General features: G+C 71.0%; 52 protein-coding genes and 1 riboswitch (2 of these 53 cut by a window edge). Of the genes, 20 read left to right on the top strand and 32 right to left on the bottom strand.

Annotated features, from left to right (window positions below):
• On the bottom strand, positions 1–252 hold the 5' portion of the coding sequence (locus DEJ46_RS19630) for a MarR family winged helix-turn-helix transcriptional regulator (protein WP_150268206.1). It extends 207 nt beyond the left edge of the window; 252 of the gene's 459 nt are visible here — the first part of the coding sequence; its start codon is at positions 250–252; the stop codon falls past the left edge of the window.
• 144 nt (positions 253–396) lie between these two features.
• Positions 397–1,260: a GNAT family N-acetyltransferase gene (locus DEJ46_RS19625; protein WP_150268204.1), complete on the bottom strand. Its 864-nt coding sequence runs from the start codon at positions 1,258–1,260 to the stop codon at positions 397–399.
• Positions 1,261–1,361: 101 nt separating this feature from the next.
• Between DEJ46_RS19625 and DEJ46_RS19620 the strand changes: the two genes are divergently transcribed.
• Together DEJ46_RS19620 and DEJ46_RS19615 are read left to right on the top strand one after the other, a co-directional pair.
• A complete protein-coding gene (locus tag DEJ46_RS19620; RefSeq protein WP_150268202.1) occupies positions 1,362–2,033 on the top strand; it encodes an HAD family hydrolase in 672 nt (223 codons plus the stop codon).
• Between the two features lie 108 nt (positions 2,034–2,141).
• Entirely contained in the window at positions 2,142–3,362 is a 1,221-nt protein-coding gene (locus DEJ46_RS19615; protein WP_150274573.1) for a globin domain-containing protein, read from the top strand.
• Here the strand turns inward: DEJ46_RS19615 and DEJ46_RS19610 are convergent.
• The 5 genes from DEJ46_RS19610 to DEJ46_RS19590 form a co-directional block, all read right to left on the bottom strand.
• On the bottom strand, positions 3,305–3,784 hold the full coding sequence (locus DEJ46_RS19610; protein WP_150268200.1) for an NUDIX domain-containing protein: 480 nt from the start codon (positions 3,782–3,784) through the stop codon (positions 3,305–3,307). The genes DEJ46_RS19615 and DEJ46_RS19610 overlap by 58 nt on opposite strands.
• A gap of 35 nt (positions 3,785–3,819) precedes the next feature.
• Positions 3,820–4,716, bottom strand: a complete 897-nt coding sequence (locus DEJ46_RS19605; protein ID WP_150268199.1) for a LysR family transcriptional regulator — start codon at positions 4,714–4,716, stop codon at positions 3,820–3,822.
• 246 nt (positions 4,717–4,962) lie between these two features.
• Positions 4,963–6,132, bottom strand: a complete 1,170-nt coding sequence (locus DEJ46_RS19600; RefSeq protein WP_150268197.1) for a cystathionine gamma-lyase — start codon at positions 6,130–6,132, stop codon at positions 4,963–4,965.
• The gene (locus DEJ46_RS19595) at positions 6,129–6,620 is read right to left on the bottom strand and encodes a low molecular weight protein-tyrosine-phosphatase (protein ID WP_150268195.1); all 492 of its coding nucleotides are present in this window, start codon (positions 6,618–6,620) and stop codon (positions 6,129–6,131) included. Before DEJ46_RS19595 ends, DEJ46_RS19600 begins: the two co-directional genes overlap by 4 nt.
• 10 nt (positions 6,621–6,630) lie before the next feature.
• Positions 6,631–7,008, bottom strand: a complete 378-nt coding sequence (locus DEJ46_RS19590; protein WP_150268193.1) for a phage holin family protein — start codon at positions 7,006–7,008, stop codon at positions 6,631–6,633.
• Positions 7,009–7,059: 51 nt separating this feature from the next.
• On the opposite strand from DEJ46_RS19590, the gene DEJ46_RS19585 reads away from it, so the two are divergent.
• The 4 genes from DEJ46_RS19585 to DEJ46_RS19570 all read left to right on the top strand — a co-directional run bounded on the left by DEJ46_RS19585 (position 7,060) and on the right by DEJ46_RS19570 (position 9,453).
• Positions 7,060–7,377, top strand: a complete 318-nt coding sequence (locus DEJ46_RS19585; protein ID WP_150268192.1) for a cupin domain-containing protein — start codon at positions 7,060–7,062, stop codon at positions 7,375–7,377.
• A gap of 278 nt (positions 7,378–7,655) precedes the next feature.
• Complete coding sequence (locus tag DEJ46_RS19580; protein WP_141299079.1) at positions 7,656–7,874, top strand: DUF5326 family protein; 219 nt, start codon at positions 7,656–7,658, stop codon at positions 7,872–7,874.
• A 235-nt stretch (positions 7,875–8,109) separates the two neighbouring features.
• The gene (locus DEJ46_RS19575) at positions 8,110–8,880 is read left to right on the top strand and encodes an IclR family transcriptional regulator (RefSeq protein WP_190622757.1); all 771 of its coding nucleotides are present in this window, start codon (positions 8,110–8,112) and stop codon (positions 8,878–8,880) included.
• A gap of 138 nt (positions 8,881–9,018) precedes the next feature.
• On the top strand, positions 9,019–9,453 hold the full coding sequence (locus DEJ46_RS19570) for an SsgA family sporulation/cell division regulator (protein ID WP_024760447.1): 435 nt from the start codon (positions 9,019–9,021) through the stop codon (positions 9,451–9,453).
• A gap of 79 nt (positions 9,454–9,532) precedes the next feature.
• Here DEJ46_RS19570 and DEJ46_RS19565 read toward each other — a convergent pair whose 3' ends face one another.
• The gene (locus DEJ46_RS19565; protein ID WP_411757766.1) at positions 9,533–10,912 is read right to left on the bottom strand and encodes a YibE/F family protein; all 1,380 of its coding nucleotides are present in this window, start codon (positions 10,910–10,912) and stop codon (positions 9,533–9,535) included.
• A 71-nt stretch (positions 10,913–10,983) separates the two neighbouring features.
• Positions 10,984–11,118: riboswitch (TPP riboswitch) on the top strand.
• Here DEJ46_RS19565 and thiC point away from each other — a divergent pair.
• Positions 11,112–12,881, top strand: a complete 1,770-nt coding sequence (thiC, locus tag DEJ46_RS19560) for a phosphomethylpyrimidine synthase ThiC (RefSeq protein WP_141299083.1) — start codon at positions 11,112–11,114, stop codon at positions 12,879–12,881. Its footprint overlaps the riboswitch before it by 7 nt.
• An 81-nt stretch (positions 12,882–12,962) precedes the next feature.
• On the opposite strand, the gene DEJ46_RS19555 is transcribed toward thiC, so the two are convergent.
• From DEJ46_RS19555 to DEJ46_RS19545, 3 genes are all read right to left on the bottom strand, one after another.
• Complete coding sequence (locus DEJ46_RS19555) at positions 12,963–13,607, bottom strand: hypothetical protein (protein ID WP_223834815.1); 645 nt, start codon at positions 13,605–13,607, stop codon at positions 12,963–12,965.
• A 165-nt stretch (positions 13,608–13,772) separates the two neighbouring features.
• Complete coding sequence (locus DEJ46_RS19550; RefSeq protein WP_150268184.1) at positions 13,773–15,260, bottom strand: metallophosphoesterase; 1,488 nt, start codon at positions 15,258–15,260, stop codon at positions 13,773–13,775.
• A gap of 264 nt (positions 15,261–15,524) precedes the next feature.
• Positions 15,525–16,631: a LacI family DNA-binding transcriptional regulator gene (locus DEJ46_RS19545; protein WP_125746727.1), complete on the bottom strand. Its 1,107-nt coding sequence runs from the start codon at positions 16,629–16,631 to the stop codon at positions 15,525–15,527.
• A gap of 369 nt (positions 16,632–17,000) precedes the next feature.
• Here DEJ46_RS19545 and hisC point away from each other — a divergent pair, with 369 nt between their 5' ends.
• Positions 17,001–18,098, top strand: a complete 1,098-nt coding sequence (gene hisC, locus DEJ46_RS19540; protein WP_150268182.1) for a histidinol-phosphate transaminase — start codon at positions 17,001–17,003, stop codon at positions 18,096–18,098.
• Here the strand turns inward: hisC and DEJ46_RS19535 are convergent.
• Complete coding sequence (locus DEJ46_RS19535; protein ID WP_150268180.1) at positions 18,095–18,472, bottom strand: cyclophilin-like fold protein; 378 nt, start codon at positions 18,470–18,472, stop codon at positions 18,095–18,097. The genes hisC and DEJ46_RS19535 overlap by 4 nt on opposite strands.
• Positions 18,473–18,676: 204 nt before the next feature.
• On the opposite strand from DEJ46_RS19535, the gene DEJ46_RS19530 reads away from it, so the two are divergent.
• The 4 genes from DEJ46_RS19530 to DEJ46_RS19515 all read left to right on the top strand — a co-directional run bounded on the left by DEJ46_RS19530 (position 18,677) and on the right by DEJ46_RS19515 (position 26,589).
• Positions 18,677–20,185: a cytochrome ubiquinol oxidase subunit I gene (locus DEJ46_RS19530; RefSeq protein WP_150268178.1), complete on the top strand. Its 1,509-nt coding sequence runs from the start codon at positions 18,677–18,679 to the stop codon at positions 20,183–20,185.
• 17 nt (positions 20,186–20,202) lie between these two features.
• On the top strand, positions 20,203–21,204 hold the full coding sequence (cydB, locus tag DEJ46_RS19525) for a cytochrome d ubiquinol oxidase subunit II (protein ID WP_150268176.1): 1,002 nt from the start codon (positions 20,203–20,205) through the stop codon (positions 21,202–21,204).
• A gap of 29 nt (positions 21,205–21,233) precedes the next feature.
• Positions 21,234–24,815, top strand: coding sequence for a thiol reductant ABC exporter subunit CydD (cydD, locus tag DEJ46_RS19520; protein ID WP_150268174.1), 3,582 nt, complete (start codon positions 21,234–21,236; stop codon positions 24,813–24,815).
• Between the two features lie 61 nt (positions 24,816–24,876).
• Entirely contained in the window at positions 24,877–26,589 is a 1,713-nt protein-coding gene (locus tag DEJ46_RS19515) for a GAF domain-containing sensor histidine kinase (RefSeq protein ID WP_150268172.1), read from the top strand.
• A gap of 129 nt (positions 26,590–26,718) precedes the next feature.
• Here the strand turns inward: DEJ46_RS19515 and DEJ46_RS19510 are convergent, their stop codons facing one another.
• Positions 26,719–27,591, bottom strand: coding sequence for a Cof-type HAD-IIB family hydrolase (locus tag DEJ46_RS19510; protein WP_150268170.1), 873 nt, complete (start codon positions 27,589–27,591; stop codon positions 26,719–26,721).
• Between the two features lie 252 nt (positions 27,592–27,843).
• Here DEJ46_RS19510 and DEJ46_RS19505 point away from each other — a divergent pair, with 252 nt between their 5' ends.
• Positions 27,844–28,272 (top strand): DUF6083 domain-containing protein, encoded by a 429-nt coding sequence (locus DEJ46_RS19505; protein ID WP_150268169.1) that lies wholly within the window; start codon positions 27,844–27,846, stop codon positions 28,270–28,272.
• A 56-nt stretch (positions 28,273–28,328) separates the two neighbouring features.
• On the opposite strand, the gene DEJ46_RS19500 is transcribed toward DEJ46_RS19505, so the two are convergent.
• From DEJ46_RS19500 to DEJ46_RS19475, 6 genes are all read right to left on the bottom strand, one after another.
• Entirely contained in the window at positions 28,329–29,231 is a 903-nt protein-coding gene (locus DEJ46_RS19500) for an LLM class flavin-dependent oxidoreductase (RefSeq protein WP_150268167.1), read from the bottom strand.
• A 29-nt stretch (positions 29,232–29,260) separates the two neighbouring features.
• On the bottom strand, positions 29,261–29,713 hold the full coding sequence (locus DEJ46_RS19495; RefSeq protein ID WP_150268165.1) for a hypothetical protein: 453 nt from the start codon (positions 29,711–29,713) through the stop codon (positions 29,261–29,263).
• A 39-nt stretch (positions 29,714–29,752) separates the two neighbouring features.
• Positions 29,753–30,295 carry an RNA 2'-phosphotransferase gene (locus DEJ46_RS19490; protein WP_150268163.1) on the bottom strand — a complete coding sequence of 181 codons (543 nt, stop codon included), beginning with the start codon at positions 30,293–30,295 and terminating at the stop codon, positions 29,753–29,755.
• Between the two features lie 115 nt (positions 30,296–30,410).
• A complete protein-coding gene (locus tag DEJ46_RS19485) occupies positions 30,411–31,340 on the bottom strand; it encodes a MerR family transcriptional regulator (RefSeq protein WP_150268160.1) in 930 nt (309 codons plus the stop codon).
• Between the two features lie 122 nt (positions 31,341–31,462).
• A complete protein-coding gene (locus DEJ46_RS19480; protein WP_150268158.1) occupies positions 31,463–33,313 on the bottom strand; it encodes an SDR family oxidoreductase in 1,851 nt (616 codons plus the stop codon).
• A complete protein-coding gene (locus tag DEJ46_RS19475; protein WP_190622753.1) occupies positions 33,313–34,158 on the bottom strand; it encodes a M24 family metallopeptidase in 846 nt (281 codons plus the stop codon). Before DEJ46_RS19475 ends, DEJ46_RS19480 begins: the two co-directional genes overlap by 1 nt.
• Positions 34,159–34,408: 250 nt before the next feature.
• Between DEJ46_RS19475 and DEJ46_RS19470 the strand changes: the two genes are divergently transcribed.
• The 4 genes from DEJ46_RS19470 to DEJ46_RS19455 are packed head-to-tail and all read left to right on the top strand — an operon-like array spanning position 34,409 to position 37,924.
• Positions 34,409–35,374 carry an ABC transporter ATP-binding protein gene (locus DEJ46_RS19470; protein WP_150274571.1) on the top strand — a complete coding sequence of 322 codons (966 nt, stop codon included), beginning with the start codon at positions 34,409–34,411 and terminating at the stop codon, positions 35,372–35,374.
• Positions 35,371–36,282, top strand: a complete 912-nt coding sequence (locus DEJ46_RS19465; RefSeq protein WP_150268155.1) for an ABC transporter permease — start codon at positions 35,371–35,373, stop codon at positions 36,280–36,282. The genes DEJ46_RS19470 and DEJ46_RS19465 overlap by 4 nt, the downstream gene beginning before the upstream one ends.
• Positions 36,279–37,190, top strand: coding sequence for an ABC transporter ATP-binding protein (locus tag DEJ46_RS19460; RefSeq protein WP_150268153.1), 912 nt, complete (start codon positions 36,279–36,281; stop codon positions 37,188–37,190). The genes DEJ46_RS19465 and DEJ46_RS19460 overlap by 4 nt, the downstream gene beginning before the upstream one ends.
• Positions 37,191–37,204: 14 nt before the next feature.
• Positions 37,205–37,924 carry an ABC transporter permease gene (locus DEJ46_RS19455; protein WP_150268151.1) on the top strand — a complete coding sequence of 240 codons (720 nt, stop codon included), beginning with the start codon at positions 37,205–37,207 and terminating at the stop codon, positions 37,922–37,924.
• Positions 37,925–38,035: 111 nt separating this feature from the next.
• On the opposite strand, the gene DEJ46_RS19450 is transcribed toward DEJ46_RS19455, so the two are convergent.
• Together DEJ46_RS19450 and DEJ46_RS19445 are read right to left on the bottom strand one after the other, a co-directional pair.
• Positions 38,036–39,346 carry a CynX/NimT family MFS transporter gene (locus DEJ46_RS19450; RefSeq protein ID WP_150268148.1) on the bottom strand — a complete coding sequence of 437 codons (1,311 nt, stop codon included), beginning with the start codon at positions 39,344–39,346 and terminating at the stop codon, positions 38,036–38,038.
• A complete protein-coding gene (locus DEJ46_RS19445) occupies positions 39,343–40,032 on the bottom strand; it encodes a FadR/GntR family transcriptional regulator (RefSeq protein ID WP_150268146.1) in 690 nt (229 codons plus the stop codon). Before DEJ46_RS19445 ends, DEJ46_RS19450 begins: the two co-directional genes overlap by 4 nt.
• Positions 40,033–40,155: 123 nt before the next feature.
• Between DEJ46_RS19445 and lpdA the strand changes: the two genes are divergently transcribed.
• A complete protein-coding gene (lpdA, locus tag DEJ46_RS19440; RefSeq protein WP_024760475.1) occupies positions 40,156–41,559 on the top strand; it encodes a dihydrolipoyl dehydrogenase in 1,404 nt (467 codons plus the stop codon).
• A 35-nt stretch (positions 41,560–41,594) separates the two neighbouring features.
• Positions 41,595–42,254 (top strand): rhomboid-like protein, encoded by a 660-nt coding sequence (locus tag DEJ46_RS19435; RefSeq protein ID WP_150268145.1) that lies wholly within the window; start codon positions 41,595–41,597, stop codon positions 42,252–42,254.
• A 134-nt stretch (positions 42,255–42,388) separates the two neighbouring features.
• Here DEJ46_RS19435 and DEJ46_RS19430 read toward each other — a convergent pair whose 3' ends face one another.
• From DEJ46_RS19430 to DEJ46_RS19390, 9 genes are all read right to left on the bottom strand, one after another.
• A complete protein-coding gene (locus tag DEJ46_RS19430; protein WP_150268143.1) occupies positions 42,389–43,195 on the bottom strand; it encodes an HAD family hydrolase in 807 nt (268 codons plus the stop codon).
• On the bottom strand, positions 43,192–44,481 hold the full coding sequence (gene serS / locus DEJ46_RS19425; protein ID WP_150268141.1) for a serine--tRNA ligase: 1,290 nt from the start codon (positions 44,479–44,481) through the stop codon (positions 43,192–43,194). Before serS ends, DEJ46_RS19430 begins: the two co-directional genes overlap by 4 nt.
• A gap of 485 nt (positions 44,482–44,966) precedes the next feature.
• Complete coding sequence (pheA, locus tag DEJ46_RS19420; protein ID WP_150268139.1) at positions 44,967–45,902, bottom strand: prephenate dehydratase; 936 nt, start codon at positions 45,900–45,902, stop codon at positions 44,967–44,969.
• Between the two features lie 48 nt (positions 45,903–45,950).
• Positions 45,951–47,258, bottom strand: coding sequence for an iron uptake transporter deferrochelatase/peroxidase subunit (gene efeB, locus DEJ46_RS19415; RefSeq protein ID WP_223834813.1), 1,308 nt, complete (start codon positions 47,256–47,258; stop codon positions 45,951–45,953).
• Positions 47,259–47,263: 5 nt separating this feature from the next.
• Complete coding sequence (locus DEJ46_RS19410) at positions 47,264–49,216, bottom strand: copper resistance protein CopC (protein ID WP_150268137.1); 1,953 nt, start codon at positions 49,214–49,216, stop codon at positions 47,264–47,266.
• Between the two features lie 24 nt (positions 49,217–49,240).
• The gene (locus DEJ46_RS19405) at positions 49,241–49,693 is read right to left on the bottom strand and encodes a copper chaperone PCu(A)C (protein ID WP_150268135.1); all 453 of its coding nucleotides are present in this window, start codon (positions 49,691–49,693) and stop codon (positions 49,241–49,243) included.
• Positions 49,690–50,409: an SCO family protein gene (locus tag DEJ46_RS19400; RefSeq protein WP_150268133.1), complete on the bottom strand. Its 720-nt coding sequence runs from the start codon at positions 50,407–50,409 to the stop codon at positions 49,690–49,692. Before DEJ46_RS19400 ends, DEJ46_RS19405 begins: the two co-directional genes overlap by 4 nt.
• Positions 50,410–50,445: 36 nt before the next feature.
• Positions 50,446–51,243, bottom strand: coding sequence for a YcnI family protein (locus DEJ46_RS19395; RefSeq protein ID WP_150268131.1), 798 nt, complete (start codon positions 51,241–51,243; stop codon positions 50,446–50,448).
• Between the two features lie 113 nt (positions 51,244–51,356).
• Positions 51,357–52,127, bottom strand: a complete 771-nt coding sequence (locus DEJ46_RS19390) for a hypothetical protein (protein WP_150268129.1) — start codon at positions 52,125–52,127, stop codon at positions 51,357–51,359.
• A 204-nt stretch (positions 52,128–52,331) separates the two neighbouring features.
• Between DEJ46_RS19390 and DEJ46_RS19385 the strand changes: the two genes are divergently transcribed.
• On the top strand, positions 52,332–52,793 hold the full coding sequence (locus DEJ46_RS19385; protein ID WP_150268127.1) for an ATP-binding protein: 462 nt from the start codon (positions 52,332–52,334) through the stop codon (positions 52,791–52,793).
• 90 nt (positions 52,794–52,883) lie between these two features.
• On the opposite strand, the gene DEJ46_RS19380 is transcribed toward DEJ46_RS19385, so the two are convergent.
• Positions 52,884–54,350, bottom strand: a complete 1,467-nt coding sequence (locus DEJ46_RS19380; protein ID WP_150268125.1) for an aminopeptidase P family protein — start codon at positions 54,348–54,350, stop codon at positions 52,884–52,886.
• A gap of 136 nt (positions 54,351–54,486) precedes the next feature.
• Positions 54,487–55,721 carry the 3' portion of a PP2C family protein-serine/threonine phosphatase gene (locus DEJ46_RS19375; protein ID WP_150268123.1) on the bottom strand. It continues 223 nt past the right edge of the window, so 1,235 of the gene's 1,458 nt are visible here — the last part of the coding sequence; the start codon falls outside the window, past its right edge; it ends in the stop codon at positions 54,487–54,489.

Genomic DNA, 55,721 nt, shown 5'->3' with positions numbered 1-55,721 from the left:
GAGCCGGGTGACGAGACGGGTGGTGGCGCTCTGGCTCAGTACGACGGCGTCGGCGACCTGCTTCATCTGGAGGTGGCCGCCCGGGCCGCTGTGCTGGCGGCTGAGGACATCGAGGAGGGAGTACTCGCGGACGCTCAGACCGTGCCGGGACTCCAGGGCGCGCTCGATGTGCGACTCGATCCGGCCGTGCAGCAGGGAGAGGGCGCACCAGCGCTGGGCGAGCGCGGTCAGTGCGGGGTCCGTCGCGGTCATGATCTCTCCTCGGTCTCCTCGGCGCCGGAGCGGCTCATGAACCAGCGTAGACGATGCAACGCAATAATGCGCGTGTGCAAGTAAATCTTCCCGGGGTCGCCGCGGGTGTCACCGGCGGAGAGGGGGCGCCGAGGGTGTCAGGGGTCAGCCCGCCGCGACCGTCAGCGGAGCGAAGCGCCGTCGCCAGTCGCCGGGGAGGTCCGGCACGGAGCGGACCATCACGGCGTTGGTGGCGATCGAGTCGATGCCGTTCTCCTTCGCCCAGCCCAGCAGCGTCGTGTGACGCACGTCGATGTCCGTGCGCAGCGGCCGGTCCGTGGCGGCGGCCAGGGAGGCGATCAGCGCCTGGGCCGTGGCCGGGTCCTTGGCGATCAGTGGCCCGACCACATGCGTGTCCATGTTGGGCCAGGCCGCCGCGAAGCCGGTGATCTCGCCGTTCTCCTCCGCGACCCGCAGATGGTCGGCGAAGGCGGGCAGCCGGGTCAGGATGTGCGTGCGGTCGAGGCCGAAGATCTCGCGGTCCAGGCGCAGGACCGCCTGGAGGTCCTCGGCGGTCGCCGGGCGGACGGGGACGTCCGGAGGGGGCGTGGTGAAGCTGAACCGTCCGCGCACCATCTCGGACCGGGTCGTCTCGATGAACCCCAGCTGCTCGTACAAGGGCTGTCCGTTGGGGGTGGCGTACAGGGTGAGCGGGGTGCCGCCTGCCTCGGCCAGGACGTGCTGCATGAGTCGGCGTCCCACACCTTGGCGGGCGTACGACTCGGCGACGAGCACCATGCCGATGGCGGCGAGCTCCGGACCGTACGAGGTGACCACGCAGCAGGTGACCAGCCCCGTGCCGGAAGGGTCGTCGATGCCGTATCCGGTTCCCGCGGTCAGCAGATGACCCCACTTGTGCTCTTCACGCGGCCACCCTCTGTTCTCGGAGAGGTCGGCGCAGCCGAGGAGGTCGTCCGTGGCGAGGCGCCGGATGGGGAGCTGAGCGAGAGCTGAGGGGGAAGTCGGCATGCCTTCCAGGCTGACCGAATCGCTGATCGTCCGTCCACCGGTTTACGCGATCCGGCCTTTTGCGCGGGGAGGCGTTGATTCCACCTTGGGAGATGCGGACGATGTTTCACGTGAAACCGAGTGAATCCAGGGAATCCCGACCCGGCAGACTGCACCTCTTCGACCTCGACGGCACGCTGATCAGGGGTTCGGCCGCCGCTGTGGAGATCTCCCGACAGCTGGGCCTTCTGGAGGAGATCACCGCTCTGGAGGAGGGGTTTCTGCGGGGGCTCACTCCGGACGAGTTCGCTGTGCGGGCCCGTGACCTCTGGTCCACGCTCACCCCGGAGCAGGTCGATGCCGCCTTCGAGGGTGCGCCCTGGCTGGCGGGCATCCGCGAGGTCTGGGCCGACATCAAGGCCCGGGGCGGGCGCTGTGCGGTCATCTCCCTCTCGCCCGACTTCTTCGTCGAGCGCCTGCTCGACTGGGGCGTCGACACGGTGCACGGTTCACGCTGGCCGGCCGTCCCCTTCACCGAGCCGATCCACCGGCCCGGCATCCTCGACGCGGCGGCGAAGGTGCGGATCGCGCGGGAGCTCTGCGCGGAGTACGGGGTGGAGTGGGCCGACTGTGTGGCCTACGGGGACTCGATGTCCGACGCCGAGCTCTTCGCGATCGTGCGGGACACCGTGGCTGTGAACGCGGACCATCACCTCGCCGGGATCTCCCGCCACAGCTACTCCGGAGGGGACCTGCGTGAGGCCTACGACTTGGTCCGAAACCGCGCAGCTTAGCCGGAAACCCGGCCCTATGACCCGAGAACGCCGCTTTCCGTCCGAAGCGGTGCTCGGAACGGTCATGCTGCGGGCACGGAAGCCGGCCAGCGCGAGGCGAGGCACATGATGGATGCTCCGACCACCACGAAGGACGGCACGGAGGCCCGAATACCCGAAGAGGCCTCCCCCGACGCGGTTCTCGTCCGTCGCACCCTGGCGGAGATCGCACCCGTCGCCGACCAGGTGACCTCGTACTTCTACGCCCTGCTCTTCGTCCGGAACCCCGAGCTGCGCGAGATGTTCCCCGCAGCGATGGACACCCAGCGGGACCGGCTTCTGAAGGCCCTCCTGACGGCGGCCGAGCACCTGGACGACCTGCCCGTCCTCACCGCGTATCTGGAGGACCTCGGCAAGGGACACCGCAAGTACGGCACGAAGCCCGCCCACTACCCGGCCGTCGGTGAGGCCCTCGTCGGAGCGCTCGTCCGGTACGCCACGGAGAGCTGGGACGCGGAGACCGAGGCGGCCTGGGTCCGTACGTACACGACGATCTCCCAGATCATGATCGACGCGGCGGCGGAGAGCGAGGAGTACGCGCCCGCCTGGTGGCAGGCCGAGGTGGTGTCCCATGACCTCCGCACCCCCGACGTCGCCGTCGTCACCCTCCGCCCCGACCAGCCGTACCCCTTCCTCGCGGGGCAGTACACGACGCTGGAGACCCCTTGGTGGCCACGGATCTGGCGCCACTACTCCTTCGCCTCGGCACCCCGGCCCGACGGGCTGCTCTCCCTCCACGTCAAGGCGGTCCCGGCGGGTTGGGTGTCCAACGCGCTGGTCCACAGGGCGCGCCCCGGGGACGTTCTGCGGCTCGGCCCGCCGGCCGGCTCCATGACGGTCGACCACTCCACCGACAGCGGACTGCTCTGTCTGGGCGGTGGCACGGGGATAGCGCCGATCAGGGCCCTGGTCGAGGACGTCGCCGAGCACGGCGACCGGCGGCCGGTCGACGTCTTCTACGGGGCGCGCAGCGGCCACGACCTCTACGACATCGACGCGATGCTGCGGCTCCAGAAGACCTTCCCCTGGCTCTCCGTCCACCCCGTCACCGAGGAACAAGGGCGGCTCCCGGACGCCGTCTGCCGCTACGGGCCCTGGGAGGAGCGCGACGCCTACCTCTCGGGCCCGCTCGGCATGGTCCGCCGGGGGGTCGACGCCCTGCGCGGAGCAGGGGTGCCGTCGGACCGCATCCGGCACGACTTCCTGGCGGAGCTCACCCCAGCGAGCGGCGATCAGCCCAGGTCGGGGGCATGCATGGCGCGAACCCCCTCGATGTTGCCGTCGAGGTAATGGCGCAGCGAGAGAGGGACGAGGTGGACGGCGGCGATGCCGACCCGGCTGAACGGCACCCGGACGATCTCGTAATCGCCGACCGGCTCGTCGATCTCGGGGCCGTGCCGGAGGGAGGGGTCCATGGAGCCGAGCCGGCACACGAAGAAGTGCTGGACCTTCACTCCGGAGACCCCGCCGTCGACGATGTGCTCGACGGTGTCGACGAAGCAGGGCACCACGTCGGTGATCTTGGCGCCGAGCTCCTCGTGCACCTCGCGGTGCAGGGCCTCGACGACGGTGGCGTCGGAAGGCTCCACGCCGCCACCGGGCGTGAGCCAGTAGGGATCCATCCCCGGCTTGGTGCGTTTGATGAGGACGAGATCGTCCCCGTCGAGCAGGATGGCGCGTGCGGTGCGCTTGATCACGGGCCGTTCGGTCATGGGAAGAAAATGGCCCGTACGGGGTGTCCTGAAACTCACCAGTCCGCCGCGGCCGCCGACAGAGCCTCGTGGGCCCGCGCGATGTGCGAGAGCGCAAGCGTGCCGGTCCGTACGACGAGGAAGTACGTCCGCAGCGGAGGCACCGGGGGATCGAGCAGCGCCACGAGCCGTCCCTGCTCCAAGGCTTCCTCGCACAGATAGCGCGGCAGGACGGCGAGACCGGCGCCGGAGGCCGCGGAGTCCCGTACGGCTCGAAGGTCGGGGGCGATCACGGTCGCGGCCGCCGCGGGCTTGGTCTCGAAGACGGCGGCCCAGTAGCGGGAGACGAACGGCAGCGACTCGTGCACCTCGACCACTGGAAGCTGCTCCAGGACCACCGCCCCCTTGCGGAGCAGCACTTCGGGAGCGAGCCGGGCCGCCCAGCGCGGGGCCGCGACCAGCACGTGCTCCTCGTCGCAGAGCGGGGTGGCGACGAAGAGACCCCCGCGCGGGCGGGCAGTGGTCAGGGCCAGATCGTGGTGACCCGCAGCGAGCCCGTCGAGGATCTCCTCCGCGTTCCCGAGGAAGGTCGCCCGCACGGCGAGGCCCTGGCCGACCAGCGGGGTGAGCGCGGGCAGCGCGCGGAGCGCGGTGAATTCCGGAGGCCCGGCGACATGGAGGGTACGCACGCCGCTCTCCTCGTCGAGGCCGGTCTCGGCGATCTCCACCAGGGCGTCCAGATGAGGAGCGGCGCGGTGCGCGAGCTCGTCGCCGATCGTGGTCGGCGTGACCCCGCGCGCCTGTCTGAGGAAGAGCGGCCGGCCCAGCTGCCGTTCCAGGGTCCTGATCTGGCTGGTGACGGCGGGCTGGGAGAGACCCAGGAGCGCGGCGGCGCGGGTGAAGGAGCCGGCCCGGTGCACCGTGACGAACGTGCGCAGCAGGGCCAGATCCATGGTCCGCCCCCTCCCGGCCGTGCGGCCGTTCGACTCAGGCGGTCGGCTGACTGCGCCTCAGGACCGTCCAACTATAAATAAGTCGATAGGTCTCTGTCGCTACCGTGATTGGACACTGACGCACAGTCAACTAGCCTTGTTCAGGCGGTCTCCGCGCGTGGAACCGAGGGCGTTCCGAGCCACGAGGGGGGAGGCTCGGAGCGCCCCGTTCCGTGCGCCCGGTGCAGGCCGGGCGCCTCCAGGGACTCAGCCCGCGGCTCCGGCCTCGTCGAGGGCACGCAGGACATCGGCGATCAGATCCTCCGGATCCTCGGCGCCCACCGAGAAGCGGATGAAGCCCTCCGCGACCGCGTCCCCGCCCCAGCGCCCGCGCCGCTCCGCCGTGGAGCGCACGCCGCCGAAGCTGGTGGCGTCGTCCACGAGCCGCAGCTCTTCGAGGAACCGCTCGGCCCGCTTCCGGTCGGCGAGCTCGAAGGAGACCACCGGGCCGAAGCGCCGCATCTGCCGGGCCGCCACCGCGTGCGAGGGGTCGCCCGGCAGCCCCGGGTAGCGCAGCCCGGCCACGTCCTCGCGCTCGGCGAGAGCGCTCGCGAGGGACAGGGCGGTGGAGCACTGCCGGTCGATCCGCAGCTGGAGGGTGGCCAGCGAACGGTGGGCGAGCCAGGCCTCCATGGGACCGGGGATCGCGCCGACGACCTTGCGCCAGCGCCGAACCTCCGCCGCCCGCAGGGGATCCCGGCAGGTCACGTGCCCGAGCAGGACGTCACCGTGTCCGGTCATGCCCTTGGTGTCGCTGGCGACGGAGAAGTCCGCGCCCAGCTCCAGGGGCCGCTGGCCGAGCGGGGTGGCGAGGGTGTTGTCGACGGCCACGAGCGCCCCCGCTGCATGCGCCTCGCGCACCATGCGCCGGATGTCGCAGACGTCGAGACCGGGGTTGGACGGGGTCTCGAGCCAGAGCAGCCGGGCCCCTTCGAGGACGGCGAGCTGTCCGTCGCCGCCGGTCGGTGCGGTGCGGACCTCGATCCCGTACGCCCTGAGCTGCTCGTGCAGCAGCGGCAGGGCCTGGTAGCCGTCGGTCGGCACCACCACCGCGTCGCCGGCCTTCAGTTGGGAGAGGAGGACGGCCGAGATCGCCGCCATGCCGGAGGCGAAGACGAGCGTCTCGACGCCCTCCTCCCCCGGCGCCTCCAGCTCGCCGATCGCCCGTTCCAGATGGGTCCAGGTGGGGTTCTCGTCGCGGCCGTACGCGTAACCGCCCGTCGGCTCGCCCGGCAGGTGGAAGTGGGCCGCGAAGACCGGGCCCGGCAGGGTCGGTTCGTACTTCACGGGCTCGGGGAGCCCGGCCCGCACGGCGAGGGTGCCGTCACCGAGCGCGGCGGCCGTCCGCCGGCCGGGGTCGCTTGCCTGGTCGGTCACGCTGTCCGTTCCTCCACTTCCGCACGTACGGCCGCGAGCAGTCCTCCGCTCGCGGCCTCCACCATCTCCAGGCACTCCTCGAAGCCCTCCCGGCCCCCGTAGTACGGGTCGGGGACGTCGAGAGCGTCCCCCGCGGCCGGGTCGTAGGAGCGGAGCAGCCGTATCCTCGCCGCTTCCTCGGGGGTGCGGGCGAGCGCCCTGAGCTCCCGCAGATGCCCTTCGTCCAGCGCGATCACCAGGTCCAGGGCGGAGAACCAGGAGGCACGGAACGGGCGGGCGGAGTGCGCGGAGGTGTAGCCGTTCTCCTCCAGGACGGCGACCGTGCGGGGGTCGGCGCCGTCGCCCTCGTGCCAGCCGCCGGTCCCCGCGCTGTCGACCTCCACCGCTCCGCCGAGGCCGGCCTCCTCCACACGGCGGCGGAAGACGTGCTCGGCCATCGGCGAGCGGCAGATGTTGCCCGTGCAGACGAAGCACACGCGATAGGTCACGGTCGCCTGCTCAGTCGCCGTCGGGGAGCACGATGTTCAGTGCCCACGAGACGACGGAGATGATCAGGCCGCCGAGGACGGCGGTCCAGAAGCCCTCCACGTGGAAGCTGAGGTCGAACTGCTCGGCCAGCCAGGACGTGAGGAGCAGCATCAGGGCGTTGATCACCAGGGTGATCAGGCCGAGTGTCAGGATGAAGAGCGGAAGCGTCAGCAACTTGACGATCGGCTTGACCAAGAAGTTCACGAGGCCGAAGACCAGGGCCACGAGAATGAGGGTCAGGGCCTTCTTGCCGGTGCTCTCACCGGTCAGGGTGATGTCCTGGAGCAGCCAGATGGCGACTCCCAGGGCGCCCGCGTTGGCGAGCGTCTTGACTACAAAATTCTTCATGTGTCTGATCGTGGCAGACACGATCGGGCCAAGGGCAGGGGCGGACAGGCGATGAAGGCATTCCGGCTGGACGAACTGGAGGCGGAGCGCGCCGCGAACCAGGGCGCCTATCTCCAGTTCCTGCGGGAGCGGAACATGTCGGTGGGCCTCTACGCGCTGGACGCCGGGGCGCTCGACCCCCAGCAGCCGCACCGCCAGGACGAGGTGTACTTCGTGGTCAGTGGCCGTGCGGCGATCACGGTCGGGGAGGAGACGACCCAGGTGGCGCGCGGCAGCGTGGTCTACGTGCCGGCCGGGGTGCCCCACAAGTTCCACCACATCAGCGAGGACCTGCGGGTCCTGGTGGTCTTCTCCCCGCCGGAGAGCTGAAGCCCGAGCCGTCGAGCCCCGAGGCCCCGTGCCCCGAGGCCCCGAGCTCTGAGGCCCCGTGCCCCGAGGCCCCGAGCTCTGAGGCCCCGAGCTCTGAGGCCCCGAGCTCTGAGGTACGGACCCCTGAGGTCCCGAGCCCCGAGAGGCGGCGACCCCCTAGGGGGTGGATCAGGGGAGAGCGGGGGCCCCGAGGGCCCCTCGGGCCGCTTTCCGCCCCTAGCCTTGAGGATGTTCGGCGCGGAGTGCGTGGAACGGATCTTCGAGAGCGAGGTAGGACCATGGCCGTACAGGAGATTCTCGCGGGGATGCCCTGGTGGGTGAAGTGGGTCGCCATACCCGCTCTCGTCCTGGTCGTCTTCGGCGGACTGATCACCAGCGTCCTGACCTTCGTGGTCGCGCTGCTGTTCAAGGTGCTGCTCTTCGTGGCACTCGTCGCCGGACTCGTCTACGTCGTGCGGAAGTTCAAGGGCTCCGCCGGATCGCGCGAGGACTGGTAGCACAAGCCCCTGCATCGCAGGGAGCCGACGGCGGCCATTAGCCCGGGTGGGGGATGCGTGGGTTGAATCCGGGCGGGGCCCCGAAGGCTGCCACTAGAGTGGAATCCCTCCGCCGTGTTGGGGACTACGGGCGTAGACCTCGTACTGACCAGCGGTTTCCCAGGCCCGGCGGGCGCGCGGGGGCGGCCCCCGCGGGCGGATGCACTGCATCCGTCGTGACGCCTGGGGGTGACCTTTGGCCACGGCTACGCAGACAGCTGCACCTACGTTGATCGGCTCGGTGCAGCGGGCGCTGAGACTTCTGGAGGCCGTGTCCTCCCATGCGGACGGCGCCCCGGCCAAACAGCTCGCCCGTGAGACGGGCCTCCCGCTGCCCACCACGTACCACCTGCTCCGCACCCTGACCCACGAGGGCTATCTACGCCGCGAGAAGGGTGTGTTCGTCCTTGGCGACGCCGCCGTCCGTCTGGCCGGCGGCGGAGCTGTGCAGAATCGTCGCATCAAGATCGAAGACTCCCTTGCCCGCTGGCGGGACGAGATCGGTGTGCCGGTGTACTTCGCCCTCTACCGCGAGGGAGAGATCGAGCTCGTCGCCGTCGCGGACACTCCTTCGGCCCCCGCGGTGGAGGAGTGGGCCGACTTCCGCGAGACCGCACACGCGCACGCCATCGGGCAGTGCCTGCTGAGTCAACTCGATCTGAAGACCCGTCAAGACCACCTCGACCGCCATCCGGTGGAAGCCATCACTCCGTACACGGTGCGTAATCGTCGTGTCCTTTTGGAGCGTTTGGGCGGTTTGGGGCGAATGGAACCCCTGGTAGAGCGTCAGGAATATGCGCTCGGCACGGTCTGTGCCGCCATTCCCATCACGGCGGGCTCCGCGGCGGCCGCGATGGCCATTTCCCTCCCCCTTCACCAGGAAGAACGGTTGCTCCCAGCAGTCGAGCGGCTACGTACGGAGATCGGAAGGCTCTTCAGTTCGCTCGCGTTCTCTATCAGTATCTGAAAAATCACTCCTTGTGATCTGCTAGCGCGTACAGCACGATTGCGTCAAGAGGGCCACGGGGGATCATTCCTGGCCGTTTCGGTCACAGCTTTCAGCAGCTGTGTTTACACAACTGCTTCATCTACTGCGGGGTACATGATGCGAGAGTCGGTTCAGGCCGAGGTTCTGATGAGCTTCCTCGTTTCCGAGGAGCTCTGCTTCAAGATCCCAGTCGAGCTGCGCTACGAGACCCGGGATCCTTACGCGGTCCGGATGACTTTCCACCTCCCCGGAGACGCGCCCGTGACCTGGGCGTTCGGTAGGGAACTGCTGCTCGACGGGATCAACAGGCCGAGCGGGGACGGGGACGTGCACATCGCCCCGACGGACCCCGAGGGACTCTCGGACGTCTCCATCCGGCTCCAGGTCGGCGGCGACCGCGCCCTGTTCCGGGCGAGCGCGCCGCCGCTGGTCGCCTTCCTCGACCGCACGGACAAGCTGGTTCCGCTTGGTCAGGAACGGACACTCGGTGACTTCGAGGACAACCTGGAGGCGGCACTCGGCCGGATTCTGGCAGAGGAGAACGCCGGCTGAGACTGCCGGCCGAGACCTCGCCGGCGCGCGAGGTAGGGGGTGCGGGAGTCCGGGATCGACCGGCCCACACCCGGAACCCCTACTTCGCGCGGCGGCGCCGACCGCCCCGTACCGCCGTGGCCCGGGGCTGCCCGCCGGCGTCGGCTCCCGGCCGGTCGGCGGAGACCACCAGCGCCGCGAGGACCGTGGTGAGCGGCACGGAGGCCACCAGACCGATCGAACCGACCAGGGTTCGGACGATCTCCACCGCGACCAGCTCGCTGTTGGCCACGGTGCCCATGCTGCTCTGCGCGATCGAGAAGAGCAGCAGCAGCGGCAGGGCGGCGCCCGCGTAGGCGAGGACCAGGGTGTTCACGACCGAGGCGATGTGGTCGCGGCCGATCCGGATCCCGGCTCGGTACAGCGCGCGCGGCCCCATGTGAGGGTCGGCCTGGTGCAGCTCCCAGACCGCAGAGGTCTGGGTGACGGTCACGTCGTCGAGGACACCGAGCGAACCGATGATGATGCCGGCGAGCAGCAGGCCGGACATGTCGATGTCCGGATACAGGCCGTGGATCAGGCCGGTGTTGTCGTCGGTGTTGCCGGTGAGCGAGGCCCAGCCGATGAACAGCGAGCCGAGCAGACCGATCAGCAGCAGCGAGATCAGCGTGCCGAGCACCGCGACCGAGGTGCGGGCCGAGAGGCCATGGCACAGGTAGAGCGCGATCAGCATGATCGCACTCGACCCGACCACCGCCACGACCAGCGGATTCGAGCCCTCCAGGATCGCCGGCAGGATGAAGAACGTCAGCACCAGGAAGCTCGCGACGAGCGCGACGAGCGCCATCAAGCCCTTCATCCGGCCGACGAGCACGACCGCGACGGCGAAGATCCCGGCGAGCAGCGCCATCGGGAGCTTCCGGTTCACGTCCGTCACCGAGTACTGCAGGTCGCGCGGGGCGTCGGGGGCGTACGCCACCACCACGCCCTGCCCCTCGTGCAGTTGGCGCGGGGCGTCGGGCTGCACGATCTCGGTGAACGTCCGCCCCTTCTCCGGGCCGCTGGTGACCTCGATCGTCGCCTTCTCGCACTGCCCCTGCTGGGCGTTGACCGCCTCGCGGCCCTGAGGTGTGGAGGTGTCCCCGGTCGGCGGGACCTGGGCGGCGTTCACGTCCTTGCAGTCGACCTGCTCGACGGAGACGACCGTGCCTTGTTCGGTCTGCCGGTCGAAGCCGACCCCGGTGCGCTCGTGCGCCGGGGCGCCGCCGGGCCACAGGGCCACGAGGCCGACCAGGACGGCGGTGGCGAAGGGGATCAGGACCGCGGCGATGACCTTGCGCAGATGCCGGGAGACGGGGGCGGCGGGGCCGTGGCTGTGGCTGTGCCCGTGCCCGGTTGCGTGCCCGGTCGAATGCCCGTGTCCGTGGTCGGGACCGGGGGCGTGGTCGTGCGGCTCGGGGGGCTGCTGGGGGGAAGTCACCGACCGATCATCGCAAGAACGGTGGGGGCCCACTGTTCAGCACGCCAGGGATGGCGCTAGCGTGGTGACACCTTTGCACACGCGGGAGCTCGGAGCACCGGGCTGAGAGGGCGCTGATCACCGTACCTACGTACGGGAGGAGGCTGCGCCGACCGCCGAACCTGTTACCGGGTAATGCCGGCGTAGGGAGATCGGTCTCATGACCATTCAGGATGCACGCACGCCTGCCTCCGACCAGGACGGCCGCGCGCCGGGCTGGCACAAGGGCTATGTCGAGGGTTCGCGCCCCGACCTCCGGGTCCCGGTCCGTCAGGTGCACCTCACCAACGGCAAGGACGTGACGCTGTACGACACGTCCGGCCCGTACACCGACCCCACCATCGACACCGACGTACGGCGCGGCCTGGCGCCGTTGCGCGAGAACTGGATCATCGCGCGCGGCGACACCGAGGAGTACGCGGGCCGCCCCGTGCGCCCCGAGGACGACGGCATCAAGCACACGTCGCCGCGCGGCGGCGGGCTGAAGAACCTCGACGCCGTCTTCCCCGGCCGTCCGCGCCTGCCGCGCCGCGGCCGTGACGGCCAGGCGGTGACGCAGCTGGCGTACGCCCGCAGGGGCGAGATCACCCCGGAGATGGAGTACGTCGCGATCCGCGAGAACGTCTCCCCCGAGGTCGTACGGGAGGAGATCGCCGCGGGCCGGGCGGTGCTCCCGGCGAACGTCAACCACCCGGAGATCGAGCCGATGATCATCGGCAAGCGGTTCCTGGTGAAGGTCAACGCCAACATCGGCAACTCCGCCGTCACCTCCTCCATCGAGGAGGAGGTGGAGAAGATGACCTGGGCGACCAAGTGGGGCGCGGACACGGTCATGGACCTGTCCACCGGCCGCAACATCCACACCACCCGCGAGTGGGTGCTGCGCAACTCCCCCGTGCCGATCGGCACCGTGCCGCTCTACCAGGCCCTGGAGAAGGTCGACGGCAAGGCCGAGGACCTGACCTGGGAGATCTACAAGGACACGGTCATCGAGCAGGCCGAGCAGGGCGTCGACTACATGACGGTGCACGCCGGCGTACTCCTGCCGTACGTGCCGCTCACCGCGCGCCGCAAGACCGGCATCGTCTCGCGCGGCGGCTCGATCATGGCCGCCTGGTGTCTCGCCCACCACAAGGAGAACTTCCTCTACACGAACTTCGAGGAGCTCTGCGAGATCCTGGCGGCGTACGACGTCACGTACTCGCTCGGCGACGGCCTGCGCCCCGGCTCGATCGCGGACGCCAACGACGAGGCGCAGTTCGCGGAGCTGCGTACGCTCGGCGAGCTGAACACGATCGCCAAGCGGCACAACGTGCAGACGATGATCGAGGGCCCGGGCCACGTCCCGATGCACAAGATCAAGGAGAACATCGACCTCCAGCAGGAGATCTGCGAGGAGGCGCCGTTCTACACCCTCGGCCCGCTGACGACGGACGTGGCGCCCGCCTACGACCACATCACCTCCGGCATCGGCGCGGCGATGATCGCGTGGTGGGGCACGGCGATGCTCTGCTACGTCACGCCCAAGGAGCACCTGGGCCTGCCCAACAAGGACGACGTGAAGACGGGCGTCATCACGTACAAGATCGCCGCCCACGCGGCGGACCTCGCCAAGGGGCACCCGGGCGCGCAGGAGTGGGACGACGCGCTCTCCGACGCGCGGTTCGAGTTCCGCTGGGAGGACCAGTTCAACCTGGCGCTCGACCCGGTCACGGCACGCGAGTTCCACGACGAGACGCTGCCGGCGGAGCCCGCGAAGACCGCGCACTTCTGCTCGATGTGCGGTCCGAAGTTCTGCTCGATGAAGATCTCCCAGGACATCCGGCGTGAGCACGGCGGCACGCAGCAGGAGATCGAGGCCGGGATGGCGGAGAAGTCGAAGGAGTTCGCGGAGAGCGGGAACCGCGTCTACCTGCCGCTGGCGGACTGACCGCGGCGGCAGCATCCGAGCAGGCACCGGCCCGCGACCCACGGGGGAGTCGCGGGCCGGTGCCGTTGTGTGGGCCCTCCGTCAGGTGGCGGTGTCGTCGCCCTGGTCCGTGGCCGCGAGGGCGGCGCGGAGGAAGGGGACGACGCCGCGTTCGAGCAGGGCGAGGCGCCAGGCCTCGCGGGCTCGGGACAGCTCGTCGTCCGCCGAGGTGGCGGGCGTCCCGGCGGTGACCGTCGCGGTCGGGCTGTTGCGCAGGGCGGTCCGGAGGAGTCCGGCGGCCGCGCAGAGCAGGCCGGCGGCGGCGACCGCGCCGAAGACCAGACCGGCCGTCAGCAGGGTCGATCCGAAGACCACGGTGGGCGCTAGCGCGTGCAGAAGCGCGCCGACCAGCAGGAAGATGAAGGCGGCCGACCCGGCGAGGACGGGCACCATCACCGTGAAGATCGCGACGATCCCCGCGCCGGAGCCGTCCTGCGGGGCCGGTACGCGGGTGGCGACCGCGACGCGGCCCTGCTCGCGGACCTTGACGAAGTGGTCGTACTCGCTCGACGCCGCGGTGGTGATCAGCGCTGTCGCGTTCAGAGCCATGGAGCGCAGTTGCCCCACCGTGAGCCGTGTCCCGACTCCGGCGAGATCCGGACGTGCGTGGGCGGTGCTCAGTGCGTCGTCGAGGACCCGCTCGTACTCGGCGCGATCCTCGGTCAGCAGGTACGGAGCCACGTTCATGTGCATCCCCCGATGCTCCGCAGGCCCGGATCAGCCGTGGAGAACGGCCGATCGGGCAGAAACGGAGGAGAGCCTGCTACGGATGGTCCGATGGTATTGCGGTGACACCACGGGCTGACAGGGTGTTTCCGGAAATCGACTTCCCCGGATGCGCAGGGTTATGCGTCAGCCGTTCAGGGGGAGTTCGACGACCAGCAGCTTTCCGGCCATGGTCACACCGCCGTCCATGGCGATCGCGAGACCGTCCGCGTACACATGAGGTCCGTCGATGACCGGGCCGCCGCTGCCCTCGCCCTCCTCCGTGCCGACCTGGCCGAGGAGGTACGGGATGGGGCTGTGGCCGTGCACGATCCGGCTGCCGCCGTAGGTGGAGAGGAGCTCCTGGACGGCCTGCGGTCCGCCCTCGTCACGGAACGCGAAGCGCTTCGTGAACTTGCGGAACACGTCCCAGACCTCGTCGGCATCGCTCCGGTTGAGGATCTCGTGGACCGTGTCGTTGACGTCCTCGATCGTCTCGCCGTATTCGAGGTACGCGGTGGTGTCGGAGTGCAGGAGGAGGTGGTCGTCCTCCAGGACCACGGCGTCGAGCCGGGACATCCACTGGAGGTGGACGTCCTGTAGCCGGTCCATGTCGTGCTTCTGGCCGCCGTTGAGCAGCCAGGCGGCCTGGAAGGTGGCCGTGCCCGCGCCGGAGTTGACCGGGGTGTCGCCGAAGCGCTTGGCGCCGATCAGCAGCAGCTCGTGGTTGCCCATGAGGGCCTTGCAGTAACCGCCGGCGGCGGCGGCCTCGGCGGAGAGCCGCATGACGAGGTCGATGACGCCGATCCCGTCGGGACCGCGATCGGTGAAGTCGCCGAGGAACCACAGCCGGGCGTTGCCCGCGGCCCAGCCGCCGTTCTCGTCGACGAGGCCCTGGGCGCGCAGGGCGCCGACGAGTTCGTCGAGGTAGCCGTGGACGTCGCCGACGACGTAGAGGGGGCCGGGGCCGTCGCCGTTCGCGGCGGTGGGGTCGGGCGCGGTGGCGGCCTCGGGGGCGACCCGGACCTGGACGGTGTCGCCGCGGTTGATGACCGGGAGGTCGCGCTCGGTGGGGGTGTAGCCCTCGGGCAGGTCGCCCTCGGGGAAGGCGCTGCCGGGGTGGCCCGTGGCGACCGAGACGATGGAGGAGCCGGTCGTGCTGGTCGTGGGGGCCGTACCGGTGTAGGCGGGGGCGACGCGGCGGCCCAGGAGGAGGGTCGGGTCGGCGGGCGCAGGCGCGGGCGGGGGTACGTGGGCGGGGACGGGCGCGGGCGTGGCGGGCGCGGACGGAGGTGCGCCGACGACGGAGAGCGATCCGCTCGGTGCTGCCTCGACGGCCGGTGCAGGCGCGGTGGCCGGCATGGGCGGGGCGGCGGGCGTCTCGGCCGGGGTGCGGGCAGCTGCCTCGGCCGGCGGCTGGGGAGGTGTCTGTGCCGGTGTCTCGGCCGGCGCCTGGGTGGGTGCCTGTGCCGGTGTCTCGGCCGGCGCCTGGGTGGGTGCCTGGGCCGGTGGAAGGTGCTCGACCGTCGGCTCGGTGGCATGGCCCTGTACGGGCACCCGGGCGTACGGCGGTACGCGGAAGTCGCGCAATGTCGCCGTGCGCACCACGGGCTCCTGCCCGGCCCCCTGAGTCATGGACCCCTCCACCACCGTCGCGATGCCCTGCACATGGTGGACCGGCCTGGTCGGGGTGGCCCACGATGTCGTCCGCCCATCATAGGAATGAGGGTCCTCCTGTGTGACGCACCAGGGGTGGTGAATCCGGGTCCACTCCGGGTTCACCGGTTGTTTCGCCCGAATTGAGAAGGTCCAGTCCAGGGTTGAGCCCGGTACGGTGCCCGGTTTCGCCGCCCCTGCCCACGGGCAGGGGCGGGGGGCGGCGGGTTCGGTGAGCTTCGGTCAGTCCTTCGCGGGTGAGCGCGGCGGGCTGACCGTGGTGCGCGGCGAGCGCCGCTGTGAGGAGGTGCGGACGATGAGTTCGGTCGGTATCACCTGCTCGACCGGGCCGTCCGTATCGATCCCCTCGATGGCGTCGATGAGGAGCTGGACGACGGCCGTGCCGATCCTGCGTGGTTTGAGCGAGAGCGTCGTGATGGGCGGTTCGGTGGTGGCGTAGACGGTGGACTCGCTGCAGCAGACCAGCAGCAGGTCCTCCGGGACGCGCAGTCCGTAGCGGCGCGCGGCCGCGAGGAGGTCGGTTCCGTTGGGGTCGAAGAGGCCGTACACGGCGTCCGGTCGGTCCGGGCGGGCGAGCAGCCGGTCGGCCGCGACGGCGCCCGCGCACGGATCGTGCGCCGGATAGGCCTCGTAGACGGGGTCCTGGCCGACCCGCTCGCACCAGTTGAGGTACGCGGTGGTGGACAGGCGGGTGTACGTGTCGGTGGTGGTTCCGGTGAGGAGGCCGATGCGGCGGGCGCCGGCGGCGGCGAGGTGGTCGAGCAGATCGAGGACGGCGGCTTCGTGGTCGTTGTCGACCCAGGCGGTGACCGGAAGGGTGCCGGCGGGGCGTCCGTCGGAGACGACGGGGAGGCCTTGCCGGACCAGTTCGGTGACGACCGGGTCATGGTCGGAGGGGTCGATGACGACGGTGCCGTCGAGGGCGACGTTCGACCAGACGTCATGGCGGGAGGTGGCGGGGAGGATGACCAGGGCGTAGCCCCGGGCGAGTGCTGCCGATGTGGCTGCTCTGGCCATCTCCGCGAAGTATGCGAATTCGGTGAAGGTGAAAGGTTCATCCCCGTACGTGGTCACGGTCAGGCCGATGAGTCCCGACTTGCCCGTACGAAGCGTGCGGGCCGCCGCGGATGGGCGGTAGCCCAGCCGGTCGGCGACCTCGCGGACGTGGCGGCGGGTGGCGTCCGGGAGTCGGCCCTTGCCGTTGAGCGCGTCGGAGACAGTCGTGATGGAGACCCCGGCGGCGGCGGCCACGTCCCGGATGCCTGCCCGGCCCTGCCGGCTTCCCCGGGTCTGTGCCCGGCTCACCTGGTGCTTCCCTGCTGCTGTCATGGCGAGCCGATAGTAGGGCGATGAGGGGCGGTCGGGACGGCCGCATATGCAGGCATTGACAGGCACGTTTCTGCATGATCGAAACGAGTCAACAGGCATGGAATCGAAGGCGGTTGAGGGTTCTTCCATGCGACCTAGGGTTGCCGAACGCCGTAGGCCTGGCGAAGGGGCGAGGTCTCGAAGAGGTCTCAACTCACCTCTACGGGGGATGCGCGCCACGGCGCCCGCCACCGGCGCGCGCCACCCGGTCCCGCGCTCCCCCTCTTTCCACAGCGTGTCCCTCCTGTTGTCCACAGGCCATTCGCAGCGGAGGCGAATCCTCATAAGGTGAGGAGTATTGGCGGTACGGACGGTCGAGGAGGCCACACTGTGAGCGAGACCAGCGGGACGAGCACCGGCAGCCCCAAGCTGCGCGCCGAGCTGGACGGTGTCCCCACCTACAAGCCGGGCAAGCCGGCCGCCGCGGGCGGTCCCGTGGCCTTCAAGCTCTCGTCCAACGAGAACCCCTATCCGCCGCTGCCCGGGGTCATGGAGAGCACGCTGGCCGCCGCCGCGAACTTCAACCGCTACCCGGACATGGCCTGCACCGGCCTGATGCAGGAGCTCGCCGACCGCTTCGGCGTGCCCGTCTCGCACATCGCGACCGGCACGGGCTCGGTCGGCGTCGCGCAGTCGCTGCTCCAGGCCACCTCGGGCCCGGGCGACGAGGTGATCTACGCCTGGCGCTCCTTCGAGGCGTACCCGATCATCACGCAGATCAGCGGTGCCACCTCGGTGCAGGTGCCGCTGACCGACGGGGAGGTGCACGACCTCGACGCGATGGCGGCGGCGATCACCGACCGGACGCGGCTGATCTTCGTCTGCAACCCCAACAACCCCACGGGCACCGCGGTCCGCCGGGCCGAGCTGGAGCGCTTCCTCGACCGGGTGCCCTCCGACGTCCTGGTCGTGATCGACGAGGCGTACCGCGAGTTCGTCCGCGACACCGACATCCCGGACGGCATCGAGCTCTACCGCGACCGGCCGAACGTCGCCGTGCTGCGCACGTTCTCCAAGGCCTACGGCCTGGCGGGGCTGCGGGTCGGCTTCGCGGTGGCCCACGAGCCGGTTGCGGCGGCGCTGCGCAAGACGGCGGTCCCGTTCGGGGTGAGCCAGCTGGCGCAGGACGCGGCGGTGGCCTCGCTGCGGGCCGAGGACGAACTGCTCGGCCGGGTCGGCTCGTTGGTGGCCGAGCGTGAGCGGGTCCATGCGGGGCTCGTGGCCCAGGGCTGGACCGTGCCGGACACCCAGGCGAACTTCGTCTGGCTGCGGCTCGGCGAGCGGACGCTGGACTTCGCGGCGGAGTGCGAGCGGCACGGCGTGATGGTGCGGCCGTTCGCGGGTGAGGGCGTCCGCGTCACGATCGGTGAGACCGAGGCGAACGACCTGTTCCTGAAGGCGGCGGAGGGCTTCCGCCAGGAGGGTTAGTCCACGGACTCCACGCGGATCGGGTCGCCGTCCCTGACGGTGGCCAGGATCCGCGGGTCGCCGTTCAGAGCGCCCAGGAGGTTGCAGGGGCTCGCGAGCCGGCACTCGTCCCCGCGCGAGATCGGGGTCGGGCCGTAGGGGAGGGCGAGCGCGTCGCCGTCCGTCCAGAAGGCCACCGTGCCGGGCTCGACGACCTGGCGAGCTCCGTCCTCGACGGGGACGGAGACCGGTGTGTCGAAGTAGACCTCCTCGCCCCACGTGCGGGCGGTGGAGGAGATCGGGAGAACCCTCGCGAGCGCCGTGCTCGTGGGGGTCTCCTCAAGGGTCGCCGTGGTGTGTCCGGCCGGCCAGACGATGCGTATCCGAAGGGTCATGCCCCGGATTCAACAATATGTTGAAGGCCCTGGGAAGAGGTGACCTTCGGTACGGGGACCCCGACTGAAGGTACGGATTTCGTATGAGCCATAATGCTTGTGAATGTGAACGCGTTCACAAGCGTGTCCTGGTTCATCCCTAAATTAGTGGGATTAACAGGGCAAACTGCCGATGTGACCACGGCGATGTAAGGAGAAAACGACGTGGACCTCGCTCTTGCGCCAGAGACTCTGGCGCGCTGGCAGTTCGGCATCACCACCGTCTACCACTTCCTCTTCGTCCCCCTGACGATCTCCCTCGCCGCCCTCACTGCCGGTCTCCAGACCGCCTGGGTGCGGACCGGGAAGGAGAAGTACCTCCGGGCGACGAAGTTCTGGGGCAAGCTCTTCCTGATCAACATCGCCATGGGTGTCGTCACCGGCATCGTCCAGGAGTTCCAGTTCGGTATGAACTGGTCGGACTACTCCCGTTTCGTCGGCGACATCTTCGGTGCCCCGCTCGCCTTCGAAGCGCTCATCGCCTTCTTCTTCGAGTCCACGTTCATCGGCCTGTGGATCTTCGGCTGGGACAAGCTGCCGAAGCGGATCCACCTCGCCTGCATCTGGATGGTGTCGATCGGCACCATCCTCTCCGCCTACTTCATCCTCGCGGCGAACTCCTGGATGCAGCACCCCGTCGGGTACCGCATCAACGAGGAGCGCGGGCGGGCAGAGCTCACCGACTTCTGGCTGGTGCTCACCCAGAACACCGCCCTCACACAGTTCTTCCACACCATGACGGCGGCCTTCCTGGTCGGCGGCGCGTTCATGGTCGGCATCTCCGCCTTCCACCTGGCGCGGAAGAAGCACATTCCGGTGATGCGGACCTCGCTGCGGCTCGGCCTGATCACCCTGATCATCGCCGGCCTCGGCACCGCCATCAGCGGTGACCTGCTCGGCAAGGTCATGTTCAAGCAGCAGCCGATGAAGATGGCCGCCGCCGAGGCCCTCTGGGACGGCGAGGCACCCGCGCCGTTCTCGATCTTCGCGTACGGCGATGTCGACAAGGGCCACAACAAGGTGGCCATAGAGATCCCGGGCCTGCTGTCGTTCCTGGCGAACGACGACTTCACCTCGTACGTCCCGGGCATCAACGACATCAACAAGGCCGAGCAGGAGAAGTTCGGCCCCGGCGACTACCGGCCCAACATCCCCGTCGCGTACTGGGGCTTCCGCTGGATGATCGGCTTCGGCATGGCCTCGCTGGGCATCGGCATGCTCGGCCTCTGGCTGACCCGCAAGAAGTTCATGCTGGCACCGGGGATGCGGACCGGTGAGGACGAAGTGCCGAACCTGGTCCTGTTCAGGCGGAAGGCGCTCAGCGCCCGCTTCACCAAGTGGTACTGGATCGTCGCCCTCTGGACCATGGCGTTCCCACTGATCGCCAACTCCTGGGGCTGGATCTTCACCGAGATGGGCCGCCAGCCCTGGGTCGTCTACGGCGTGCTGCGCACCCGGGACGCGGTCTCCCCCGGCACCACCACGGCCGAGGTGCTCACCTCGATGATCGTCTTCACCGTGCTCTACGCCGTCCTCGCCGTGATCGAGGTCAAGCTCCTCGTGAAGTACATCAAGGCCGGCCCGCCGGAGCTCACCGAGGACGACCTCAACCCGCCCACCAAGATCGGCGGGGACTCCCGTGACCCCGACCGGCCCATGGCCTTCTCGTACTGAGGTCAGGAGAACGAGGCATGGAACTCCACAACGTCTGGTTCGTACTCATCGCCGTCCTCTGGATCGGCTACTTCTTCCTCGAAGGCTTCGACTTCGGGATCGGTGTCCTGACCAAGCTGCTCGCCCGCGACCGGGTCGAGAAGCGGGTCCTCATCAACACGATCGGTCCCGTCTGGGACGGCAACGAGGTGTGGCTGCTCACTGCCGGCGGCGCGACCTTCGCCGCGTTCCCCGAGTGGTACGCGACGCTCTTCTCCGGCTTCTACCTGCCCCTGCTGATCATCCTGGTCTGTCTGATCGTCCGGGGCGTCGCCTTCGAATACCGGGCGAAGCGGCCCGAGGAGAACTGGCAGCGCAACTGGGAGCAGGCCATCTTCTGGACCTCCCTGATCCCCGCGTTCCTCTGGGGCGTGGCCTTCGGCAACATCGTCCGCGGCGTGAAGATCGACGCGGAGATGGAGTACGTCGGCACCTTCTGGGACCTCCTCAACCCGTACGCCCTTCTCGGCGGTCTGGTCACGCTCACCCTCTTCACCTTCCACGGCGCTGTTTTCGCCTCGCTCAAGACGGTCGGTGACATCCGGGTACGCGCCCGGGCCCTCGCGCTCAAGCTCGGCCTGGTCACGGCGTTGCTCGCGCTCGCCTTCCTGATCTGGACCCAGGTCGACACGGGGGACAGCTGGAGCCTCGCAGCGATGCTGGTCGCCGTGGTGGCGCTGGTCGGCGCGATCGGGGCCATCAAGGTGGGACGCGAGGGCTGGTCGTTCGCGCTCTCGGGCGTGACGATCGCCGCCGCGGTGGCGATGCTCTTCCTCGCGCTCTTCCCCGACGTCATGCCGTCTTCGCTCAACCCCGAGTGGAGCCTTACCGTGACGAACGCGTCGTCGAGCCCGTACACGCTCAAGATCATGACCTGGTGCGCGGCGATCGCGACCCCGTTGGTGCTGCTGTACCAGAGCTGGACCTACTGGGTGTTCCGTAAGCGCATCGGTACGCAGCACATCGCCGACGCCCACTAGCCGACGCTCACCAGAGGGGCATGTTTCACGTGAAACCGATCGACCCGCGTCTGCTCCGGTACGCCCGGGCCACCCGCTTCTTCCTTGCCGCGGTGGTCGTGCTCGGTCTGGCCGGGGCGGCGCTGGTCGTCGCCCAGGCGATGCTCATCGCCGAGATCGTGGTGGGGGCCTTCCAGAAGGGCCTGGCGGGTTCCGATCTGACCACTCCTCTGCTGCTGCTCGCGGGAGTCGCGGTGGGGCGGGGGCTCGTCTCCTGGCTGACCGAGCTCGCCGCCCACCGGGCGAGCGCGGCGGTCAAGTCCGAACTCCGCGGCCGGCTGCTCGTACGGGCGGCCGCGCTCGGGCCCGGCTGGCTGAGCGGCCAGAAGGCCGGTTCGCTGATCGCGCTCGCGACGCGGGGCGTGGACGCGCTCGACGACTACTTCGCGCGGTACCTGCCGCAGCTCGGTCTCGCGGTGGTCGTGCCGGTGGCCGTCCTCGCGCGGATCGTCACCGAGGACTGGGTCTCGGCGGCGATCATCGTCGTCACGTTGCCGCTCATCCCGATCTTCATGATTCTCATCGGCTGGTACACGCAGGCGCGGATGGACCGGCAGTGGAAGCTGCTCTCCCGGCTCTCCGGCCATTTCCTGGACGTCGTGGCGGGCCTGCCCACCCTCAAGATCTTCGGACGGGCGAAGGCCCAGGCCGAGTCGATCCGCACGATCACCTCGGAGTACCGGCAGGCGACGATGCGCACCCTGCGGATCGCGTTCCTCTCCTCCTTCGCCCTGGAACTCCTCGCGACCCTGTCGGTCGCGCTCGTCGCCGTGACCATCGGCATGCGGCTCGTCCACGGCGAGATCGACCTGTACACCGGGCTCGTCATCCTGATCCTGGCGCCCGAGGCCTACCTCCCCCTGCGGCAGGTGGGCGCGCAGTACCACGCGGCGGCCGAGGGGCTCGCTGCGGCGGAGGAGATCTTCGAGGTTCTGGAGCAGCCGGTACGCGCCGGCGGTACGGGGGCGGTTCCGGAGTCCGTGCGGCTGGAGCTCGACCGGGTGACCGTGCGGCACACGGGGCGCGCCGAACCGGCGCTGGACGCAGCGACGCTGACGGTCGAGTCCGGCGAGACGGTGGCCCTGGTCGGCCCGAGTGGTGTCGGGAAGTCGACGCTCCTCGATGTGCTGCTCGGCTTCGTGGCGCCGGAGGAGGGCGGCTCCGTCCTGGTCGGCGGCGAGGAGCTCGCGTCGCTGGATCTGGAGGTGTGGCGGTCGCGGATCGCCTGGGTGCCGCAGCGTCCGTACCTCTTCGCGGGGACGATCGCCGAGAACGTACGGCTGGCCCGCCCGGACGCCTCCGACGAGGCCGTACGGGAAGCCTTGCGGGACGCCGGGGCGGACGGGTTCGTCGCGGGGCTTCCGGAGGGGCTCGACACCCTGCTCGGCGAGGACGGCGCCGGTCTTTCGGCGGGCCAGCGGCAACGTCTGGCGCTCGCCCGGGCGTTCCTGGCCGACCGGCCTCTGCTGCTGCTCGACGAGCCGACGGCCGCGCTGGACGGCGAGACGGAGGCGGGTGTCGTCGACGCGGTCCGGCGCCTCGCGGCCGGCCGGACGGTCCTGCTGGTGGTCCACCGTCCGGCGCTGCTCGCGGTCGCGGACCGGGTGGTGAGCCTGGTTCCGGCGGCGGGAGGGGCCGGGGCCGGGAACGGGGCCGTGGCCGACGCGGAGTCTTCGGGTTCTGTCGTGTCGGGGTCGGGCGGGTCGGAGTCGTACGACTCGGACTCGGCCGGCCAGGAGGAAGCGGGAGCGGACTCGGAGGCCCTGTCCGGCGAGGCGGCCGGGGCGGGTTCCGGGCGGTCGGTGCTCGGGCGGGTCCGGGACATGGCAGGAGAGCTCAAGGGACGCATGACGCTCGCCCTGCTGCTCGGGAGCCTGGCCCTCGGTTCCGCCGTCGGGCTCATGGCCGTGTCCGGCTGGCTCATCTCCAGGGCCTCCGAACAGCCGCCCGTGCTCTATCTGATGATGGCCGTCACGGCCACGCGCGCCTTCGGCATCGGCCGGGCCGTCTTCCGGTACGCCGAGCGGCTCGTCTCGCACGACGCCGTGCTCCGGATGCTCGCCGAGCTCCGGGTTTCCGTCTACGGCCGCCTGGAGCGGATCGCCCCAGCAGGGCTGCGGCGCGCCCGGCGCGGAGACCTGCTGTCCCGGCTCGTCCAGGATGTCGACGCGCTCCAGGACTACTGGCTGCGCTGGTGGCTCCCGGTGGGCGCCGCCCTCGTCGTGGGCGTCGTCTCCGCCGGGTTCACCGCCTGGATGCTGCCCGAGGCCGGGGCCGTCCTCGCCGTGGGCCTGCTCGTCGCGGGAATCGCCGTGCCGGCGGCCGGCGGGGCCGTCGCCCGCCGGGCCGAGCGCCGACTCGCCCCTGCGCGCGGTGCCCTGGCGACCGCGGTGGCCGACCTGCTCCGCGGCTGCGCCGAGCTGACCGTCGCGGGCGCGCTGCCCGGACGGGTCGAGCGCACCCGGATCGCCGACCGGCACCTCACCTCCATCGCCTCGCGCCAGGCCGCGGCCACCGCGCTCGGCGCCGGTCTCTCCGCGACGGTCTGCGGCCTGACGGTCGCGGCCGCCGCACTCGTCGGTGTCCAGGCCGTACGGGACGGGCGGCTCGACGGAGTGGCCCTCGCCGTGGTCGTCCTGACCCCGCTCGCCGCCTTCGAGGCCGTCACCGGGCTGCCGCTCGCCGTCCAGTACCGGCAGCGGGTCCGGCACAGTGCCGAGCGGGTCTTCGAGGTGCTCGACGCCCCCGTCCCCGTACACGAGCCGGCCGTGCCCGTGACTCCCCCGGCGGATCCGTTCCCGCTGGAGCTGGCCGGGCTCTCCGCCCGGCACGCCGGGCAGGACCGGGTGGCGCTCGCTGACTTCGGGCTCACCCTGGAGGCCGGGCGCCGGGTGGCCGTCGTCGGCGCCTCCGGTTCCGGCAAGACCACTCTGGCCCAGGTGCTGTTGCGGTTCCTGGACGTGGAGAACGGCATGTACCGGATCGGTGGCGTGCCCGCCTGGGAGCTCGACGGCGACGCGGTCCGGCGGTTCGTCGGCCTCTGCGCCCAGGACGCCCACATCTTCGACAGTTCCGTCCGCGAGAACCTGCGGCTCGCGAAGGTCGGGGCGAGTGACGAGGAACTGCGCGACGCGCTGCGCCGGGCCCGTCTCCTTGACTGGGTGAACGGCCTTCCGGCCGGGCTCGACACCCTCGTGGGCGAGCACGGCTCCCGGCTCTCCGGCGGCCAGCGGCAGCGCCTCGCGCTCGCCCGCGCCCTGCTGGCCGACTTCCCCGTCCTCGTCCTCGACGAGCCGGCCGAACACCTCGACCTGGCCACCGCCGACGCGCTCACCGACGACCTGCTCCGGGCCACCGAGGGCCGTACCACCGTCCTCATCACCCACCGGCTGCACGGGCTCGACGCCGTCGACGAGGTGGTGGTCCTGGCCGAGGGCCGGACCGTGCAGCGCGGTCCGTACGCCGAGCTGGCGGAGGCGGAGGGCCCGCTGCGCCGGATGCTGGAGCAGGAACGGGAGACCGATCTGCTCGTCGTCGGGGCAGGGACGGACCGGGCCGTGTCCGGGGCCTGAGCAGGACAGCGGCCGACCGGCCGACTTTTCTCGCCAAATCGGACTAACTAGGCTCAAGCTCATGACCGTCGCAGCGCCCGACCCCTCGGACCCCCTGGAAGCCGCCACGCAGGCCACGCGCAGCCTCCAGGGCCTGTCCACGGAGCTCACCGCCCGAGTACCGCAGCTCCTGGAGGCCATGCGCTCGGTCGGAACGGGGCTCGAACTCCACTCCACCCTCGACCGGATCTGCGAGACGGCCGCCGAACTCGCCGACGCCCGCTACGCCGCGATCGGGGTCGTCGACGAGGAAGGCGAGGGACTGTCCGACTTCGTCACCTTCGGCGTCGACGAGGACGCGGCCCGCCGGATCGGGCGTCTCCCCGACGGCCACGCCGGGCTGCTCGGCGCGCTCATCCGCGACCCGCAGACGATCCGTCTCGCCGACCTGTCCGCCGATCCCCGCGCGGCCGGCTTCCCGCCGGGGCATCCGCCGATGCGGACCTTCCTCGGCGTACCCATCCGGGTCCAGGGCGAGATCTTCGGCAATCTCTACCTCGCCGAGAAGCACAGCGGCGGCGAGTTCAACGACTACGACGTCCACATGGTCAGGGTGCTCGCCACGGAGGCGGGCATCGCCATCGGCAACGCCCGTCTCTACGAGGCCGCCCGGCAGCGCGAACGGTGGATCGACGGCTCGGTCGCCGTCACCACGGCCCTGCTCTCCGGCGGCGACGCGGACGACGCGCTCACCGTCGTCGCCGAGCAGGCGCGCCGGCTCGCCGACGCGGACGCCGGCATCGTGCTGCTGCCCGCAGAGGAGGGCGGCCTGGAGATCGTCGCCGTGTCCTCGCCCCGCGCCACCAAGTCGCTGGGTGTCGTGATCCCGCCGGAGAGCGCCGTGGTCGAGGAGCTCCTGAAGGGCGAGGCGGTTTTCGTGGCTGACGCCTCGACGGACCCGCGCATGATCAGCCGGCTGACCTCCGCGTACGGCCCGAGCATGATGCTGCCGCTGCAGAGCGGCGGACGGGTCCTCGGCGCGCTCGCCACGCCCCGGGTACGGGGCGCGCGCCCGTTCACGGAGACGGAGCGGACGCTCGCCACGCAGTTCGCCTCGCAGGCGGCGCTCGCGCTGATGATGGCGGACGCGCAGCGGGACAGGGAGCGGCTCGCCGTCTACGAGGACCGTGACCGGATCGCTCGCGACCTGCACGACCTGGTCATCCAGCGGCTCTTCGCCACCGGCATGATGCTGGAGAGCGCCCAGCGGAAGTCGATCGTGCCGGCCGTGCGCGAGGGGGTGGGCAAGGCCGTGGACGAGCTGGACGTGACCATCCAGGAGATCCGTACGGCGATCTTCGCGCTCCAGCAGGGGCCCGCCGAGGCACCCTCGGGGCTGCGCACCCGCGTCCTGCGGGAGATCAACATGGCGGCCGTGCCGCTCGGTTTCAAGCCCGCGCACCGCTTCCTCGGTGTGATCGACTCGGCGGTCGGCGAGCTCACCGGCAAGAACCTCGTCGCCGCTCTGCGCGAGGCCCTCTCGAACGCCTTCCGGCACGCGGAGGCGAGCCGGATCGAGGTCGTCCTCGACGCCACGGTCACGCTGCCGGACGGCTCGGCCGGGGTGCGGCTCTCGGTCGCGGACGACGGCGTCGGCATCCCGGAGGGCGGGCGGCGCAGCGGTCTGCGCAACCTGGCGCGGCGGGCCGAGTCGCTGGGCGGCGCGAGCTGGTGCGGGCCGGGCCTCGGGGAGGACGGCGGCGGCACGACGGTCGTGTGGGAGGCTCCGCTGTAGGCACGGTGTGGCGGCGCCCGCACCTGGCTACGGGGTGACAGCGCCGTGCCTGACCAAAGGGGCGGCAGGTGGGCCTGGCCAAGGGGTGGCAGGTGTCCCTGGGCAAGGGGCGGCCGCAGGCGGGCCCGGCTAAGCGGTGTTCTGGCGCGCCTCCAGCGCCTCCGCCACGAGCCGCTCGATGACGACGGCCACCCCGTCGTCGTTGTTGCCGACCGTGCTGCCGGAGGCGGCCGCGATCACGTCGGGGTGGGCGTTGCCCATCGCGTACGAGCGGCCGGCCCAGCTGAGCATCTCGATGTCGTTGGGCATGTCGCCGAAGGCGGCGACCTCCTCGGCCGTGATGCCGCGCTCGGCGCAGCAGTGGGCCAGGGTCGATGCCTTGGAGACCCCGAGGGCGCTGACCTCCAGGAGAGCCGTGGGGCTGGACCGGGTGAACGAGGCCAGGTCGCCGGCGGCCTCCCTGGCCATCGCCAGGAACGCGTCGGGGTCCATCTCCGGGTGCTGCGCGAGCAGCTTGAGCACCGGGGCGGCGGCGCCGGGCGCCTCCTCGAAGAGGAGTTTCTCGGCCGTGGCGACGGTGGCGCCGGGGTCGAGGAAGAAGGGCGGGTACTCCGGCTCGTAGTGGATACCGGTGGTGAGCTCGACCGCGAAGGAGGTGCCGGGCGCGGCGGCGCGCAGGGCCTGTACGACGTCGAGGGCGACCGGCCGCTCCAGCGGGCGGACCTCCAGGAAGGTGCCTCCCGCGTGGAGGTCGACGACGGCGGCACCGTTGGCGCAGATGGCCAGGCCGTGGCCGTGGACGTGGTCGCTGACGACGTCCATCCAGCGGGCGGGCCGGCCGGTGACGAAGAAGACCTCGATACCGGCCTGCTCCGCCGAGGCGAGCGCGGCGATCGTGCGCTCGGAGACGGATTTGTCGTCGCGCAGGAGCGTGCCGTCGAGGTCGGTGGCGATCAGCCGGGTCGCCGGAGCGGAGGGTCGCGGAGAGCGGGGAGAGGTCACCGCACCATTGTTCCGCACCGAACGCACGGGCGTGCGAAGAGGTGCACATATGAGTACGCGAATTCGGCGTCCCGACCCGTCCCGGAGCGTCCTGATCTGGCCGTAAAACGCTCGTTCGGTTCTCGACCTGGCGGGGAAGACCCCAGGTGAGCTGACGGCATCTCCAGGGGGTGGGGCATGGTCTCGGGCCGGCGTTGCGACGAGTGTGAGGCCTGCGGTGCGCCGTACGGGATATGGATTCAGAGTCTCGGGATGGCGCTCTGCGGGAGCTGCGAGCAGGCCGGAGCGGAACACCCGGCGCGTGAGCCGGTGCTGGTCGGCGACGTCCTGGCGGGGATGACCGAGGCCGTGACGCGCGCCGCCCGCATTGGGAGGGCCGTGCCGGACGCGCGGAGGCCGTCGGCCGCGACCTGTGGCGCGTGCGGGGCCGGCGCCGAGTGGCACCGCACGGTGCGCGGGCGCTGGGTCATGATCGAGCCGGGGGAGCTGCCGACCCGTGTGGTTCCGGCAGGCAGCCGCTGGCGCGTCGCGGGCGACGGTACGGCGGTCAACCTCGGTCCCGCCGTACCGTCCGACACCTGCCGGGTCAGCCACTTCGACGTCTGCCCCGGGCGGCCAGCGCCGACCGGCTCACCGGTCCTGCTGGCCCTGCGGCGCGGGCACGCCCGGCGCGCGACCTGACCACGGGGCGACGGCGAGCTACGACGGGCTACGGCGGTGGCGGGGTGTCGGGTGGCTCAGCCCAGCTGGGCCAGGGCCTCGGTGGCGATCTTCTCGAAGACGGCCTGGTCCGCGGCGAAGTCGGAGTCCGCGATCGGCCAGTGGATCACGAGCTCGGTGAAGCCGAGGTCGCGGTGGGTGCCGGCGAAGTCGACGAAGGCGTCCAGCGACTCCAGCGGACGACCGCGGTCCGGCGTGAAGCCGGTCAGCAGGATCTTGTCGAGCTCGGACACGTCCCGGCCGGTGTCGGCGCACGCCTTGCCGAGCTTTTCGACCTGGCCGCGCAGCGCCTGCACCGACTGCTCCGGGGTGCCCGTCTCGAAGATCTTCGGGTCACCCGTCGTCACCCACGCCTGCCCGTACCGGGCGGCCAGCCGCAGCCCGCGCGGCCCGGTCGCCGCCACCGCGAACGGAAGCCGCGGGCGCTGGACGCAGCCGGGGATGTTCCGGACCTCCTCCGCCGAGTAGAACGTGCCCGGCGCCGTCACCGCGTCCTCGGTGAGGAGGCGGTCGAGCAGCGGCACGAACTCGCCGAACCGGTCGGCCCGCTCCTTCGGCGTCCACGCCTCCTGCCCGAGGGCGGTGGCGTCGAAGCCGTTGCCGCCGGCCCCGATGCCGAGCGTGATCCGGCCCTTGGAGATGTCGTCGAGCGACATCAGCTCCTTGGCGAGGGTCACGGGGTGGCGGAAGTTGGGGGAGGTCACGAGCGTGCCCAGGCGGAGCCGCTCGGTCGCCGTGGCGGCGGCGGTGAGGGTGGGCAGCGCACCGAACCACGGGCCGTCACGGAAGGTGCGCCACGAAAGGTGGTCGTAGGTGTACGCCGTGTGGAACCCCAGCTCCTCGGCGCGCCGCCACTTCTCGCGGCCTCCCTCGTGCCAACGGTCGCGGGGCAGGATCACGGTGCTCAGACGCAGGCTCATGGTTCGAGCCTACGGCGGTCCGCGAAGGATCAGCGGACGCTGCGGTTCATCCACGGGGTGAGCGAGCTGCCCGGGACGAGCTCCTTGTACGTGGTGTCGCCGGGGAGCGGGACGACCAGCCACCAGCCGGGCGGGAAGAACCGGCCCTTCACATGGGCGAGACCGCCGAGGACGGAGCGGAGGAAGGCGGGGACCGCGTCGCGGGGCACATCGGCGAACTCGATGTTCTCGACGGTGATCCGCGCGTCGTCCTCGGGGAAGATCTGCACGGTGAGCGAGGGGGAGCCGCCCAGTTCGACGTACGCCTCGTGCGGCAGGGATCCGTCCGGGTCGAGGACCGCGAAGGCGCCGGAAGAGGTGCGCCGGGAGGTCTGGTCCGCGCCGATGTCGTCGGTCACCGTCATCTCCAGGTGGAACTCCTGGGCGATCTCGCGGATCGCGGTGACGGCCGACTCGGTGGTGGGCAGGTGCGGGTGTGCCATGGGGACGATCATGCCTCAGCCGCCAGTCGGCCGCGGATGTCAGGAGGGAAGGCGGAGGAACTGCGGCGGCACGGCGTCGGTCAGCCAGACCCCGTTGGCGCTGACGTGGAAGACGTGTCCGGCGCGGTGCATGGCGCCGGCGTCGACGCTGAGCACGATCGGCCTGCCGCGCCGGGCGCCGACCCGGGTCGCGGTCTCCCGGTCGGGGGAGAGGTGCACGTGGTGGCGGGCCATGGGGCGCAGCCCCTCCGTGCGGATCGCGGGAAGCCGGTCCGCGACCGTACCGTGGTAGAGGTACGCGGGCGGCTCGGCGACCGGCAGGTCCAGGTCCACCTCGACGGTGTGGCCCTGGCTCGCGCGGATGCGGGTCCCCTCGATCGCGAAGCGCTTCTTGTCGTTGGTCGCGACGACGTGGCCGAGTTCCTCGCGGGTGATCGGGAAGCCGTGCGCGGCCGTCGCCCTCAGGAGCGCGTCGATCTCGGTCCAGCCCTGCGCGTCGAGGACGAGGCCGATGCGCTCGGGCTGGTGGCGCAGATGCTTGGAGAGGTACTTCGACACCTTCACGGTGCGCCGTTCGTCCATTGTTCTCCCATGAAATCGAGTGGGCATGTTTGATCCACAAGCAAAGCCGTTTATCCACAGGCTAGTTGGCGATTCTGTGGACAACACCTCAATTATTTCAGGGCAATTGATGGACTTAGCTGGTTATGACGCCATTTGAGGCAAGGGAGTCCAATGTCCTTTTCCCTACTTCCCGTTCCGTCGCGGCCGTGATGAACGCGGCGACACCGTCGACACCAACCAAGCTCTGTACAGCCCGAACAGTGTCGGCCGGAAGGGCCACCGAGCGGGGCTCTTCACCCTGTGTCGGCGGGGCGTCGGGCGACAGGTGGAGCTGAAGGTGCCGGGTCGCCAACAGGCGCATCGCCCGAGCCAGTTCGGCGTCGACCGTCTGCTGGGCGAGCGGCCGGAGCCGTCGCACCATCGTCGCCGCCTCGGCCGCGTCCGCGTCCGTCGGCGGCCGGTGCTCCAGATAGCGCGCGAAGACGTGCTCGGTCGTGAACTCCAGGAAGCGGGAGGCGATGTGCTCGACCTGATCGCGAAGCTCCCGCAGGTGCCCGGTGATTGCCGGAAGCGGTACCCCGGCCGCGTACAACTCGACGGCCACGGCGAGCTCTTGCGGACTCGGTACGAGGTACTCCTCCGCCTCCCGGTCGGGGAGCCGCTCCAGTACGCCGAGCTCGACGGCCTCCCGGATGGCGTCCTCGTCCGGAGTGCCGCCGAAGCGGGCGTCCAGCTCCGCGCGGGAGATCCGGGCCGCCTCCTCGTCCGTCCACGGCCCCTGGACCTCCGCGACCAGGCCGAGCACGCCGCCGAGGCCCCGGCCGGTGTCCCAGGCCTCCAGGAGCTCCTTGATCGAGGCCAGGGTGTAGCCGCGGTCGAGGAGATCGGCGATCTGGCGAAGCCGGGCGAGGTGCGCGTCCCCGTACACGTTCGACCTGCCGCGCCGCTCGGGGCGGGGCAGCAGTCCGCGGTCCTGGTAGGCGCGGATGGTCCGGACCGTGGCGCCGCTGTGATGCGCGAGGTCCTCGATCCGGTACTCCGGCTGTGCTGATTGCTCGGACAAACCCGCTCCCACCGCCCGCTTCCCGCACCCCGTCGCCGCGGGGCCCCTCCTGGGAGGGATCGTACGACCGCCCGGCCGGATCCCGCCCTCCGCGCCCGTCGGACGCCGAGGGCGGGATCCGCCTACGCGGGCGGCTGCCAGCGGGCGAACGCCCGCAGGACGCCGGGACTCAGCCTGGAAAGGGCGTGTATGCCCCGGGCCTCCGGGGTCACCGGGACGACGGCCCGGTCATGCAGGACCGCCCCCAGGATCGCGTCCGCGACCTTCTCCGGCGGGTAGTTCCGCAGGCCGTAGAGCCGGGACGCCTTCTTCTGGCGCCGGTTCTCCTCCGCCGCGTCCGCGACCCCCGCGAACCGCGTGGTCGCGGTGATGTTGGTGTTGACGATGCCGGGGCAGATCGCGGACACCCCGATGCCCTGGTCGGCCAGTTCGGCGCGCAGGCACTCGCTGAGCATCAGCACGGCCGCCTTCGAGGTGCTGTACGCGGGCAGCGCCCGGGAGGGCTGGAAGGCCGCCGCGGAGGCGGTGTTCACGATGTGCCCGCCCTGGCCGCGCGCGGTCATCTGCGCGCCGAAGATCCTGCACCCGTGGATCACGCCCCACAGATTGACGTCCAGGACCCGCTTCCACTCCTCGCTCGTCGTCTCGAAGAAGGAGCCGGTGAGCCCGATGCCCGCGTTGTTGACCAGGACGTCGACGACTCCGTACTCGCTCGCCACCTTCGCGGCCAGCTTCTCCATCGCCTGCTCGTCGGCGACGTCGGCGGTCTCGCCCCAGGCCTCGGGCGCGCCGATCAGCCGCGCCATCTCGGCCGTACGGCCCGCGCCCTCGGCGTCCCGGTCCACCGCCACGACCCGGGCACCGGCCTCCGCGAACGCGAAGGCGGTGGCCCGCCCGATACCGCTGGCGGCCCCGGTCACCAGGACCAGCTGCCCGCCGAACCGCTCCGCGTACTCGGGCTTCACCCCGCCCTTCGCCGCCGTCGCCGCGACGGGCCGGTGCGGACCCGAGGCCCCGGCCGCCGGTTCCTCGTTGCCCCGGACGAACTCGGCGATCCAGGCCGACAGCTGGTCCGGCCGCGTGCGCGGCACCCAGTGCTTGGCCGGCAGGGTGCGCCGGGTCAGGTCCGGCACCCAGGAGCCCAGGTCGTCGTAGAGCCGCTCGGACAGGAAGGCGTCACCGGTCGGCGTGATCAGCTGCACGGGCGCGTGCGCGTACGCGTCGGGGCGCGGCCTGCCGAGCCGGGCACGGACGTTGTCCCGGTAGAGCCAGGCGCCGTGCGCCGCGTCGCTCGGCAGCGAGGGCGTCGGGTAGTCGCCGGCGGGGACCTTCTCGACCCGCTCCAGGATCTTCGGCCAGCGCTTGCCGAGCGGCCCGCGCCAGGCGAGCTCCGGCAGTACGGGCGTGTGCAGCATGTACACGTACCAGGACTTGGCGCCCTGGCCGAGGAGCTGCCCGACCCGGCGCGGGGTGGGCCTGGCCATCCGCTGCTTGATCCAGTGCCCGAAGTGATCGAGGCTCGGTCCCGACATCGAGGTGAAGGACGCGATCCGCCCCTCGGTGCGCGGGACGGTGGCGAACTCCCAGGACTGCACCGAGCCCCAGTCGTGGCCGACGAGATGGACCGGCCGGTCCGGGCTGACGGCGTCGGCGACCGCGAGGAAGTCGTCCGTCAGTTTCTCCAGGGTGAAGCCGCCGCGCAGCGGGGCCGGGGCCGTCGACCGGCCGTGGCCCCGGACGTCGTACAGCACCACGTGGAACTCCTCGGCCAGCCGGGCCGCGACGTCCGACCAGACCTCCTTGGAATCCGGGTAGCCGTGCACGAGCACCACGGTCGGCCGGTCCGCTTCGCCGAGCTCGGCGACACACAGCTCGACCCCGCCCGTGCGGACCCAGCGCTCCCGCGAGCCCTTGAGTGCCGCACCCTGTCCCGCGCCCGCGCCCGCGGGCCCTGAGCCCTTGAGCCCTGCCATCAGACCGCCCCCTCGTTCCAGCGCCGCACGTGCGGCAGATCGTCGTCCAGCCAGAACGCGCTCTGCTCGGGATCCTTCGAGTCGGTGACGACCAGGATCTCCTCGAACTTCGCGCCCGTACCCCGGAATCCGAGGTGCGGCTCGACCGCCCACAGCCCGGGCACGGGCGGGTGGTCGGAGAACGTGTAAGGCGACCAGAGCGGCGACCAGCCGTCCCGGTGGCCGTGGATCGCGTCGCTCGCGAGGCCCTTGAGTGCCTGCGTGCCGAAGCCGAAGAGCGTCGGCGACCAGCGACGCTCCTTCACCTGGTCGATCTTGTGGGCGATGACGCCGAAGGGATAGGCCCGGTGCCGGTTCGCATAGCCCTGGCGGACCATGAGCCGGTCCACGTCCTCGTATATCTCGCGCAGCGTGCGGCGCTCGCGGACTTCGCGCAGGATCAGATCGCGGTGGTCGCGGAGGTCGTCGAGCAGCTTGTCGTGCAGGGGGTTGAGGCCCAGGCAGCCGCTGTAGCCGATGTCGGCGGTGCGGCCCTTGTAGACCGGCGCCATGTCGAGGATGAACGGCATCCCCGCCTCCAGGCGACGGTTCGTCGGGAAGAACTGCAGGGGGATCTTGAAGTCGACGAAGGCCGTGCGGTCCCCGAACCAGGCGAACGGCCGGTGGAACCAGTCCCGCACCCCGCGCTCGTACAGCCACTCCCGCTGCATCCGGGCGGCCTCGCGCTCCGTGACGCCGGGCTTGAGCTGCGCCGCGACGGCTTCCGCGCACTCGTACGAGAGCCGCTGTACTTCCTTGAATCCCCGCAACTCCGCGGAGAGTTCGCGTGCCACTGCTGAGCCCATGCCATCCGCCGTCCCGTGTGAGCGCCCGATCGCACTACGCGTCCGTAACTTGACACCGATGAATGTGACAATGCCCGGCGGCTGAGTCAAGAGGTCGGACGCCGGCCTGTGGAAAAGGCCGAGCCGCGGCCTGTGGAAAAAGACTTTTGTCGCGACTCCCCTACGGGCTTGTACTCCTATGGTCGGAGAAGGATCGAGCCGTTGGGCTGACGACCGCTGTGGCGCACGCCACTACGGTCGTACCGTGACTGTGATCGCGACCGAAAGCCTCAGCAAGCGGTTCCCCCGGGTGACCGCTCTCGACCGGCTCTCCCTGGACATCGGGCCCGGTGTGACCGGACTGGTGGGTGCCAACGGAGCCGGCAAGTCCACCATGATCAAAATCCTGCTCGGACTCTCCCCCGCCACGGAGGGCCGCGCCGAGGTGCTCGGCCTCGACGTCAGCACCTCCGGTGCGCGGATCCGTGAGCAGGTCGGCTACATGCCGGAGCACGACTGCCTGCCCCCGGACGTCTCGGCCACCGAGTTCGTCGTCCACATGGCGCGGATGTCGGGCCTGCCCGCGACCGCGGCCCGCGAGCGGACCGCCGACACCCTCCGCCACGTCGGCCTGTACGAGGAGCGGTACCGCCCCATAGGCGGCTACTCGACGGGCATGAAGCAGCGGGTGAAGCTCGCGCAGGCCCTCGTCCACGACCCGAAGCTGGTCCTCCTCGACGAGCCGACCAACGGCCTCGACCCGGTCGGCCGCGACGAGATGCTCGGACTGATCCGCCGCGTCTGGACCGACTTCGGCATCTCCGTCCTCGTGACCTCGCACCTCCTCGGTGAGCTGGAGCGCACCTGCGACCACGTCGTCGTCATCGACGGCGGGCAGCTGCTCCGCTCCAGCTCCACCAGCGACTTCACCCGGACCACCACGACGCTCGCGGTCGAGGTCACCGACTCGGACACCCACCCCGACGGCACGGGCGCGCTCCGCGCGGCCCTCACCGAAGCCGGTGTCGTGCTCCACCCGGGTGTGGAGGAAGGCCTGCCGGGCGCCGGCCACATCCTGCTCCTGGAGGCGGCCGGCGAGGAGACGTACGACCTCGTGCGGGACACCGTCGCCGGTCTCGGCCTCGGTCTCGTCCGCATGGAGCAGCGCCGCCACCACATCGCCGAGGTCTTCCGGCCCGAGACGCCCCCGCGGCACGAGGAGGTGCCGGCCCGATGAGCACCCAGCTGCCCCGCCCCTCCCAGGCCGCTCCCGACACGACGCAGATCCACAACATCGGCTACCGGTCCTACGACGGTCCGCGCCTCGGCCGGGCCTACGCGCGCCGGTCGCTCTTCTCGCAGTCCCTGCGCGGTGCCTACGGCCTCGGCCGCAGCGCCAAGTCGAAGGTGCTGCCGATGCTGCTCTTCGCGGTGATGTGCGTCCCGGCGCTGATCATCGTCGCGGTCGCCGTGGTCGCGAAGCAGTCCAAGCTCTCGATCGAGTACACCGAGTACGCGATCTACCTCCAGGTCGTCATCAGCATCTACCTGGCCTCGCAGGCGCCCCAGTCCGTCTCCCGGGACCTCCGGTTCAGGACGGTGCCGCTGTACTTCTCCCGTCCGATCGAGCGCGCGGACTACGTCCTCGCCAAGTTCGGCGCGATGGCCTCGGCGCTCTTCGTCCTGACCGCGTCCCCGCTGCTGATCCTCTGGATCGGCTCGCTGCTCGCGAAGCTGGACTTCGCCGAGCAGACCAAGATGTTCGGCCAGGGGCTCGTCTCCGTGGCCCTGCTCTCGCTGCTCTTCGGCGGCATAGGCCTCGTCATGGCGGCCCTCACGCCGCGCCGCGGCTTCGGCGTCGCCGCCGTCATCGCCGTCCTGACCGTCTCCTACGGCGCGGTGTCCACTCTCATGGGCATCGCCTACGTCACGGAGAACCAGGGCGCCATCCAGTGGCTCGGCCTCTTCTCGCCGATGACCCTCATCGACGGCCTGCAGACCGCCTTCCTCGGCGCGCCCAGCGCCTTCCCCGACGGTGGGGGCCCGGGCGCCGGTGTCGGTGTGGTCTACGTGCTGGTCGTCCTCGCGCTCATCGCCGGCTCGTACGGCATCCTGATGCGCCGCTACCGAAAGGTCGGGCTGTGACCACCCTCCACATCGACCACGTCTCCCGCTGGTTCGGAAACGTCGTGGCCGTGAACGACGTCACGATGTCGGTGGGCCCGGGCGTCACCGGCCTCCTCGGGCCGAACGGCGCCGGGAAGTCCACCCTGATCAACATGATGGGCGGCTTCCTCGACCCCTCCACGGGCAGCGTCACGCTCGACGGACAGAAGATCTGGGGGAACGAGTCCGTCTACCGCCAGATCGGTGTCGTCCCCGAGCGGGAGGCGATGTACGACTTCCTGACCGGTCGCGAGTTCGTCGTGGCCAACGCGGAACTGCAGGGCCTCGGTGCCAAGGAGGCCCAGGAGGCCCTGGCCACGGTCGAGATGGAGTACGCCCAGGACCGCAAGATCTCCACGTACAGCAAGGGCATGCGGCAGCGCGTGAAGATGGCCTCGGCCCTCGTGCACCAGCCGTCCGTGCTCCTCCTGGACGAGCCGTTCAACGGCATGGACCCGCGCCAGCGCATGCAGCTGATGGACCTGCTGAGGCGGATGGGCGCGGAGGGCCGTACGGTCCTCTTCTCCTCGCACATCCTGGAGGAGGTCGAGCAGCTCGCCTCGCACATCGAGGTCATCGTGGCCGGCCGGCACGCGGCCTCCGGCGACTTCCGCAAGATCCGCCGGCTCATGACGGACCGGCCGCACCGCTACCTCGTCCGCTCCAGCGACGACCGGGCGCTGGCCGCCGCGCTGATCGCCGACCCGTCCACGGCCGGGATCGAGGTCGACCATGCGGAGGGCGGACTGCGCGTCCAGGCGGTGGACTTCGGGCGGTTCACGGAGCTGCTGCCCCAGGTCGCGAAGGACCGGGGCATCCGCCTCCTGACGGTCTCGCCCTCGGACGAGTCCCTCGAATCGGTCTTCTCGTACCTCGTCGCGGCCTGAAAGGAGCCTGACCGATGTACAACCCCACAGTCGCCCGGCTCACCTACCGGGCCCTCCTCGGCCGCCGGCGTGCGCTGATCCTCTTCCTGCTGCCCGCCATGCTGGTGCTCATCGCGGCGGCGGTGCGCGGCTTCAACGGCGCGGACGACCAAGTCGCCGCCGACGTCCTGGGCGGCTTCGCGCTGGCCACGATGGTGCCGCTGATCGGTGTGATCGCCGGGACGGGCGCGATAGGGCCGGAGATCGACGACGGCTCGATCGTCTACCTGCTGTCCAAGCCGGTGAAGCGACCCACGATCATCTTCACGAAGCTCATCGTGGCGATCGCCGTCACCATGGTCTTCTCGGCGGTGCCGACGCTGATCGCCGGCTTCGTGCTCAACGGCAACGGCCAGCAGGTCGCGGTGGCGTACACGGTGGCGGCCCTGGTGGCCTCCATCGCCTACAGCGCGATCTTCCTGCTGCTCGGCACGATCAGCCGGCACGCGGTGGTCATCGGCCTGGTGTACGCCCTGGTCTGGGAGACCCTCTTCGGCTCCCTGATCTCCGGCGCCAAGACCCTGAGCGTCCAGCAGTGGTCGCTCGCGCTCGCGGAGAAGGTCACCGGCGACGGTCTGATCGACTCCGAGGTCGGTCTCACCACGGCGACCGTGCTCCTCGCGGCGGTCACGGTCGCGGCGACCTGGTTCGCCGGCCACAAGCTGCGGACGCTGACCCTGGCGGGCGAGGAGTAGGCCCAGGAACGGGACGAGACAGCGGCGGTACGGCTCCGAGGGTCGTCGCCCCGGCTCCGGGAGGCCCACCCCGGAGCCGTACCGCCACCCCTCACCCGCCCACCGCGTGACTCAGACCGTGCGGTTGCGGGCCGCGAGCAGGCCCACGGCGAGGGAGGCCGCGCAGACGCCCAGGACGAGGGAGATCGGCAGCGTCCAGGAGCCGGTGGCCTGGTGCAGGGCGCCGGCGGCCAGCGGGCCCGCCGCGGCGAGCAGATAGCCGACCGTCTGGGCCATCCCCGACAGCCTGGACGCGGTCACCGCGTCCCCCGAGCGCAGCACGATCAGGGTCAGGGCGAGGCCGAGCGCGCCGCCCTGGCCGACGCCGAGCAGCGCCGCCCAGAGCCAGGCGCCCTCGGCCGGTGCGACGAGCAGACCGGTGTAACCGGCCGCGACCAGCGTCGTGACCAGGACGATCAGCGGGCGCTGACTCCGCATCCGGCCCGCGAGGAGGGGCACCGCGAAGGCGCCCACGATCTGGGTCAGGGTGTTGAAGGCGAAGATCACCCCCGCCGTGGAGCGGCTCATCCCGTGGTCGGTGAAGATCGTCGGCATCCAGGCGATCAGGACGTAGGACCAGAGCGACTGGCCGCCCATGAACAGGGTCACCTGCCAGGCAAGCGGCGAGCGCCAGACGCTCACCGGCCCGGCGCCGCCGGCCGCGACGGCCCGTACCTCATGGCCCGTACGCCCCTTGGCGATCAGCACCTGCGGAAGCCATGCGAGCGCCGCGACCCCGGCGAGCAGCGACCAGAAGCCGAGCGAGGCCTCCCAACCGCCGCCGAGGGCCTCCTCCAGCGGCACCGAGGCCGCCGCCGCCACCGTCGCGCCCGCGATCAGCGCGCCCGTGTAGACGGAGGTCATCGCCGCGGCCCGGTCCGGGAAGTCCCGCTTGATCAGTCCCGGCATCAGGACGTTCAGCAGGGCGATCGCCGTGCCGACGAGGATCCCGCCGCCGTACAGCGCGTACACGGACGGCAGCACGCGCACGAGGATGCCGACGCCGAGCAGCAGGAGCGCGGCGAACAGCACCCGCTCCGCGCCGAAGCGGCGGCCCAGCCACGGAGCGACCAGCGCGCCCGCGCCGAGGAAGAGGACCGGGACCGAGGTGACGAGCGAGCTCGCCGTCGAGGAGAGCCCGAAGGCGGCGGAGATCTCGCCGACCAGGGGCGCCACGCTCGCCAGGGCGACCCGCATGTTCAGCGAGGCCAGCACGATCCCGACCAGCAGCACCGCCGGGTGCGCGAGCAACGCGCGCCGGGCGGCGACCCCTTCGGCCGGCCGCAGGACCCCGGCCCCGGCCCCGGCCCCGACCTCGGCCGCGGCCCCGGCGTCGGAGACTCCTGCTCGGACCTCGTCCGCCGTACGTATGTCGGTGCTCATCGGTTCCGGCTCGTCCCGTCGGTCAGGGCCGCCACCGTCTCCCTCGGGACCCGCAGCAGCTCCCGGGCCTGGCGCTCCGCCGCCTCCGGGTCGCCCGCCTCGACCGCCTCCACGAGGGCCTCGTGGGCGTCGATGTCGACGGGCGGCATCTCGCGGTCGCCGAGCGCCTCCACCAGCACCTCGTGCACCTGGGCGGAGAAGAAGCGGTACACCTCGACGAAGGTCGCGTTGTGCGTCGCGCCCACGACCGCCAGGTGGAAGGCGAGGTCGGCGTCCGCGTCCCGGTCGCCCTCCTCCCGCAGCGTGGTCAGGGCCGCCCGCAGTCGCAGCAGGTCGTGGGTGTCCCGGCGTACGGCCGCGAGCCGGGCGGCCTCCGCCTCCAGGGCGACCCGCAGTTCGAGGACGTCCGCGGCACCCGCGTGGCGCACCCCGCGCAGGACGGCGGCCGGGTCGGTGGTCGACCTGACGAAGGTGCCGTTGCCCTGCCGGGACTCCAGGAGACCGGCGTGGACGAGGACCCGGACCGCCTCGCGGACGGTGTTGCGGCCCACGCCGAGCTGCTGCGCGAGCTCGTGCTCGGTGGGGATGCGGTCGCCGACCTCCCACTCCCCGTCCGTGAGCTGCGCGCGCAGTTGTTCCACGACGGAGTCCACCAGCGAGGTCCGCCCCGCCGCCTTGAGTGCCATGCCGTTCCGACCTCTCCATTCGCCCGGTTGCCCAGTCATCCTACAACTGACCGCATGGGGGACACCGGACTACTGTGGGGCCGTACGCGGACCGAACACCCTCACCACCCTCGGGAGTCAGTCATGTCAGACCGCTTCGACGTCGTCGTACTCGGAGCTGGCCCCGGCGGCTACGTCGCCGCCATCCGCGCCGCCCAGCTGGGCAAGCGGGTCGCGGTCGTCGAGGAGAAGTACTGGGGCGGTGTCTGCCTGAACGTCGGCTGCATCCCCACCAAGGCGCTGCTGCGCAACGCCGAACTCGCCCACATCTTCAACCACGAGGCGAAGACCTTCGGCATCAAGGTCGACGGCACCGTCACCTTCGACTACGGCGACGCCTTCCGCCGCAGCCGCTCCGTCGCGGACGGCCGGGTCAAGGGTGTCCACTTCCTCATGAAGAAGAACGGCATCACCGAGTTCAACGGCCGGGGCACCTTCCTCGACGCGAACACCCTCCAGGTGGCCAAGGCCGACGGCACCTCGGAGACGATCACCTTCGACAACTGCATCATCGCGACCGGCGCCACCCCGCGCCTGCTCCCGGGCACGGCCCGCAGCGAGCGCGTCGTGTCGTACGAGGAGCAGATCCTCGCCGAGGACGCCCCGAAGTCGATCGTCATCGCCGGCGCCGGCGCCATCGGCATCGAGTTCGCGTACGTGCTGAACAATTACGGCACGAAGGTCACGATCGTCGAGTTCCTCGACCGGATCGCCCCGCTGGAGGACGAGGAGGTCTCCAAGGAGCTCGCGAAGCAGTACCGCAAGCTCGGCATCGACGTCCTGACCTCCACCCGTGTCGAGGCCATCGACGAGTCCGGCCCGCAGGTCCGCGTCACCGTCACCGGCAAGGACGGCGTCCAGAAGGTCCTGGAGGCCGACAAGGTCCTCCAGGCCATCGGCTTCGCCCCGAACGTCACCGGCTACGGCCTGGAGGCCACCGGTGTCGCGCTGACCGAGCGCGGCGCGATCGACGTCGACGGCCGCTGCCGCACCTCCGTGCCGCACATCTACGCCATCGGTGACGTCACCGCGAAGCTGATGCTCGCGCACACCGCCGAGGCCATGGGCGTCATCGCGGCCGAGACCATCGGGGACGCCGAGACGATGGAGCTCGACTACCCGATGATCCCGCGGGCGACCTACTGCCAGCCGCAGATCGCCAGCTTCGGCTGGACCGAGGCGCAGGCCCGTGAGAAGGGCTTCGACGTCAAGGTCGCCAAGTTCCCCTTCGTGGCGAACGGCAAGGCGCACGGTCTGGGCGACGCCACGGGCTTCGTCAAGATCATCGCCGACGGCACGCACGGTGAGATCATCGGCGCCCACCTGATCGGCCCCGACGTCACCGAGCTGCTGCCCGAGCTGACGCTGGCCCAGCAGTGGGACCTCACCGTCCACGAGGTCGCCCGGAACGTCCACGCGCACCCGACGCTGGGCGAGGCCGTGAAGGAAGCGATTCACGGCATTGCCGGACACATGATCAATTTCTGAGGTTTCTCCCATCTTGGAGTGATAGGCACTGAAAGGTGCCGAGTGAAACCTCTCCGGGTGGCGAACCGTCCCGGCCGATCAGGTCGTGGGTGCGTTCGTCACCCGGTACGCATGTGTGGCTGGCGATCATCGCGTTCACCAGCCTCGTCATCGCGCTCTCCCCCGCGGGCCTGGAGACCTATCTCCTCCACCGCAACAGCAGCAATCTCCACCAGCTCTCGCACCACCCCGTACGGGCCCTGCTCGGCAGCGCGTTCTGGATCGAGGACCCGGCCGACCTCCTGCTGTACGCGGTGCTCTTCGAGGTCCTGCACGCCCCCGTGGAACGCTGGCTCGGCACCGCGAAATGGCTCTTCACCGTCGCGACGGCGCACATCGCGGCGACGCTCATCAGCCAGCAGGTGGTCCTGGCGGCCATCCGGCTCCACGACGTGCCGCGCAGCATGGCGCACGCCGTCGACATCGGGGTCAGCTATGGGCTCGCCGCCTCGGCCGGGATCCTGACCTACCGGCTGGCGCGCCCCTGGCGCCGGCTCTACCTGGCCGGAGTGCTCGCGTTCTTCCTCGTACCGCTCGCCACCGACCGGACGTACACCGACCTCGGCCACGCGATCTCGCTGGCGATCGGCCTCGCCTGCTACCCGCTGACCCGCGGAAAACCAGTCGCTCCCGAACACGGCTCCGGCGCACACTAGTTGTGCGGGAGAAACGGGGGATCTCCCGGAAAGCGGCCGCTTCGAGCGCGCGTGCGTGTGCGTCCGCGCGAGGCCGTGAACCGCGAAGGCCCGCTCCCTTGACGGGGGGCGGGCCTTCGGCGGTTCTCGGAGGGTCAGGCGCTCAGCAGGCGCTCCAGAACGACCGCGATGCCGTCCTCCTCGTTGGAGGCCGTCACCTCGTTCGCCACCGACCGCAGCTCCTCGTGTGCGTTGCCCATCGCGACACCGTGTGCCGCCCAGGCGAACATCGGGATGTCGTTCGGCATGTCGCCGAAGGCGATCGTGTCCGCGGCCTTCACGCCCAGCCGGCGCGCGGCCAGGGAGAGCCCCGTGGCCTTGCTCAGGCCGAGCGGGAGGATCTCCACGATCCCCGGACCCGCCATGACGACGTCCACGAGCCCGCCGACCGTCTCCCGGGAGATCCGCGTCAGCTCGTCGTCGCTCAGCGTCGGGTGCTGGATGTAGAGCTTGGTCAGCGGCGCCGCCCACAGCTCCGCCGGATCCTCGTACGGGACGTACGGCAGGGGCCCCTCCTGGACCCGGTAGCCGGGGCCCATCAGGACCTCGCCCTCCAGGCCGTCGCGACTGGCGGCCACCGCCAGCGGGCCGACCTCCGCCTCGAGCTTGGAGAGGGCGAGTCCGGCGAGCTGCCGGTCCAGGGTCAGCGAGGTCAGCAGCCGGTGCTCACCGGCGTGGTAGACCTGCGCGCCCTGCCCGCACACCGCGATCCCCTCGTAGCCGAGGTCGTCGAGGATGTGCCGCGTCCAGGGCACCGCCCGGCCGGTGACGACGATGTGCGCCGCGCCCGCCTCCGTGACGGCGGCGAGCGCGTCCCGGGTGCGGGCCGAGACGGACTCGTCGGCGCGCAGCAGCGTGCCGTCGAGGTCCGTCGCCACCAGGCGGTAGGGGAAGGGGCTCACTTGGCGATCGGCTCCAGGACCTCACGGCCACCGAGGTAGGGCCGCAGCATCTCCGGGACGCGCACGGAACCGTCGGGCAGCTGGTGGTTCTCCAGGATCGCCACGATCGTGCGCGGTACGGCGCACAGCGTGCCGTTCAGGGTGGCCAGCGGCTGCACGGTCTTCTTGCCGCCCTGCTCGTCGCGCATGCGGACGGAGAGGCGGCGGGCCTGGAAGCTGTCGCAGTTCGAGGCGGAGGTGAGCTCGCGGTACTTGCCCTGGGTCGGGATCCACGCCTCGCAGTCGAACTTGCGGGAGGCGGAGGAGCCGAGGTCGCCGGTGGCGACGTCGATGACCTGGAAGGGCAGCTCCAGGGCGGTCAGCCACTGCTTCTCCCAGTCCAGGAGTCGCTTGTGCTCGTTCTCCGCGTCCTCGGGCGCGACGTACGAGAACATCTCGACCTTGTCGAACTGGTGGACGCGGAAGATGCCGCGGGTGTCCTTGCCGTACGTGCCGGCCTCGCGGCGGAAGCAGGGCGAGAAGCCCGCGTACCGCAGGGGCAGCTTGTCGGCGTCGATGATCTCGTCCATGTGGTACGCGGCGAGGGGGACCTCGGAGGTGCCGACGAGGTAGTAGTCGTCCTTCTCCAGGTGGTACACGTTCTCCGCGGCCTGGCCGAGGAAGCCGGTGCCCTCCATGGCGCGCGGGCGGACCAGCGCCGGGGTCAGCATCGGGATGAAGCCGGCCTCGGTGGCCTGGGCGATCGCCGCGTTGACCAGGGCGAGCTCCAGGAGGGCGCCCACGCCGGTCAGGTAGTAGAAGCGCGAGCCGGAGACCTTGGCGCCCCGCTCGACGTCGATGGCGCCGAGGGCCTCGCCCAGCTCCAGGTGGTCCTTGGGCTCGAAGCCCTCGGCCGCGAAGTCGCGGATGGTGCCGTGCGTCTCCAGGACGACGAAGTCCTCCTCGCCGCCGACCGGGACGTCCGTGTGGACGATGTTCCCGAGCTGGAGCAGGAGCCGCTTGGCCGTCTCGTCGGCCTCGTTCTGCTCGGCCTCGGCGGCCTTGACGTCGGTCTTGAGCTGTTCCGCCTTCTGCAGGAGCTCGGCGCGCTCCTCGGGCGTGGCCCTGGGGATCAGCTTTCCGAGCGCCTTCTGCTCGGATCGGAGCTCGTCGAAGCGGACGCCGGACGACCTGCGCCGCTCATCGGCGGAGAGCAGGGCGTCGACGAGCGCGACGTCCTCTCCACGGGCGCGCTGGGAGGCGCGAACACGGTCGGGGTCCTCACGGAGCAGGCGAAGGTCAATCACCCCACCAGGCTACCGGTGCCCGCTTGCGCGCCCCCACCGGATAAGGTCGCGCGTGTTGTTTTGCCCGAATTGCCGCTCCAGGAAAAGCGGACCGCGGGCCGCCGCATTTACTTATCCACAGGCTGTGTGGAAGTTCTGTGGACTACGGGGACGATCACGGGGATTCCTCGCCACGGACCTGGCAATTCCGTGATCAAACGTCATTCGCCCACTCATTCGGGTGGGAAATGCTCGCTCCAAAGAGTTGATCCCCGGAAACACGGTGACGAACGCGTCATCTGCGCACTGTGGACGACCGAGGCGGGGCCGGGGAGCGACTGGGGGGATTTGTCGACCATGTCGGATTGTGATGTCGACTTGTCCCCAGGGCGAGTCATGCCCTGTGGATAACCTCTGTGGGTAACTGAAAAGTATGCAGGTAGGACTAGTTGTTCGTACCTGTGGACGACCGCTCCGGGCGGCGGGAGCGGTCGGTCAGTATCGGGTCAGGCCCGACCGTCCTGGGCCCTCGCGAGCCAGTCGGAGGCCTCCGTGAACTCCACGTCCGAAGTCCCACGCCGCAGCGGCGACACGTCCTCGATCGCGACGCCCGCCCGCGGGTACGAGCCGAGGAAGCGGATCTTGGGGCACATCCGCTTGAGCCCCATCAGTGCCTCGCCCACCCGGCGGTCCGAGATATGTCCCTCGGCGTCCACGGCGAAGCAGTAGTTCCCGATCCCCGCTCCCGTGGGCCGGGACTGGATCAGCATCAGGTTCACCCCGCGCACCGCGAATTCCTGGAGCAGTTCGAGGAGGGCACCCGGATGATCGTCACCCAGCCACAGCACCACCGAGGTCTTGTCCGCGCCGGTCGGAGCCGCCGGCCGGGCCGGCCGGCCCACGAGCACGAACCGTGTCTCGGCGTTCTCCGCGTCGTGGATCTCGGTGACGAGCGGCTCGAGACCGTACGTCGCCGCCGCGAACTCGCCCGCGAAGGCGGCGTCGAAGCGGCCCTCCTGGACCAGTCGGGCCCCGTCCGCGTTGGAAGCGGCCGACTCCCACAGGGCGTCGGGGAGGTGCGCCCGCAGCCAGTTCCTGACCTGCGGCTGGGCCACGGGATGGCCCGTGACCGTCTTGATCTCCGAGAGCTTGGTCCCGGGCCGCACGAGCAGCGCGAAGGCGATCGGCAGCAGCACCTCGCGGTAGATCGTCAGCGGTTCGCCGGAGGCCAGCTCGTCCAGCGTCGCGGTCACCCCGCCCTCGACCGAGTTCTCGATCGGTACGAGCGCGGCGGCGGCCTCCCCGTTCCGTACGGCGTCGAGCGCGGCCGGGACCGAGACCATCGGGATGAGCTCCCGGGTCGCGGCCTCGGGCAGCGTACGCAGCGCGGCCTCAGTGAAGGTGCCTTCGGGGCCGAGGTACGTGAACCGGGTGGCGGACATACCGTCACCCTAATGGTCGCCGGGCGCGCCGGCCGCCTGCCCGAGGGGTTACGCCTCCAGGAGTCGCTGGCCCACGTACTCGCCCTCGGCGGGGCCGCCCGGGACCGCGAAGAGGCCGCTCGACTCGTGCCGGATGAATGCGGACAGCGCGTCGCCCCGGTCGAGCTTGCGCTGCACCGGGACGAATCCCCGGAACGGATCGGCCTGCCAGCAGATGAAGAGGAGCCCGGCGTCCGGTGTCCCGTCCGGGCCGATCCCGTCGTGGAAGGAGAAGGGCCTGCGGAGCATCGCCGCCCCGCCGTTCTGTTCGGGGGCGGAGATCCGGGAGTGGGCGTTGTCCGGGATGACCAGCTTCCCGTCCGGCCCGAACTTGTTCAGGTCGAGTTCGGTGGTCTCTCTGCCGCCGGTGAGCGGCGCACCGTCGGACTTCCGGCGGCCGATCACCTTCTCCTGCCCGTCGAGCGGGAGCTTCTCCCAGTCGTCGAGCAGCATCCGGATCCGCCGCACCACCGCGTACGAACCCCCGGCCATCCAGTCCTGGGCGCCGGTGGCCCCGGCCGGGACGAAGATCCGCCGGTCGAAGTCGGGCTCCGTGGGCTTCGGGTTGCCCGTGCCGTCGACCTGACCCATGAGGTTGCGCGCGGTCATCGGCTTCGCGGTGGCGCCGGCCGAGCGGTTGAAGCCGTTCATCTGCCAGCGCACCCGGGCCGCGTCGCCCGCGTCCTTCTGGACGGCCCGCAGGGCGTGGAAGGCGACGAGCGCGTCGTCGGCGCCGATCTGCACCCACAGGTCGCCCTCGGAGCGCCGGGGATCGAGCGCGTCGGAGGAGAAGGCGGGCAGAGGGTCGAGCTGGTCGGGGCGGCGCGAGGTCAGCCCAGTGCGATCGAAGAACGTACGGCCGAAGCCGAAGGTGACCGTCAGGGAGGAGGGACCTGCGTCGAGCGCGATGCCCGTGTCCTCGGCCGGGGCCTTCCCCGCCATCAGGACCTTCGCCGTGGCCGACCAGCGGCGCAGCAGGGCCATGGCCTCCTTGCGCCCGGCACCCGGTGCGAGATCGAAGGCGATCAGATGGCCGCGGGACTGAAGGGGCTCGGTGATGCCGGCCTGATGTTTCCCGTGAAACATCACCTCGGTCGCGCCGACGGAGGTCAGGGCCTGCGGCCCGCCCGCGCCGGAGCCCCCCGCAGTGTCGTCGCCCGACACCGCCGAGGAGATCCCGACGCCGCCCGCCGCGCCGATGACGAGTCCGGTCGCACCCGCGGCACCGACGGTGCCGAGCAGCCGCCGTCGGGAGATCTCCACAGGGTTGTCGTCGCGGTTGCTGTCGCTGTTGCCGCTGTTGTCGCTCTCGGTCACGAGGGTCAGCCGATCTTCACGTTCTTGTCGATGGTGGTCTGGTCGATGTCGGAGGTGCGGACGGTCACCTGGATCTTCCACTCGCCGGGCATCGGGATCTGGACGCCGTTCGCGCTCCAGTGTCCGGTCTGGATGCGGTCGGGGGCGACGGGCAGCGGGCCGACGTCCTTGGCCTCCAAGGTGAAGGCGACCTTGACCTCGGGGACGTCCAGAGGCTTGCCGTTGGGGCGCTCGACGAAGAGGTGGAGAGCGTTGGCGCCGGTGCGGCCGGGGTCGAGGCTGAGACGGACGACGCCCTTGCCGTCGACGCCGCCGGTGTCGAAGGGCAGCCGGATGTCCACGGGGCGGTCGGGCACGGCGGCCGAGCCGGCGGTGGAGCCGGTCCGGCCGGCCTCCTCCTCGGTGCGGCCGGGCTCGGTGGAGGTGAGGACGGTGGTCACGGCGAGGAGGACCACGGCGACTGCGGCCTCGGTCAGCACCGAGCGGCGAAGACCCGTCCGCTCGGGGTCTGCGTCCCGCTCCCGCTTGCGGCGGGCGGTGGCGACGGCGGCGCGCTGCCGGGCGAGCTGAGCGGCTCGTACGGGGTCGGTCCCGGAGGCGGTTCCGGTTCCGGCCTCGGTCTCGGAGGCGGTTCCGGTCTCGGCTTCGGTCTCGGAGGCGGTTCCGGTCTCGGCTTCGGCTTCGGCCTCGGAGGTTGCTTCGGTCTCGGAGGGTGCCGGGTCGGCGAGGCGCTGGGTCCAGCGGCGCGAGATCCAGGCGATGCCGAGGAGCACGGCCAGCAGGCCGATCTTGACCAGCAGCAGCTGCCCGTAGCGGGTGTCGGTCAGCGCGGACCAGGAGCCGAGCTGGCGCCAGGACTGGTAGAGGCCGGTGGCCGCGAGGACGAGCACGGAGCCGAAGGCGACCTTCGAGAAGCGCTCCACCGCCGAGCGTTCGACGGAGGGGGCCCGGTAGAGGGCGACGAGCAGCACCGTGAGTCCGCCGAGCCAGGCGGCGACGGCCAGCAGGTGCAGGATGTCGACGGGCATCGCGATGCCGGGCTGGATGCCGGTCGAGGCGTGCTCGGCCAGCGCCCAGGTACCGGCGATCCCCGCGGCGACGACGGTGCCGCCGAGGCCGAGGCCGAAGGTGAGGTCCTTGCGCTCCTTCGGGTCGGTGCGGCGGGTGTAGGAGCCGAAGAGGACAGCGACGAAGAGCGCCGCGGCGCCGAGCAGCAGCAGACGGGAGGTGAGCGCGGCCCCGGTCTTGGTCTCCAGGACGGACTTCAGGCCCGCCAGGTCGAAGGCGTCGGAGAGCTCGCCGGAGCCGGTGTACGGGTTGCGGAGGAGGAGCATCGCCAGCGTGGCGACCGTGAGGGTCAGCCAGGCCCGGACCACGGTCCGCTGGACCGGGCGGACGCCCGCCCCGCGCGGCCAGCAGACCAGGACGAAGGCGCCACCGCCGACGAGGACGGCGAAGGAGGCGTACGAGAGGTAGCGCGCGATGCCGTACAGGGCGCCGACGAGTCCGCCGCCGGCGTTCGACTCGGGCAGTGCGACGGAGGTGGCGGAAGGAGCACCGATGGAGAAGGTGAAGGCGCCGGCGATCGGGTGGCTGTCGGCGGACACGGTCTGCCAGGCCACGGTGTACGTACCGTCCGGCAGTCCGGCGCGGAGCCCGACTCCGTACCGGACAATGGCACCGCTGCACAGGTCGCGTATCTCGCCGGTGTCGGCCCGCCGTCCCGCCGGGTCGAGAACCCGGATCGAGTCGGCGCTCATGGCGACCTGTTCGGAGAAGGTCAGGTTGACCTCCTTGGGAGCGGTGGCGACCACCGCCCCGTCCCTCGGGTCGCTTCCGGTGAGCGCCGCGTGCGCGGAGGCGGGGGCGGCGCCGGCCAGCAGCGTGCCGAGCAGCGCGGCCGCCAGGATCAGCAGCCGGGCCACGGCAGTACCGAGGCGCGGGGCGGTGGTTGTCATCTCTGTGTCACTCCGTCAACGAGCTCAGTGCTGCCGCGGGTTGTGGTTGGCTGCCTCGACGGGAACGTCGACCTTGATGGGGTCGGACTTCTCGAAGTGGAGCTCGATGCCGACCTTCTCGCCCTGCTTGGGCTTCTTCTTCAGCTCCATGAACATGATGTGGTTGCCACCGCGTTCGAGCTTCAGCTCCCCGTTCGCGGGGATGTCGAAGGACTTCACCTCCACCATCTTCTGGTCCTTCGTCTCGTGGATCGTGACGTCGTCCGAGAGGGGGCTGGTGACGGAGGTGAGCTTGTCCGCCGCTCCGCCGGCGTTGGTGATGGTGAGGAAGCCACCGGCCATGTCCATCACGGGCTGCGGCATGAACGCACCGCTGACCTTCAGCTCGGGCTTGTCGCCGTCGGACGAGCACCCGGTCAGCGCGAGCGAGGCGGCGAGGGCGACGGCGGCGGTCAGGGCGGTGGTGCGGCGGTTCACGGGTTCTCCCCCTTGATGAGCTTCGGCAGGTCCTTGGCGTACTCCTCGACGGTCGTGTCCTCGCCGTACAGGACGTAGCCCTGGTCGGTGGTGGGCGAGAAGGCGATCACCTGGGCGCCGTGCATGGAGATGACCTTGTCGCCCTCCTTCTTGGGCGGGTCGATGCCGATGCCGATCGAGCGGGCGCCCGCCTGGATGGCGGAGAAGTCGCCGGTGAGACCGGTGAAGGTGGGGTCGCCGGCGGCGGGCAGCCACTTGGCGAGCTCGGCCGAGGTGTCACGCTCGGGGTCGGTGGTGACGAAGACGACCTGGAGCTTGTCCTGGTCGGCCTTGGGGAGCTCCCTCTTGGCGAGGGCGATGTTGCTCATCGTCATGGGGCAGACGTCGGGGCAGTGCGTGTAGCCGAAGTAGATGAGCGTCAGCTTGCCCTTGGTCCGCTCTCGCAGGTCGTACTTCTGGCCCTTGGTGTCGGTGAGGACGAGCGAGGGCTTGGTGAACGGCCGGTCGAGGACGGTGGCGGCCTTGGTGGAGTCCTCGGCGCCGGAGACCTCGGCGACCGAGCTGGAGCCCGTGCCGGAGGCCTTGTCGTCGTTGCCGCCGAGGCCGACGGCCGCGGTGATGCCGAGCGCGGCGACGATCGCGACCGCGGCGACGATCAGCGGGGTGCGCCGTCCGGGGCGGGCCGTGCCCGACCCGGACGTCTTCTCTTGAGACATGGTGTTTCTTTCGGTTCTCGGGTGAGGGTGCGGCCGTCAGGCCGAGCGGCGGCGGCCGGCGAGGACGCCGAAGGCGACGCCGGCGATGCCGACGAGGATGCCGATGACGCCGAGGATCCGGGCCGTGGTGTCGGAGGAGGAAGAGGAAGAGGAAGAGGAAGAGGAAGCTGCGGCCGTCTTCTCCTCGTGGCCGCCGTCGTGCCCGGCCTTCGCGTCACCGGAGGCGGAGGCGGAGGCCGAGGGGCCCGTGGTGGGGGCGGTGGTGGCAGCGCCGTGGTGGTCGCCGCTCGCGGCGGAGAGCTTCAGGACGGGGGCCGGGTTCTGCGGCTCCTCCGCGCCCTCCTTCGCCTCCTCGATCCAGCGCACGATCTCCTTGTTGTCGTACGTCTGGATGGCCTTGAGCACGAGCTGGTCCGTGTCCTCGGGCAGCTGGCCGAGGGAGAGCGGGAACTGCTGGAACTGACCGGGGCCGATCTTCGAGCCGTCGGCGGTCCACGTCACCTTGGAGACGGCCTCGTTGATCTTCTTGCCGTGCAGCTCCAGCGGCTTGCCGAGCTTGCTCTTCGTCACCTCGGCCTTCCAGCCGGGGACGGGCTGCGGCATGACGGAGGCCAGCGGGTGGTCGAGCGGGAAGTTGACCTCCAGCTTCACGGTGGAGGCGTTGTCGCGCTCGTTCGGGACCTTGATGTTGACGGTGGCGTAGCCGCCCTTGGCGGCCTCGCCCTGCGGCTGCACGCTGACGTGCGCGAAGGCCGTGCCGGAGAGCAGCACGACGGAGGAAAGGGCGATGCCACCGGCGAGGGCGACACGGGAGGCGGAAACGGAAACGGTCATGGCAGAAGACACTCCGACTCTGAGGAGGACGACGGGACCCGGCGCGCCGAGGGGCGGTACCCCGGTCGAGGCGCGCGGGTGTACGCGGCGCCGCTCCAGGTGAGCGGTCCGCGTCAGGCTGCGAGGACGCAGTCGGCGGCCGGCGGGCCGCGCCTGATCACCGTGTCCTCGAGCGCCTCGAACACAGGCGGCGGCGAGGAGTCGAAGGCCGTACGGGCGGGCAGCCGCGATCCCGCGTGCGGGGTCGTGGGCAGTCCGGCGAGCAGGCTCCGTACGAGACGGAGGGCGGCCCGCAGCGAGCGCACGAGGGCGCACTCGGCGAGCTCCGCCGCACCCTGCTCGGAGAGGTCGACGAGCCGGACCAGGGCCCGGTCGCCGCGGCGCAGCAGCCAGCCCGCGGCGATTGCCGCGAGCAGATGGCCGAGGAGCATGGGCAGTCCGGGCAGGAGCCCGTCGGCCGGGGCCGCCGTGTGCGCCATGTGGCCGTGGGCGGTGGCCGGGGTGAGCCCGGCGTCGCCGACGATCCTGGCGGCGTCGGCCGGGCTGATGGCCCCGGTGCCCGCCCCGCAGACCAGCTTGGCGGCCATCCGCACGAGCACGTCGTCGGCCGTGGGGCTCAGCGCGAGAGGGCGCTGACCCAGGCTGAAGAGGGTGTGCAGACCGAGCTGCCCGGCCGCGAGGGCGCCGACGACGAAGGCGAGGGAGCGGTCGCGTCCGGTGAAGAGGACGGTGACCCCGAAGACTCCGAGGAAGCCGGCGGCGAGGGTCCACAGCGCGATCCCCGCACAGGCGGCGAGGGCGTGTCCCAGCGCGGACAGCACGACGCAGACCGCGGTGAACACCGCGGCCCTCAGCAGCCGTGGAGCGAGCGCGGGGGCAGTCATGGCGGGCCCATCATCGCACCAGGGGCACACCCGCCATGAGGCAGGTCCGTAAGGTCGTTCTTGGGCGCCTTCGGGGTGACATACACCGGCGTCCCGGCCCGGTGCATCCGCCGAACGAGCGCTCTTGTCGCCTTCGGGGGCTTACGAAGGGTTCCGTCCGGCAATAGGTATCGGTATGTCGAGCCGCTGCCGGGAGGCTGGAGCATGAGCATCTGGTGGTCACTCCATCTGCGGCGCGAGGCCGCGAGCGTGCCGCTGGCCCGCCGGCTTCTGCTGGGCACGATGGAGACCGCGGGGGTCGATCCCGATGTGTCGTACGAGCTGTCGGTCGCGCTGACCGAGGCCTGTGCGAACGCGGTCGAGCACGGCGGTGGTGTCGACGGCGAGGCCGGCGGGACGGGCAGGGCGTACCGGGTGACGGCCTACCTGGACGGCGAGACCTGCCGTATCGAGGTGGCGGACTCGGGACCGGGCTTCCCCGGTGCCGAGACGAGGCCGGCGCCGACGGCCCCTTCGGACGACGCCGAGCACGGCCGGGGGCTGCGCCTGATCGAGGAGCTCGCCGACCACGTGCAGTTCGGCAACCGCTCGGGGCGGGGCGGCGCGGTCGTCAGCTTCGACAAGATCCTCAAGTGGAAGGACGGGCCGTCGCTCCTGATGGCCTGAGCGGTGGAGAGGCGTACGGGTACGGGGAAGGGCCCCCGCCGGTCGGTCGGCGGGGGCCCTTCGTCTCCAACGTACGCGTGATCGCGGTGATCAGCCCTTCAGGCCGGCCATCCACGCCTCGACCTCTTCGGAGCGGCGCGGCAGCGCGTCCGAGAGGTTCACGTTGCCGTCCTCGGTGACGAGGATGTCGTCCTCGATCCGGACGCCGATGCCGCGGTACTCCTCCGGCACGGTCAGGTCGTCGGCCTGGAAGTACAGCCCCGGCTCGACCGTCAGGCACATGCCCGGCGCGAGGGTCGTGTCGACGTACGCCTCGGTGCGCGCGGCGGCGCAGTCGTGGACGTCCATGCCGAGCATGTGGCCGGTGCCGTGCAGCGTCCAACGGCGCTGCAGACCGAGCTCCAGGACGCGCTCGACCGAGCCCTCGACGAGGCCCCACTCGACGAGCTTCTCGGCGAGGACGCGCTGGGCGGCGTCGTGGAAGTCGCGGTAGGCGGCGCCGGGCTTCACCGCGGCGATGCCGGCCTCCTGCGCCTCGTACACGGCGTCGTAGATCTTGCGCTGGAGGTCGGTGTACCGGCCGTTGATGGGCAGGGTGCGGGTGATGTCCGCGGTGTAGAGCTCGTTGGTCTCCACGCCGGCGTCGAGCAGCAGCAGGTCGCCGGAGCGGACGTCGCCGTCGTTGCGCACCCAGTGGAGGGTGGTGGCGCGCGGGCCGGCGGCGCAGATGGAGCCGTAGCCGATGTCGTTGCCCTCGACGCGGGCGCGCAGGAAGAACGTGCCCTCGATGTAGCGCTCGCTGGTCGCCTCGGCCTTGTCGAGGACCTTGACGACGTCCTCGAAGCCGCGGGCGGTGGCCTCGCAGGCCTTCCTGAGCTCGGCGACCTCGAAGTCGTCCTTGATGAGGCGGGCCTCGGAGAGGTAGACGCGCAGTTCCTCGTCGCGCTCGGCGGTGACCTTGTCGGTCAGGGCCGCCTCGATGCCGGCGTCGTGGCCGCGGACGGCGCGGACGGGGCCGGTGGCCTCCTTCAGCCGGTCGGCGAGCTCGCGGACGTCCTTCGCGGGGACGCCGAGGAGCTGCTCGGCCTCGGTGAGGGAGTGGCGGCGGCCGACCCACAGCTCGCCCTGGCCGTCGAGCCAGAACTCGCCGTTCTCGCGGTCGGAGCGCGGCAGCAGGTAGATCGTCGCCTGGTGGCCGCCCGCGGCGACGGGCTCCAGGACGAGGACGCCGTCCTGCGTCTGGTCGCCGGTGAGGTACGCGTACTCGGTGGAGGCGCGGAAGGCGTACTCGGTGTCGTTCGACCGGGTCTTCAGCTTCCCGGCGGGGATCACCAGGCGCTCGCCCGGGAAGCGGGCGGACAGCGCGGCGCGGCGCGCGGCGGTCTTGTCGGCCTGCGCGATGGGCGCCAGGTCGCGCAGCTCGGTGTCGGCCCAGCCGGACTTCATGTTCTCGGCGAGCTCGTCGGAGACGCCCGGGTACAGGCCGTTCTTCCGCTGCTTGATCGCCTGCTCTTCGGACGTCTCTTCCGGGGTCTCCGGCGTGAGCTCCTCGGCCACGGGTCTGCCTCCTCTTGGTACGACACTGAACCCCCACCATCGTACGGTCGTACGGAAGGGGGCCCAGGGCCGGAAGACCCATTACCGGAGCGTCACATTCCGCTCACTCGAAGCGGGTGCGAGTCGCGGGGGCGAGTCACTCGAAGCGGGCGGCGAGCAGGACCACGTCCTCCTCGTCGTCGGCGGTGTCGAGGCCGAGGCCCTCGGGCAGCAGCGTCCGCAGCACGTGGTCGGCGATCGCGCCCGGGTCGCCCCGGTCCGCCTTCGGCACGCTCGCAGCGGCCGCGTGGAGGCGCGCGAAGGCCCGGTCCATGGGGTCGCCGGTACGGCGGAGCAGCCCGTCCGTGTAGAGAAGCACCGTTTCTCCCGGGGCGGGGGACAGCTCGACGCTCGGCGCCTCCCAGCAGGAGAGCATCCCGAGCGGAGCCGAGAGCGAGGTCTCGACGAACTCGGTGCGGTGGTCGCCGATGACCAGCGGCGGGGCGTGCCCGGCCCCGGCCAGGACGATCCGGCGCTGCGCGGGCTCGGCGTAGGCGAAGAGCGCGGTCGCCGAGCGCGCGGGCTCGGTGAGCCGGAGCAGGAGCTCCAGATCGGAGAGGACGGCGACGGGGTCCTCGCCCTCCATCACCGCGTACGCCCGGAGGGAGGCGCGCAGCCGGCCCATGGCGGCCAGCGCGCTCGGGCCGGTCCCGGAGACGGAGCCGACGGCGAGCCCGAGGGCGCCCTCGGGCAGCGGCAGCGCGTCGTACCAGTCGCCGCCGCCCCGGGGGCCGGTGCGATGGCGCGCGGCGAGCTGGACGCCGGGCACGCGGGGGAGCCGGCTCGGGAGCAGCTCCTCGGCGACGGTGGCGACCTGGGCGCGGGCACGCTCGACCTGGAGGAGGCGGGCGAGGTGCTCGGTGGCGAAGCGGCCGTAGAGCCCGATGAGGTGGCGCTGGCGTTCGGAGGGCTCGGCGGGCTCGTCGTAGAGCCAGACGGCCGCGCCCAGTCGGCCGGCCTCCTCCGTGGCGAGGGGGAGGGCGTAGCTGGCGGCGTAGCCGAGACGGGCGGCGACCTCGCGGTGGCGCGGGTCGAGGCCCTCCTCCGTACGGACGTCGCGGACGGCGATCGGGTCGGGGACGCGGGCCGGGTCGGCGGGATCGGGAAGGCCGTCGAGGAGGCGGCCGTAGCTGGTGGCGCCGCGCGGGACGGTCTCGATGGTGCCGAGCTCGGCGTGGGCGAGCCCGAGGCCGATGGTGGTGGCGGGGCCGAGGCCGTCGGCGGGTTCGAGAACGGCCATGCCACGGCGGGCGCCGACGAGGGCGGCCCCGGCGCCGAGCACCTCGGGGAGGGCCTCGTCGAGGGAGGAGGTCCTGATGAGGCGCTCGGTGA

Origin of the sequence: Streptomyces venezuelae, assembly GCF_008642375.1 — a bacterium.
Lineage (GTDB): Bacteria > Actinomycetota > Actinomycetes > Streptomycetales > Streptomycetaceae > Streptomyces > Streptomyces venezuelae_G.
This window is presented reverse-complemented; position numbering and strand designations above follow the sequence as displayed.

Excerpts from the sequence above, each read along its gene's own strand:
- DEJ46_RS19625 (WP_150268204.1), bottom strand. The coding sequence starts at position 1,260 with ATGCCGACTTCCCCCTCAGCTCTCGCTCAGCTCCCCATCCGGCGCCTC.
- DEJ46_RS19620 (WP_150268202.1), top strand. The coding sequence starts at position 1,362 with ATGTTTCACGTGAAACCGAGTGAATCCAGGGAATCCCGACCCGGCAGA.
- DEJ46_RS19615 (WP_150274573.1), top strand. The coding sequence starts at position 2,142 with ATGGATGCTCCGACCACCACGAAGGACGGCACGGAGGCCCGAATACCC.
- DEJ46_RS19610 (WP_150268200.1), bottom strand. The coding sequence starts at position 3,784 with ATGACCGAACGGCCCGTGATCAAGCGCACCGCACGCGCCATCCTGCTC.
- DEJ46_RS19605 (WP_150268199.1), bottom strand. The coding sequence starts at position 4,716 with ATGGATCTGGCCCTGCTGCGCACGTTCGTCACGGTGCACCGGGCCGGC.
- DEJ46_RS19590 (WP_150268193.1), bottom strand. The coding sequence starts at position 7,008 with ATGAAGAATTTTGTAGTCAAGACGCTCGCCAACGCGGGCGCCCTGGGA.
- DEJ46_RS19585 (WP_150268192.1), top strand. The coding sequence starts at position 7,060 with ATGAAGGCATTCCGGCTGGACGAACTGGAGGCGGAGCGCGCCGCGAAC.
- DEJ46_RS19580 (WP_141299079.1), top strand. The coding sequence starts at position 7,656 with ATGGCCGTACAGGAGATTCTCGCGGGGATGCCCTGGTGGGTGAAGTGG.
- DEJ46_RS19570 (WP_024760447.1), top strand. The coding sequence starts at position 9,019 with ATGCGAGAGTCGGTTCAGGCCGAGGTTCTGATGAGCTTCCTCGTTTCC.
- thiC (WP_141299083.1), top strand. The coding sequence starts at position 11,112 with ATGACCATTCAGGATGCACGCACGCCTGCCTCCGACCAGGACGGCCGC.
- DEJ46_RS19555 (WP_223834815.1), bottom strand. The coding sequence starts at position 13,607 with ATGAACGTGGCTCCGTACCTGCTGACCGAGGATCGCGCCGAGTACGAG.
- DEJ46_RS19550 (WP_150268184.1), bottom strand. The coding sequence starts at position 15,260 with ATGACTCAGGGGGCCGGGCAGGAGCCCGTGGTGCGCACGGCGACATTG.
- DEJ46_RS19545 (WP_125746727.1), bottom strand. The coding sequence starts at position 16,631 with ATGACAGCAGCAGGGAAGCACCAGGTGAGCCGGGCACAGACCCGGGGA.
- DEJ46_RS19535 (WP_150268180.1), bottom strand. The coding sequence starts at position 18,472 with ATGACCCTTCGGATACGCATCGTCTGGCCGGCCGGACACACCACGGCG.
- cydB (WP_150268176.1), top strand. The coding sequence starts at position 20,203 with ATGGAACTCCACAACGTCTGGTTCGTACTCATCGCCGTCCTCTGGATC.
- DEJ46_RS19515 (WP_150268172.1), top strand. The coding sequence starts at position 24,877 with ATGACCGTCGCAGCGCCCGACCCCTCGGACCCCCTGGAAGCCGCCACG.
- DEJ46_RS19505 (WP_150268169.1), top strand. The coding sequence starts at position 27,844 with ATGGCGCTCTGCGGGAGCTGCGAGCAGGCCGGAGCGGAACACCCGGCG.
- DEJ46_RS19500 (WP_150268167.1), bottom strand. The coding sequence starts at position 29,231 with ATGAGCCTGCGTCTGAGCACCGTGATCCTGCCCCGCGACCGTTGGCAC.
- DEJ46_RS19495 (WP_150268165.1), bottom strand. The coding sequence starts at position 29,713 with ATGGCACACCCGCACCTGCCCACCACCGAGTCGGCCGTCACCGCGATC.
- DEJ46_RS19490 (WP_150268163.1), bottom strand. The coding sequence starts at position 30,295 with ATGGACGAACGGCGCACCGTGAAGGTGTCGAAGTACCTCTCCAAGCAT.
- DEJ46_RS19480 (WP_150268158.1), bottom strand. The coding sequence starts at position 33,313 with ATGGCAGGGCTCAAGGGCTCAGGGCCCGCGGGCGCGGGCGCGGGACAG.
- DEJ46_RS19475 (WP_190622753.1), bottom strand. The coding sequence starts at position 34,158 with ATGGGCTCAGCAGTGGCACGCGAACTCTCCGCGGAGTTGCGGGGATTC.
- DEJ46_RS19465 (WP_150268155.1), top strand. The coding sequence starts at position 35,371 with ATGAGCACCCAGCTGCCCCGCCCCTCCCAGGCCGCTCCCGACACGACG.
- DEJ46_RS19455 (WP_150268151.1), top strand. The coding sequence starts at position 37,205 with ATGTACAACCCCACAGTCGCCCGGCTCACCTACCGGGCCCTCCTCGGC.
- DEJ46_RS19450 (WP_150268148.1), bottom strand. The coding sequence starts at position 39,346 with ATGAGCACCGACATACGTACGGCGGACGAGGTCCGAGCAGGAGTCTCC.
- DEJ46_RS19445 (WP_150268146.1), bottom strand. The coding sequence starts at position 40,032 with ATGGCACTCAAGGCGGCGGGGCGGACCTCGCTGGTGGACTCCGTCGTG.
- lpdA (WP_024760475.1), top strand. The coding sequence starts at position 40,156 with ATGTCAGACCGCTTCGACGTCGTCGTACTCGGAGCTGGCCCCGGCGGC.
- pheA (WP_150268139.1), bottom strand. The coding sequence starts at position 45,902 with ATGTCCGCCACCCGGTTCACGTACCTCGGCCCCGAAGGCACCTTCACT.
- DEJ46_RS19410 (WP_150268137.1), bottom strand. The coding sequence starts at position 49,216 with ATGACAACCACCGCCCCGCGCCTCGGTACTGCCGTGGCCCGGCTGCTG.
- DEJ46_RS19400 (WP_150268133.1), bottom strand. The coding sequence starts at position 50,409 with ATGTCTCAAGAGAAGACGTCCGGGTCGGGCACGGCCCGCCCCGGACGG.
- DEJ46_RS19395 (WP_150268131.1), bottom strand. The coding sequence starts at position 51,243 with ATGACCGTTTCCGTTTCCGCCTCCCGTGTCGCCCTCGCCGGTGGCATC.
- DEJ46_RS19390 (WP_150268129.1), bottom strand. The coding sequence starts at position 52,127 with ATGACTGCCCCCGCGCTCGCTCCACGGCTGCTGAGGGCCGCGGTGTTC.
- DEJ46_RS19385 (WP_150268127.1), top strand. The coding sequence starts at position 52,332 with ATGAGCATCTGGTGGTCACTCCATCTGCGGCGCGAGGCCGCGAGCGTG.